Here is a 44,726-nt window from a genome sequence, read left to right on the forward strand (position 1 = left end):
CGCCGATCCCATGGGGATCACTTCGGCGCCCATCTGGGTCGCCATGCGCTGGACGAACGCCGGAGGCCGGGTCCGGCTGGCGGTGATGCGCAGCCGCTGCCCCTCGGGGCGCTCCTCCGGCAGCCACGGCGGGTCGACCGTGGACAGGCAGCTGCCCTGGGCGGGCAGCGCGACCGCCCCGGCGACCAGGTCGCCGTTCTCCCAGAGCGCCACGTGCACCGCCCAGTCGGTACGGCCGGGCTCGGAGAACTCCCGGGTTCCGTCCAGCGGGTCGATGATCCACACCCGCCGGGACCTCAGCCGTGACTGCTCGTCCACGCCCTCCTCGGACAGAACCGCGTCGCTCGGCCGCAGCCGCCCGAGCGCGGAGAAGAGGAACTCGTGCGAGGTGCGGTCCCCCAGTGTGCGCAGGACCTCGGGCTCGTCGAATCCGTGGCGGGCGCGCAGGCGCAGCAGCAGCTGTCCGGCCTCGCTCGCCAGGTCCCGGGCCACCTCATGATCGTTTCGGATGTTGTTCACCGGCTAGTATGCTCCCGCCCCACGGATCACCGCTGACCACGTCTTCCACAGGATCTGGATGTCCAATGTCAGCGACCAGTTTTCCACGTACCGCAGATCGAGTCGGACCGATTCCTCCCAGGAGAGGTCGGATCGGCCGCTGACCTGCCACAGACCCGTCATCCCCGGTTTGACCACCAACCGACGGCGGACGTCGTGCCCGTACTGGGCGACCTCCTCCGGCAGCGGGGGCCGCGGGCCGACGAGCGACATCTCTCCGCGCACCACGTTGACGAGCTGGGGTAGCTCGTCGAGCGAGTAGCGGCGCAGCCACGCCCCCACGGGCGTGACCCTGGGGTCCCGACGCATCTTGAACAGCACACCGTCGTGCTCGTTCCGGGGCTTGAGAATCGCCTTGAGCGCGTCCGCCCCGACCACCATCGTACGGAACTTGTACACGGTGAACTCGGCGCCACCCCGGCCCACGCGCGTCTGCCGGAAGAAGGCGGGACCGCCGCCCTCCGACCGGATGAGGACGGTCAGAACGAGGAAGAGGGGCGAGAGCAGGAGGAGCGCCAGCGCGGCGGCGCAGCGGTCGAAGGCCCCCTTGACCACGCGGCGCGCGCCCTCCAGCTCCGGGTGTTCCACGTGCAGCAGGGGCAGTCCCGCCACGGGACGGATGGTGGTCCGGGGACCCGCGACCTCCATGAGCGCCGAGGCCACGTTGAGGTCGGTTCCGGTCTTCTCCAGTTCCCAAGCGAGACGGCGCAGTTCCACGCCGTCCATCTCGGGGCAGGCCAGGACCGCGACGGTGTCCGCGCCGACCAGGGCGGCGGCGTCGGCCGCGTCCGTGAAGGAGCCCAGGACCGGGCAGCCCTCCACCTCGGTGACGTCCGACTCGTGCGCGGGCAGGCACACGCCCACCACGCGCATGCCGTGGTAGATCTCGTCGCGGAACCGCCTGATGAGGTCGCTCGCCGACACGCTGTAGCCGACGACCACGACCCCGCTCATACAGGCCCCGGAGCGGCGGCGCCGGTGCAGCGCCTTGCGGCGCGCGTAGCGCAGGCCGAGGGAGAGCAGGACGATCAGCGGCAGTGCGATCAGCACGTAGCCGCGGGCGAGGTCGAACTTGACGGCGTAGGCGCCGACAGCGACGGTCGCGGCCAGGATCGCGCCGGCGACCGCGACCCTGCGGTACTCCTCGGTGCCGACCCCCAGGAAACGGCGTTCGTAGCCGCCGCCGAGCCGGACGAAGACGATCCAGACCGGCGGCAGGACCAGGGAGAGCAGCAGATAGGGCGTGGTGGTCCCGGCCAGCAGGGCGTCATGGAACCGGACCAGGCTCCCGGCCAGGGTCGCCACTACGGCGGCGGTCAGGTCCAGGGCCACCAGGCCGAGGACGTAGGGGCGGAGCCAGGCGTCGGCCCGGGGTCCGGTGTTGACCGGAATCCGCCGGATACCCCGGACCGGCGTGCCGGGCCGCCGGGGATGCTCACGCCGTCGGACGGAGGGTTCTCCGTGGACGGTCCCACTGGTTGTCACCATGCATCCCCCAAGACCACGAACGACTTCGAATAATCACCATGGGTAACCACCCCCGCGCGCGTGGAACCCACGCGGAAGGCAGGGACGGGGAGTATCGCCGGGCACAGAACGCCTGTCGTCAACCCGAACAGTAACCAAAAGTAGTCGGAAAATCGCTGTCAGTGTCGGCCTGTTGGTAAAGAAGTCCCATTCCAACCGAGAATGTGTCTGTCCTGAGACCGTCGATGACCGTTTTGAGGGGACACAGCTGCACCAAAATATGTCCCGACCGATACTCGACGCGGCTCGCGGCCCCGGGGGTGCCGACTCAGGCGAGCGCGGGTCCGTCACGGCGGACAGCCTGAACACCCGCGCCGGGGATTCGGCCAGGGCGGGCGCCGAGTGGTTGACTTCGGACGCCGTGGAGGGCGCCGCGCACGTCGCACGCTGCGCGGGGGTGTTGCCCCCGGCAAGCCCCGCGCGCCCGCGCCCGAACCGCTGGAGGCGCTGTTCGGGCACGGGGCCGACCACGCGGTGCGCTACCGCCGGAGGTTCTCCGACCGGGGCCGCCCGCCTCACCACCAGCTCCGCGACCGGATCACCGAGCTCCTGGCGGCGTGCCTCGGGGCCCCGGCCGTCCGGGTTCAGGCGGCGGTGTGGAAGATGTTCTGCGCCCGGCCCAGACCGTCCTTGAGGATGGTGCGCACCGCGTCGGCGGCGCGCTCCACGTTGAGGTCCAGCTCGGGGGCCTCCGTGGAGGAGAAGTCCCGCAGCACGTACGCGGCCGGGTCCATGCGCCCGGGAGGACGGCCCACGCCGAAGCGGACCCGCAGGTAGTCCGGGCCGGACAGGGACGCGGTGGCCGACTTCAGGCCGTTGTGGCCACCGGACCCGCCGCCCTTCTTGAGCTTGAGCGCCCCGAAGTCGATGTCCATCTCGTCGTGCACGACGATGATCCGCTCCATCGGGACCTTGTAGAACTTCGCCAGCCCCGCGATCGGCCCGCCGGACACGTTCATGAAGGTGCGCGGCTTGGCCAGAACCACCGGGGCGCCCTCGATCCGGGTCTCCACGACCTCGGCGTGCGCCTTGTGGACCTTCCAGCGCTCACCCTTCTCGGAGGCCATGGCGTCCACCACCATGAACCCGGCGTTGTGCCGGTTGCCCGCGTACTTCGGGCCCGGGTTGCCCAACCCGACCACCAGCCAGCGCTCCGCCTCGGCCATGTCCTCGCCGTCCCCGCTCTTCCGGATACCCAACCTGCTCAACACTCTCCACATGCCGACCGACACTATCGGCACCCGAACCGCGCCCCGCCGCACGCAGAGCGCGCGGCCCCCGGATCGGGGACCGCGCGCTCTGTGATGTGTGGTGCGGGACCGCGCCTACTCGGCGGCGGCCTCCTCGTTGGCCTCCGCGGCCTCGGTGCTGGTCTCCGGCTCCTCCTCCACGCGCGGCGCGGAGACGGTGAGCAGGATCGACTCGGGGTCGGTCACCAGGGTGACGCCCGAGGGCAGCTTCAGGTCGGCGGCGGTCGGGTTGGCGCCGACCTCCAGCCCGTCGATGTCGAACTCGACACCATCGGGGATGCGGGTGGCCTCGGCCTCCACGGTCACGGTGACGAGCTCCTGGTTGAGCACGCCGGGAGCCTTGACCTCACCGGTGAGGGAGACGTTGATCTCGACCTCGACCTTCTCACCCTTGGAGACGACCAGCAGGTCGACGTGCTCCAGGAAGCCCTTGATGGCGTCGCGCTGCACGCTCTTGGGGAGGGCAAGGTTGTCCTTGTCCAGGCCACCAAGGCGAATCAGGACGTTCGGGGTCTTCAGGGCGAGCATGAGCTCGTGGCCCGGCAGGTTCAGGTGGCGGGGCTCGGTGCCGTGGCCGTAGAGGACGGCCGGCACCTTACCCGCGCGGCGGGCGCGACGGGAGGCGCCCTTGCCGAATTCCGTGCGGGGCTCGGCAGCGATACGTACCTCGGACACGACAAAACTCCTCGGGTTCAACCCCGCAGCACGGGGCACACGACTCCAGTAGTACGAACGATTCCCGCCCTCGGCGGAGAATTGTGACGGGGTCACCCAACTTGCAGGGGACTCGACCGCCCTGGTTCCAGGCGTGCCCGGCGAGCCGTCACCGGACCCGTCCGGCCCGGGAACGCTCGTCGCGCACCCCTGCCCGCGTTGATTCTAGGAGGAGACACGAAGGAATCCACCCGGACACGGGGACACTCGGCCAAGTCTACTGTCTCTGGTGACGACTCCGTACATGGCCCACCTCGGGACCGGTTCCGGCCTCGGCCGGACGGCACCCGCGCCGGGCGCGGGTGCCCTCGCCCCAGGACCTGTTTTCTGGATCCGCGCTCGCCGCCACCGGCGAAAGCATCCAAAAAAACAGGCCCTAGTCGAACAGGCTCGTGACCGAGCCGTCGGTGAAGACCTCGTTGATCGCGCGGGCGACCAGCGGGGCGATCGAAAGCTGCGTGAGCTTCTCGAAGGAGCGCTCCTCCGGGACGGGGAGCGTGTTGGTGATGACCACCTCGGAGATGCGCGAGTTCTGGAGGCGCTCAGCGGCCGGGCCGGACAGCACACCGTGCGTGGCGGCGACCAGGACCTTCTTGGCGCCCTGCTCGAAGAGGGCCTCGGAGGCCTTCACAATGGTGCCGCCGGTGTCGATCATGTCGTCGACCAGGACGCACACGCGGCCCTTGACCTCACCGACGACCTCGTGGACCTTCACCTCGTTGGCGACGTCCGGGTCGCGGCGCTTGTGGATGATGGCCAGGGGCGCGCCCAGGCGGTCCGCCCAGCGGTCCGCGGTGCGCACGCGCCCGGCGTCGGGGGAGACGACCGTGATCTCCGAGTGGTCGACCTGGGTGGCGATGTGGTCGGCCAGGATCGGAAGCGCGAAGAGGTGGTCCACCGGGCCGTCGAAGAAGCCCTGGATCTGGTCGGTGTGCAGGTCCACCGCCATCATCCGGTCCGCCCCGGCGGTCCGGAACAGGTCGGTGACCAGGCGCGAGGAGATGGGCTCGCGGCCCCGGTGCTTCTTGTCCTGGCGGGCGTAGCCCAGGATCGGCGTGACCACGGTGATCCGCTTGGCGGACGCGCGCTTGAGCGCGTCCACCATGATCAGCTGCTCCATGATCGACTCGTTGACCGGGTCGGCGTGGCTCTGGATGACGAACGCGTCACTGCCGCGCACCGACTCCAGGTACCGCATGAAGATCTCGCCGTTGGCGAAGGTGTCGAAGCGGGTGGGGACCACCTCTATCCCCAGCTCCTTCGCCACCTCCTCGGCCAGAGCCGGGTGCGTACGCCCCGAGAACAGCATCAGTTGTTTCTGGCCGGTGGCCTTCATGCCGGTCACGTGTTTCTCCCCCACAGTCACTGCTTGTTCGCGGCGTCGGCTCTGTGCCGTTCCGCCTGCTCCGCCGCCTCGGCGGGCGGAGTTCCCGGACGCTTGCGCCGCGTCCAGCCCTCGACGTTACGCTGCCGGTGTCCTTCGGAGATCGCCAGGGCACCGGGCGGGACATCGTCACGGACCACGGTCCCGGCCCCGGAGTAGGCTCCGTCGCCCACCGTCACGGGAGCGACAATGGTGTTGTCGCTGCCGATGCGGACGTGGTCGCCGATCGTGCTCCGGGACTTGTTGACCCCGTCGTAGTTGACGAACACGGAGGAGCAGCCGATGTTGCTGCCCACCCCGATGTCCGCGTCACCGACGTAGGTCAGGTGCGGGATCTTGGAACCGGTGCCGACGTTCGAGTTCTTGACCTCGACGAAGGCTCCGGCCTTGCTCCGCTCGGCCAGGCGGGTGCCCGGCCGCAGGTAGGTGTAGGGGCCGACGCTGGCCCCGGGGCCGATCTCCGCCCCGTCCGCGGTGGTCTCGCGGACCTTCGCGCCGTCGCTGACCACGGTGTCGCGCAGGTCGGCGCCGGGGCCGACCTCCGCGTCCTCGCCGATCCGCGTGGTGCCGTAGAGGCGGCTATTGGGGTGGACCACGGTGTCCGCGCCGATACTGACCTGGGCGTCCACCCAGGTCGTGGCGGGGTCGACGATGGTCACTCCCGAGAGCATGTGCTCCGTCAGAAGGCGGTCGTTGAGGACGCGGCGGGCCTCGGAGAGCTGGACCCGGTTGTTGACGCCCTGGACCTCGTTCCAGTCCTCGGCGCTCCAGGCGTCCACCGGGTGGCCGTCGCCGCGGAGCAGGCCCACGGCGTCGGTGATGTACTCCTCGCCCTTGGCGTTGTCCGTGGACAGGCGCTTGACGACCTGGCTCAGGAGGGCGCCGTCGAAGGCGTACATCCCGGAGTTGATCTCGTCCACGAGGTGCTGCTCGGGCGTGGCGTCGGCGTGTTCGACGATCTCCGTGAAGGCGCCGTCGGCGTCGCGCACGATGCGTCCGTAGCCGTGGGGGTCGGGGACGCGGGCGGACAGCACGGTGACCGCGTTGCCCTCCTTCTCGTGCGCCGTGACCAGCGAGGCGAGCGTCTCACCGCGCAGCAGGGGGGTGTCACCGCAGGTGAGGACGACGGTTCCGGAGAGCTCGACGCCCTTCGCGGCCAGGTCCTCGACAGCCATGCGCACGGCGTGGCCGGTGCCGTTCTGTTCCTCCTGCACCGCCGTGGTGGCCTCGGGGGCGACCTCGGCCAGGTGGGCTCTCACCTGGTCACGGGCGTGGCCCACGACCACGACCGTGTTGCCGGGTTCGAGTTCTCGGGACGCGTGGAGCACGTGGCCGAGCATGCTGCGGCCGTTGAGTTCGTGAAGCACCTTGGGAAGCTTCGACTTCATTCGGGTGCCCTCACCCGCCGCGAGGATGATCACGGCAGCCGGACGGTTCACGCTCACTGGAGGAGACCCCTCGTGATAGCTGGCATATGAACGTCGGCTCACCCTTCGGCGGCGCGACCCGCATGCCGCGCGGGCGGCCGTCGGATGACCAGCGGCCGACATGGGAAGGATACATGTGTGTCACCGGCACACATCAGGCACATGAGGGCGCGACGCGCGCGGCGCCCGGCGGACGCCCGCAGGAGCGGGCCGGCCGGACGCCGGTGTGAGTTGTACCGCCGTCCCTCCCGTGGGGCGCACGGGGTGCGTCCCGCCCCCTCGACGGGGACGGTCGCGTTGACGGCGGGGGTTGCTCCCGGACCAGGGCTCGAACCTGGACGATGGGGACCAAAACCCCAGATGCTGCCGATTACATCATCCGGGAACGCTCCGGACCGTGGTCCGGACGCTCGACACCAACATAGCGCCTCCCCCCGGGGGCTTGCCAAACCTACGGGGTCGTAGGTTACGGTTACGTAGGAATAGGTTGGGCCGTCCCGACGGGTGCACCGCACCCGTGACGCCGTCCCGACCGGTGACGACGTTCTCCGTGACGAGGTGTGCAAGACCCATGACCGCTGCCCCCGAGGTGCCGACCGAAGGCACCGAGAAGCCCGCCGGGACCGCCGCCGACGCGCCCAAGCGTGAGGCGATCCCCGAGTACGAGCCCGAACTACGGGGCAAGGCCGAGCGCTACACCGTCTTCGCCTTCGTGTTCGTGCCCCTGATCGCCCTCCTCGCCGCGGTGCCGTTCTTCTGGGGCTGGGGCCTGTCGCTGACCGACATCGCGATCGCCACGGTGTTCTACGTGATCAGCGGCCTGGGCATCACCGTTGGCTTCCACCGCCACTTCACCCACGGTTCCTTCAAGGCCAACCGCCCGCTGCGGATCGCGCTGGCGATCGCGGGCTCCATGGCCATCGAGGGCAGCGTCATCAAGTGGGTGGCCGACCACCGCCGCCACCACAAGTACGCGGACGCCGAGGGCGACCCGCACTCGCCGTGGCGCTTCGGCGACGACTGGAAGTCCGTGGCCAAGGGCATGTACTACGCCCACATGGCGTGGATGTACCTGGACGAGAAGAAGACCTCGCCGCGCCGCTTCACCCCGGACCTGCTCAAGGACAAGGACGTCGTCCTCGTCGACAAGCTGTTCCTGCCGATCGTGCTGTTCTCGCTCTTCGCCCCCGCCGCCATCGGCGGCCTGGTCACCATGTCCCTGTGGGGCGCGGTCACCGCGTTCTTCTGGGCGAGCCTCGTCCGCGTCGCTCTGCTGCACCACGTGACCTGGTCGATCAACTCCATCTGCCACACCATCGGCGAGGAGAACTTCGAGGTCCGCGACCGCTCCCGCAATGTGTGGTGGCTGGCCATCCCGTCCTTCGGTGAGTCCTGGCACAACCTGCACCACGCCGACCCGACCTGCGCCCGCCACGGCGTGCTCAAGGGCCAGATCGACATCTCCGCCAGGGTCATCTGGGCCTTCGAGAAGTTCGGCTGGGCCACCAAGGTCCGCTGGCCCAACAACGAACGGCTCGCTGCGAAGCGGGTCAAGGTCTAGGATCGACAACCATCATGGGAGCAGCCGACAGCGAGCAGGGAACCCGAGTGCGCCGCAAGCGCATGACGGGCAAGGAGCGTCGGCAACAGCTGTTGGGAATCGGCCGGGAGCTGTTCGCCGAACGAGGGTTCGACGCGACCTCCGTTGAGGAGATCGCCGCGCGGGCCGGAGTATCGAAGCCCGTCGTCTACGAGCACTTCGGTGGCAAGGAGGGCATCTACGCCGTCGTCGTGGACCGGGAGATGCGCACGCTCCTGGACATGATGGGCGAGGCTCTCACCGCCGACGACGCCCGAAGCAAGATCGAGAAGGCAGCCCTGGCCCTGCTGCGCTACGTCGAGGAGGACAGCGTGGGGTTCCGGGTGCTCACCCGTGATTCGCACGTGGCCTCCGGGACCGGCAGTTTCGCGAGCCTGCTCAACGACATCGCCAGCCAGGTCGAGCACATCATGGTGGACGAGTTCGCCGAACGCGGTTACGACCCGGCGCTCGCCCCGATGTACGCGCAGGCCCTGGTGGGCATGTGGGCACTGACCGGCCAGTGGTGGCTGGAGGTGCGCAGGCCCAAACGCGAGGTGGTGGCGGCGCACCTGGTCAACCTGGCCTGGAACGGGCTCTCCGCGTTGGAGGCCAAGCCGAGGCTGGACACACGCAGGAAGCGCTGACCCTTCTGTGGCGCTGGCCACAGGAGGGGACGTCGCCCCTGGTCACCAGTGGGGCGGGTGGGATTCGTATACCCGCCCCACTATCTTGATGTCAAGAGATATGCTGGTGCCATGCGCGATGAGGTGGATGGGCTGATCGAGGCGTGGCGCTCCGAGCGGCCGGACGTGGACGTGACGCCCCTGGAGGTGTTCAGCCGGGTGTCCCGGCTCGCGCGCCACCTCGACCGCGCCCGCCGCACCGTCTTCACCGAACACGCCCTGGAGCCCTGGGAGTTCGACGTCCTCGCCGAACTCCGCCGCTCGGGCCCGCCCTACGAGCTCAGCCCCGGGCGCCTGCTGCGCGCCACCCTGGTCACCTCCGGCACCATGACCAACCGCGTGGATCGCCTGGCCGCCGCCGAACTCGTGCGCCGCCGCCCCGACCCCGCAGACAAGCGCGGCGTGCTGGTCCGGCTGACCGCCAGGGGCGCCGAGCGGATCGACGCGGCCCTGGCCTCGCTCCTCAGCTACGAGGAGACCCTCCTGGCGCCGATGCCCGCCGCCGAGCGCGAACAGCTGGCATCGTTACTGAGAAGCCTTCTCGCGCCCCTCGACGGGATCCCGTCCGGCCCGCAAGGGTGACGGCCGTTCCGTCCGGGGGCACGCGTCACTCCCGTACGGCCCCTGGTTGGAGAGCACGTTGAGAATCCGCTGGACCGCCTTCCTCGCTGTGACCCTCGTCGTCGCGGGCTGCTCCGGTGGGGGCACCGATGAACCCACCACGAGCCACTACCTGTCCCTGGGCGATTCACTGACCGTGGGCGTACAGCCCGACGAGCAGGGGCGGGGACGGGAGACCTCCGAGGGGTACACGGACGTCCTGTACCGCTCCCTGAAGGACGCCGACTCCACTCTCCGACACGAGCGCATGGGGTGCGGCGGGGAGGACACCACGACCTTCGTCGGCGGCGGCATCCCCGGCTGCGACGACCGCTACGAGGCGGGGTCCCAGCTCGACCAGGCCGAGGAGTTCCTGCGGGAGAACGGTGGCGCGGTCGACCTGGTCACCCTCACCATCGGCGGCAACAACTTCACCGACTGTGTGGAGGGCGTCCACGAGGAGGCGCTCGGCATCGACGGGGTCGGTGTCGACGAGGCCTGCGTGGCGGACGGCCTGGAGCGCCTGGAGACCGAGGTGCCGGTGATCGCCGAGCGCCTGGTGGGGGCCGCGGACCCGGGCACACGGATCGTCGGGATGACCTACTACAACCCGTTCCTGGCCCTCGCCCTCCTGGAGGAACCCGGGAACACGAGCCAGTCCGAGCGCACCGTGGAGATCCTCGACCGGGTGAACGCGTCGCTGACCGCCTCCTACGAGGCCGCCGGGATCGACGTGGCCGACGTGGACACCGTGTTCGACGGCTCGGACACCGAGGTGCCCGCCGACAGCACCACGGGCATGCCGGTCAACCTCCAGCGGATCTGCGACCTCACCTGGATGTGCGACGCCGCCCGGGGCCCGGACATCCACACCAACCTCGCCGGCGCCCAGGCGATCGCCGAGGTCTTCCGCGACCGCCTCCGCTAGCCGCCGTCGGGCAGGGAGCGTTCGATGAGCTCCACGATCTCGGGGGCGTCGGGAACGGTGGCGGGGCGGAACCGGTGCACGGTGCCGTCCGGCAGGACCAGGAACTTCTCGAAGTTCCACTTGACCCGCCCGGCGTGCCCCTCGGGGTCGGGGACGTCGGTGAGTTCGGCGTAGAGGGGGTGCTGGCCCCGGCCGTTGACCTTCACCTTGCTGGTCATCGGGAAGGTCACCCCCCAGGTCATCGAGCAGTACTCGGCGATCTTCTCCTCACCGCCGAACTCCTGGAGGAACTGGTTGCTGGGGAAGCCCAGCACGGTGAAGCCCCGGTCCTCGTAGCGCTTCTGGAGCTCCTCCAGCGCGCCGTACTGCGGGGTGAGTCCGCAGCGGGACGCCACGTTCACCACCAGGCGGACCTTCCCGGACCATTCACCGAAGGTGGTCTCGCGGCCGTCGATCATGGTCACCGGGATGTCGTCCAGGTCAGCCATGGTGCCTCCTCCTGAGTTCGGAACCGTACGCGCCCTGCGAGCAGCCTACGGGGTGCCCGCCGACGGGAATGCCCGGCGGGTGACCGCGTTCTACAGGAGGTCCGGTGGAAGCGTTCCGCGGCCACTCCGGGAAGCCGTGCGCGGGGAGGCGACATGGTTCCGTCCGAGCGTTCGGCGGGCTCACGGCCCGGGGACGGGGAGCCCGTCCGAGGTCGGGTCGCCGAGATCCGTGGGCTGCTGACCGCCGACCGCGAGCGCACGTCCGCGTTGATCCTCTCCCTGACCCGGAGCTTCGACTCGATCGTCGAGGCGACCCAGGACACGGCGACGGACGACGAGCACGACCCCGAAGGGTCGACGATCGCGTTCGAGCGCTCGCACACGAGCGCCGCGCTCGCCGCGGCCGAGCGTCACCTGGCCGACGTGGACGCGGCCCTGGAGAGGATCGCCCAGGGACGCTACGGCCGCTGTGAGCGCTGCGGTGAGCCCGTCTCCCCCGAGCGGTTGCTGGCCCGGCCCGTGGCCCGCACCTGCATCGCCTGCGCGACGAGGGCCTAGGGGCCGCTGGTCGTCACGCAGCTGTCGGGCTGCTGCTTCAGTCGCCGACCAGCTCGGCCTGCTCCAGCCACACCATCTCCAGCTCCTCCTTCTCTGCGGCGAGGGTCCTGGCCTCGGCGTCGAGTTCGGCGAGCTTGGTGTAGTCCTCCGCTGCGGCCGCCATCTGCTCGTGGAGCTGTTCCTCGCGCCTGGCGATCTTGTCCATCCGCCGTTCGACGCGCTGCATCTCCTTCTGGGCGGCGCGGCGCTCCGCCTGGGACACGGCGGGGGTGACGGGCGTCTGCACGGCGGTCTCGGAGGCGCCCAGGGGCACGGTGACCTCGTCGGCGCTGGCCTCCCGGCGCTCCAGGTACTCGTCCACCCCTCCGGGCAGGAAGGCGAGGCTGCCGTCGCCCATCAGGGCGAGCACGCGGTCGGTGATCCGCTCCAGGAAGTAGCGGTCGTGACTGACCAGCACGAGGGACCCCGGCCAGCCGTCGAGGAGGTCCTCCAGCTCGGTCAGGGTCTCGATGTCGAGGTCGTTGGTGGGCTCGTCCAGCAGCAGCACGTTGGGCTCGTCCATGAGCAGGCGCAACAGCTGGAGGCGGCGCTTCTCACCGCCGGACAGGTCGCCGATCGGCGTCCACTGGCGCTCGCCCCGGAAGCCGAACTTCTCCAGCATCTGGCTGGCGGTGTAGTCCCGCTTGCCGATGGTGATGTGTTCGCGCACGTCCATGACGGCCTGGAGCGGGCGGGCGGTGGGGTCGAGCTCCACGACGTTCTGGGACAGGTGCGCCAGCTTGACGGTCCGGCCGGTGCGCACCGTCCCGGAGTCGGGCTCGCGCTCCTCGGCGAGGATCTTCAGCAGGGTCGACTTGCCCGCGCCGTTCACGCCGACCAGGCCCACCCGGTCGCCGGGGCCCAGCTGCCAGGTGAGTTCGTCCAGCAGGGTGCGGTCGGGGATGGCGACCGAGACCTTCTTGAGGTCGATGACGGTCTTGCCCAGGCGCGAGCTGGCGAATCGGACCAGCTCCACGGAGTCGCGGGGCGGCGGCTCGTTCGCGATGAGCTGGTTGGCCGCCTCGATGCGGAACTTGGGCTTGGAGGTGCGCGCGGGCGCTCCCCTGCGCAGCCACGCGAGCTCCTTGCGCATGAGGTTCTGGCGGCGGTCCTCCTCGGCGGCGGCCTGGCGGTCCCGCTCGGCCTTGGCCAGCACGTAGGCGGCGTACCCGCCCTCGTACCTCTCGACGGTGCCGCGCCCGACCTCCCAGGTGCGGGTGGTCACGGCGTCCAGGAACCACCGGTCGTGTGTGACGACCACCAGCGACTCCGGACGGCCGCGCAGGTGCTCGGCCAGCCAGGCGATGCCCTCGATGTCGAGGTGGTTGGTGGGCTCGTCCAGGATGATGAGGTCGTGGTCGTCCACCAGCAGGCGGGCCAGCCCGGAGCGGCGGCGCTCACCGCCGGACAGCCCGGACATGGGCACGTTGAGGTCCCAGCCGCCGAGCAGGCCCCGGAGGATGTCGCGGATGCGGGCGTCCCCCGCCCACTCGTGCTCGGCCCGGCCGCCCAGCACGAACTCGCCGACGGTGCTGTCGGGGAAGTCGTCGCGCTGGTGCAGGAAGCCGACCCGAAGCCCGCGGTTGTGCACGACCCGCCCGGAGTCGGGTTCGGTCCGCCCCGCGAGCACGGAGATCATCGTCGACTTGCCGCCGCCGTTGCGGCCCACCACCCCGATGCGTTCGCCCTCGTCCACGCCGAGGGAGACCTCGTCGAGGAGCACGAGCGGCCCGTAGGCCAGGGACACGTCCTGAAGGTTGACCAGATTCGTCATCACCTCCCATTGTGCTGCCCCCGCGAAGGTGCGCGGACCGACTGACCGCCAGGAACGACACTTTTCGCTTGTCGGCTCATTTGGCCACCGATCGCCGCACGGAAGGGCTACTCTTCTGCCCTGTCCTCGGTCCCCCGCTTGGGAGCCGCCCCCTGGAGGCTCGCACCGCAGGACGGACGCGTACCGAAAGGGGAGCCCATGCGCTCCATCCGTGCCGCCGTCGCGGCCGCCCTCCTCGCCGCCCTCCTCGCGCCCGTCCCGGCGCACGCGGCCTCCACCACGGGCGCCCTGATGATCACCCACGTGCGGCCCAACGCCGCCGGGGCCGACGTCAAGAACAACAAGCAGACCAACCTCAACGGCGAGTACTTCGTCGTGAAGAACGTGACGAAGAAGACCGTCAACCTGAGGGGCCACGTCCCGGACATCACCTCGAACACCTACGGCCGCGCCCTGCCCGCGTACAACCTCCCGGCGGGGGGCGTGGTCCACGTGCACACCGGCACTGGAAAGAACCACCGGGACGCCAAGGGCACGCACCACGTCTACCGGGGCTACGCGCGCCACGTCCTGCCCAACGACGGCACCGGGCGCAGCCCGGACCTGCGGCTGAAGAAGCCGGGCAGCAAGGACGACAACAAGGCCGCTGGCACGATCAGCAGCTGCAACTGGGGCAAGGCGGCGGACGGCAGAACGTACGGCTGCTAGGAGGGGGAACGCCCGGGGCCGCACCACGCGAGGCCCCGGGCGGGCTCTGGAAGGTCCCTACACCAGGAAGAAGTCCCGGGCGGACTTGGCGATTCCCTCGACGTCCAGACCGTGGACGCGGTCGTGGTCGGCGGCCGTGCCGTAGGCGCGCACCTCGCTGCGCCGTGACACGCCCAGGGAGAGCTGGCGGTGGCGGCGGTCGGCCAGGGCCTCGGCCACCTCGTGCGCCGAGGTGCCCTTCAGGTAGGGCTCCACGATCAGCACGTCGGCGTTGCCCGCAGCACCGGCGAGAGTGCTGAGCCCCTCGTGGTCGAAGGGACGGACGGTGGAGGTGTGGGCCACGGTGACATCGAGGTCCGCGGTGGCCTCCAGCACCCGGTCCAGCATCGGTCCGACCGCCACCACCACCCCGGCGGAGCGGGACGAACCGGTGCGCACCACGTTGAGGCGGGGTCCGACGGGCAGGGCCGCCCTGTTGCTGTGGGTGGACAGGCGCAGGTAGACGAGGTCGTCGCCGGGCACCGCCCGCTCCATCATGGTCCGCGCCTCGTCGGGGTGCCCGGGCACGTGCACGGTCCAGCCGGGGAGCGTGTCCAGGAGCGCCACGTCCCCGGGTGCCTGGTGGGTGCGGCCCTCGGCCGAGGTGTCGTGGGAGGCGCCGATGCTCACCAGGACGGCACCGACGCCCTGATGAGCGAGGGAGATCTTGAGCTGCTCGAAGGGGCGTTCGACCAGGAAGGGCGCGTAGCTGTGCACGATCGGGCGCATGCCGGTGAGCGCCAGGCCTCCGGCGACGCCGATCATCGCCTGTTCGCGGATGCCGAGGTCGATCACCCGGCCGGGGTGACGGGCGGCGGCGCGGCGGAACATGCCCGCGGAGATGGCGGCGAGGACCAGCGCGGTCCGGGGGTCGCGGTCGAGGGCCTCGTGGGTGGCGGCGGCGAAGGTGTCACGCATGTCCGGGCTCGCTTTCAGTTTCCGTTGCGGACGCGGGCGACGACGGCCAGCGGCCGTCCGGAGCCGGGGCGGGCGAAGGCGTCGTGGAGGGCGTCGTGGTCGCGGCCCGCGACCTCGCGGGTCTCCCATCCCTCGACCTCGAACCTGCGTCCGACACCGCCGGGCCAGCCGTGGGTGGCGGAGGCGTTGTCGATGACCACGACGGTCAGGTTGTCGGCCCCCAGGCGCGCGGCGGCGGCGATGGCCTCGTGGTTGCTGCCTTCGTCGAGTTCACCGTCGCCGACCAGCACCACCACGCGGGGTTCGGCGCCGTCCGCGCGGCGTACTCCCTGGGCGCGCAGACCGAGGGCGGTGCCCAGGCCGAGCGGGAGGCCGTGACCGAGGGAGCCGCTGCCGATCTCCGCGCCGGGGACCAGGACACGGTCCGGGTGGTGGCCCAGCGGGGAGCCGAAGGAGGTCCAGCCGCGCAGGGTGGGCACGTCGAGGAAGCCCTTGGCGGCGAGCACGGCGTAGAAGGCGGCCGGGCCGTGCCCCTTCGAGAGGAGGAAGCGGTCCCGGGCCGGGTCCTCGGCGGTCGCGGGTGAGACGTCGAGGACCCGGTCGTAGAGGACCCAGAGAACGTCGAGGGTGGAGTGAGCGGCGGCGTTGTGCTTCTCGTCACCCTCCATGAGCCCGATCAGCGCCGGGAGGTCGGCGTACCTGGAGAAGGTGGCTGGCGTCGTCATGCGCCCAGTGTTCTTCCTCAACCATGGTTGAGGTCAATGGTCGAAGTCCGCCGAATCACGACACTCAACTCAGTGATTTACGTCACACGATGGTGGTTCCGGGTACGTCGCCGTCCGCCGCGATGACCTGCTCGCACAGACCCGTGGACCGCAGGGCGGCCACCACCCCGGCCTCCCGCTCCGCGACGGCGGCCCGGTCCTCTCCCCCACCCCCGACCAGGAAGGCGCACGTGGGGCCCGAACCCGACACCAGGGCACCGAGCGCTCCGGCCGAGCGGCCCGCGTCCAGGGTCCGGCGCAGCTCCGGCAGCAGCGAGAGCGCGGCGGGCTGGAGGTCGTTGCTCAGGGAAGCGCCGAGGGCCACGGCGTCACCGCTGGCCAGGGCCTTCTCCAGAGCGGCGTCCGGGCGCGGCTCGGGGGCGTCGGGGCGCAGGCGGTCGTACTCACCGAACACCTCGGCGGTGGACAGGCCGCGCGGGGAGAGCGCGAACACCCAGCGGTACCGACCGGGGCTGGCCATGGGTTCGAGGACCTCACCGCGTCCGGTCCCCACCGCCGTGTCGCCGACCAACCCGAAGGCCACGTCGCTGCCGAGCCGGGCGGCGAGGTCGAGGAGCCGCTCCCGGGACAGGTCACAGCCCCACAGGCGGTCGCAGGCGACCAGGGCCGCGGCGGCGTCCGCACTGCCCCCCGCCATGCCGCCCGCCACGGGGATGCGCTTGTCGAGGTGGATGTCGACGGGGAAGCCCGCACCCGTCTCCTCGGCCAGCAGGATCGCGGCGCGGGCCGCGAGGTTGCTCTCGTCCAGCGGCACCCGGGCCAGGTGGGACTCGGACTGTCCGGTGGCGGTCAACGCGGTGAGGGCACGCGGCCGACGCGGAGACGCCGCCTTGACGGTAACCTCATCGAACAGCGAGACGGCGTGGAACACGTTCACGAGGGCGTGGAAACCGTCCTCGCGTCTGGGCCCCACCGCCAACTGGAGGTTCACCTTCGCGGGGACCCGCACGGTTACGGTGGTATCAACGGTCACGAGTCCCCAATCGTAAAGGAACCCCCACCTTGCGTGAACACAGACCCCTCCACGGGGTGCGCCGTGTTCACCGCCTCCCACCGGCGCGGACACCCGCGTCCAGGAGGGCGGGGCCACTCGATCCAGGGTTCGTCACCACTGTCATGTCAGTTACCGCCCAACCCCCGAACGACCCAATCCGGTCCGTGAGTGGGAATCAGGGCACAAACACCGCTACCTTGGGGCAAGGCGGGGTTTGGACACCGTCGGGGAGGGTCGCTTGCCGTCGGATGGGCTCCCGAAGAACCTGGAACCGCTGGCCGCCGGAGATCCGGCCACCATCGGTCCCTACGTGCTGTCCGGGAAGCTGGGTAGTGGCGGCATGGGAACCGTCTACCTGGGCAGTACGCCGGAGAAGAACAACCAGGTAGCCATCAAGGTCATCCGTCCGGAGCTCGCCTTCGACGAGCAGACCCGGGCGCGCTTCCGCGACGAGATGGAGAACGCCCGCAAGGTCGCCTCCTTCTGCACCGCGAAGGTGCTCGACCACGGGACGTTCGAGAACCGCCCCTACATGGTCACCGAGTACATCGCGGGCACGGCGCTGGCCGAGCACATCGCGGAGCACGGGCCGCTGGACTCCTCCACCCTGCACGGCTTCGCGCTGGGTGTGGCCGCGGCGCTCGCCGCCATCCACCGCACCGGGCTGGTCCACCGCGACCTCAAGCCCGCCAACGTCCTGCTGTCGCTCTCCGGTCCCCGGGTGATCGACTTCGGCATCGCGCGGGCCATGAACACCGCGACCAACCACACGCAGACCGGCATCGTCATGGGCAGCCCCGGCTGGATGGCTCCCGAACAGCTGTTGGAGGAGAAGGTCACCACCTCGGCGGACATCTTCGCCTGGGGCTGTCTGGTGGCGTTCGCGGGCAACGGCACGCACCCCTTCGGCAACGGCGACGCGATGACGCTGGGCAAGCGGGTGCTGTTCGCGGAGCCGCAGATCGGCAACCTGGACAGTCCGCTGGACCGCCTGGTGACCCGCGCCCTGGCCAAGGAGCCGGGCCGCCGCCCCACCGCCCAGGACCTTCTGCTGGAGCTCGCGGGCGGCGAGGACACCAGCAACCCCAACGACATGGTGTCGCACGCCCTGCACCAGTCCTGGCGGCCCAACCTGCCCCCGATGCCGCCGGGGATGCCGCATCCGGCGCACCACACCATGGCGGGCATGCGCCACCCGGTGCCCGGCCACTACCAGCAGGCCCCGCCGCAGATGCCGCCGCCCGCGCACCAGACCGGCAACTTCACCCGGTCCCAGCAGCACGGGCCGCCCCCGGGACACCCCGTGGCCGGTCACCCGGCCGGGCCTCCTCCCCCGGTCCCCCACAACCAGCAACGGCCCGCCCCGGCGGGTCCTCCCCCGGCGCAGCACCCCGCCGCCACCGGCCCCATCCCCATGGTGCCGCCGCCTGCCGAGCAGCAGCGGGGTCCCCAGCCGTACGTGCCTCCGGTTCCGCCGCCCCCGCACCAGCCCGCCGCGCCCGGCAGGAGGGGGGGCCTGTTCTGGGGACTGCTCGCCGCCGGTATCGGCCTGGCGCTGCTGCTCGTGATCGTGGCCGTGGTGATCCTCAACAGACCCGACGGCGCGGACGAACAGGGGACCCCGCCGCCCGCCAACCAGGGGCCGGACGACTCCGCCCCGGAACCCGACGTGCCCGACGACGGCCTCGGCAACATGGACCCGGACGTGCCCGAGCCCACCAACACCGACGGCAACGCGGTGTCCGAGGACGGCACGGTCCGGTACAGCGTCGAACTCCGCTGCCTCGACTCGATCCCGGGGCGTTCCAGCATCGAGGGCGGCGTGTACTGCGTGGCCGACCTCGCCATGGAGAACCTCGGGAGCGACGAGATCGTGTTCAGCTCGGCCGAGCAGCGACTGATCACCGACGGCAACCGGTGGATCACCGCCGAGACCCCCACCTCCGAGGAGAAGAAGGGTTCCCTCTGGGAGCCCGTCTCCCCGGGTGCGGAGGCCGGCGGCGAGCTGGTGTTCAGCGTGAGGTCGGGCGAGGAACCCTCCGTCCTGCTCCTCACGCACGCCCAGGGCGCCGAGGACACCGCCATCAACGTGTTCGTCAGCCAGGACTGACCCCGCCGCGTCCCCGCGGACGACGATCGGGCCCGGCACACCGTGTGTGCCGGGCCCGATCACGTCAGGTGGAGCGCCGCGCGGCTACTCCCACTCGATGGTGCCCGGGGGCTTGCTGGTCACGTCCAGCGTCACCCGGTTGATCTCGCGCACCTCGTTGGTGATGCGGTTGGAGATGCGGGCGAGCACGTCGTAGGGCACGCGCGACCAGTCGGCCGTCATCGCGTCCTCGCTGCTGACCGGGCGGAGCACGACGGGGTGGCCGTAGGTGCGGCCGTCGCCCTGGACACCCACCGAGCGGACGTCGGCGAGCAGTACGACGGGGCACTGCCAGATGTCGCGGTCCAGTCCGGCGCGGGAGAGCTCCTCGCGGGCGATCGCGTCGGCCTCGCGCAGGATCTCCAGGCGCTCCCGGTTCACCTCGCCGATGATCCGGATGGCGAGGCCCGGGCCCGGGAAGGGCTGGCGCCACACCATCTCGGGCGGCAGGCCCAGCTCCTCGCCGACCTTGCGCACCTCGTCCTTGAACAGCTCGCGCAGCGGCTCCACCAGGGTGAACTGGAGGTCGTCGGGCAGTCCGCCCACGTTGTGGTGCGACTTGATGTTCGCGGTGCCGGTGCCGCCGCCGGATTCCACGACGTCCGGGTACAGGGTGCCCTGCACGAGGAACTCGACCTCGGCGTCGTCCTCGCCGCTCTCGGCGACGACCTCGCGGGCCGCCTGCTCGAAGACGCGGATGAACTCGCGGCCGATGATCTTGCGCTTCTCCTCGGGGTCGGTGACCCCGGCCAGCTCCGACAGGAACTGCTCCTCGGCGTCGACCACCTTGAGCTTGGCGCCGGTGATCGCGACGAAGTCCTTCTCGACCTGGTCGGCCTCGCCCTTGCGGAGCAGTCCGTGGTCCACGAACACGCAGGTGAGCTGGTCTCCCACGGCGCGCTGCACCAGGGCACCGGCCACGGCGGAGTCGACGCCGCCGCTGAGCGCGCAGATCACGCGCTTGTCGCCGATCTGCTCACGGATGCGCTCCAGCTGCTCCTCGACGATGTTGACCATCGTCCAGGTGGGGCGGCAGCCCGCGCCCTCGTAGAGGAAGCGGCGCAGCAGGTCCTGGCCGTGCTCGGTGTGCATGACCTCGGGGTGGAACTGGACGCCGAACAGTCGGCGCTCGGTGTCCTCGAAGGCGGCCACGGGGGCGCCCGCGGTGCTGGCGGTGCTCTTGAACCCGGACGGGGCCTGGACCACGGAGTCGCCGTGCGACATCCACACGCTCAGGTCCTCGGGCAGGCCCTCGAACAGCACGGAGTCGGAGTTGGCGGTCAGTGCGGTGCGGCCGAACTCGCTCAGGTCGGTCCGGTCCACGACCCCGCCCAGAGCGCGCGTCATGGCCTGGAAGCCGTAGCAGATACCGAAGGTCGCGACCCCGGTCTCGAACAGCTCGGCGCCCACGCTCGGGGCGCCCTCGGCGTACACCGAGGAGGGGCCGCCGGAGAGGATGATGGCCTTGGGTTTCTTGGCGAGCATCTCCTCGACGGGCATGGTCGAGGGCACGATCTCGCTGTGCACGTGGCATTCCCGGACCCGTCGGGCGATCAGCTGCGCGTACTGCGCACCGAAGTCGACGACGAGGACGGTGTCGAACGTGCTGTCAGCACCAACGGACACGACGGAGGACCTTCCGCAGAAAAATGTGGATGTCCGTCCAGTCTAGGGCGTTGGCCGTGGTCGGGACGCATCGGTGGGTGTGCCGCCCGGCACGCGGACCGGGTGTCCGGACCAGGTGTCCGGAGCGTTCAACCCGCGAACCCTCCGGGGTTCCCGGACTGCCAGCGCCAGGCGTCGCGGCAGGCGTCGTCCACCGTCAGCTCCGCCTTCCAGCCCAGCTCGCGGGAGGCGGCCGAGGGGTCGGCGTAGCAGACGGCGATGTCGCCGGGGCGACGGGCGGTGACCGTGTAGGGCAGGGCCGATCCGGTGGCGCGCTCGAAGGCGCGCAGGCCCTCCATGACCGAGGTGCCCTGTCCGGTGCCGAGGTTGTAGACGCGGTGGCCGGGGGCGTCGGCGAGGTGGTCCACCGCGGCCAGGTGCCCGTTGGCCAGGTCCACCACGTGCAGGTAGTCGCGTACCCCGGTGCCGTCCGGGGTGTCGTAGTCGTCGCCGTACACGCTCAGCCGCTCGCGGCGTCCTGCGGCGACCTGGGCGATGTAGGGGAAGAGGTTGTTGGGGACGCCCTGGGGGTCCTCGCCGATCAGGCCGCTGGGGTGGGCGCCGATCGGGTTGAAGTAGCGCAGGGAGATGATCCGCCAGCTCGGGTCTGCGGTCGCGAGGTCGTCCAGGATGCGTTCGGCGAACAGCTTGGTGTTGCCGTACGGGTTGGTGGTCGACAGCTCGGCGTCCTCGACGATGGGGACGCGCCTCGGGTCGCCGTAGACGGTGGCGGAGGAGCTGAGGACGAGGTCGCGCACCCCGGCCCCGTCCATGGTCTCGCAGAGGGTCAGCAGCGCGTCGAGGTTGTTTCGGTAGTAGCGCAGGGGCTGCTCGACGGACTCGCCCACGGCCTTGAACCCGGCCAGGTGGATGACGGCGTCGATGTCGTGCCGCTCGAAGACGCCGCGCATCGCCTCGGCGTCGGTGCAGTCGACCCGGTGGAAGGCGACCTCGCGACCGGTGATCCGCTCGACCCGCCGGAGGGCCTCCTCATGGCTGTTGACGAGGGAGTCGACGACGACGACACCGTGCCCCGCCTGGAGGAGTTCGACCGCGGTGTGGGTGCCGATGTACCCGGCGCCACCGGTGAGCAGTACGTTCATCATCGCTTCCCTGGGATGGGCGGTGCTGGCCATCCCAGGATATGGGCCGCCCGGGCCCCGATCGGGTTATCCGCGCCACGATCCGTCACCCGGGTTCGTACCCCGGTATGAGGACGCGGGGTGGGCGCCAAGATCGTGTCCCTCGCCCTGGTGACGGGGGTGATGCAGGTGGTGATGCTGCTCCTGGTGGCCGTGACCGGGTCACTCGTGCTGGGCCTGGAAGGCGCCCTGCCCCGGGAGTACGCCCTCGTGGCGCTGCTGGGAGTGGTGCCCGCCCTGCCGGTCGTGGCCGCGCAGTCCCTGCTGTCGATGCTGTTCGGCTCGTTCACCCCGCCCGTCGCCCTGGGCCTGCTGGGATGCGCGATCGGAACGGGGGTCCTGCTCGGCGGCCAGGGCGGCGTCCTGTCCCACACGGTCCCGCACTCCGTGCTCACCTCGGCGCTGTTCGTGGGAAACAGCGCCGTCTCCGGCACGACGGGCCCCGACCCTGCCGCGGTGGTCGCCATCGTCTCCTCCGCGCTGGCCCTGACCGCGGCGCTGTGGGCGTTGTCCGCGTTCGTGCTGCCCCGCAGGGACGTGCCCTGAGGAGGGTTCCGCTGACGGGGAGGGGCGGGCGCCGCGTGCGGCGCCCGCCCCTCCCGTCTCGTCACGTCACGTCACCCACATCGGGGGATCGCTAGTTCCGGCCCGGCGAGGTGCTGCGCCGGGTGTCGATTCGCAGGACCTGCGGGTCGTGGTCGCTGACCTGGTCGTGGAACTCGGAGTTGATCCGGGCGACCTCGTAGTCCACCCGTCCGGCCAGGGCGCCGTTGACCAGGATGTGGTCGAGCGCCTGCGAGTTGCCGTCGAAGACGTAGTTGTAGCCCTCACCCTCGTCCAGCAGGTCCACCATGGGGTTGGTGAGCGCGCCGTCGCCGGTGAGGATGTCCAGGGTCGTCGAGAACTGGAAGTCGTTCAGGTCGCCCATCACCACCAGGTTGGCGTCCGGGTCGGCGGCGAGGAGGTCGTCGGCGAACTCGCGGACCAGGGTGGCCTGCTTGTGGCGCTGGGTCTCGGTCACCCGGCTCGGCGGCTGGTTGACGCCGTGCAGGGCCTGGTCGCCGCCCTTGGCGTTGAAGTGGTTGGTGACCACGTAGACGTCCCGGTTGAGCGCGCGGAAGTGGCCGACCAGCGGCTTGCGGCTGGAGTTCCAGGCCTCGTCCCGGGGCGCGATCCGGCCCGGGGAGACGGACAGCTCGACGCCGCGTTCCCCCTCCACGACCTCGACGGGGGTGGTGGCGTCGCCGCCCTCGGCGTCAACGAACTGGACCCGCTCGGGGTTGAAGAGGAAGGCGTTGCGGATGTTCCCGCCGGGGACCCCGCCGTCCTTCTTGTCCTCAGGGCTGATCTCACGCCACTCGTAGGCGGGTCCGCCCGCCGCCGCGATGGCGTCCACGAGGCGGTCCAGCGTGACGTCGGCGGCCACGACGCCGTCGTCGGTCTCGCTGCTGTTGTCCTGGATCTCCTCCAGTCCGACGATGTCCGGTGCGCCCAGGTAGGCCGCGAAGCCCTCGGCGAGGGCGTCGAAGTCGGCCTGGTCGTCCGCGCCGCCGAGGTTCTCGACGTTGTAGGTGGCCACGCTGATCTCGTGCCGCGCGGTGTCGCCGACCGGGACGCGCTCTAGGTCACCGGGGACGTGCTCGCCCAGGGTGGTGGCGCGGACCAGGTAGCCGCCGAACCGGCTGTAGTAGACGGGGCCCTCGGTGACGCCTGCCAGGGTGTCGCCGACGTTCGCCTCCGGGAAGGGGCGCACCTCGCGGTCGAGCAGAGACTCGATCTTCACACGACCGGTGTTGGGGTCGTCGTAGGAGCCGTAGTGCACGCCGCCGTTGCGGGTGCGGTTCTCGTCCGGCCGGGTGGTCACCCACAGGGCGTCGTAGCCGTCCGTGGCCGCGATGACGGGGGCGTCCTCCACGCGGACGGTCATGTGTTCGTGGGCGGCCCAGAAGTCCAGGGCGTACTTGTCGGGCTGGAGTTCGAGCTCGGTGACGTCGCCGCCGTGGTCCGGGGCGTGGTCCTCGGGGATGGCGTCGGCGTCGAGCAGGACCGCCTCGGGGAGGTCGTTGCCCCGGGAGAGGGTGGTCCAGCGGGCCTTCTCCAGCTGGGTGATGGTCTGCGCGCCCGCCTGGGGGCGGTACTCACTGACCTGCCCGGCCGCCAGGACCTCGTCGCCGACCGCCACGTCGGGTGTGGTGGAGCCGGTGAAGACGAACAGCGCCTCGCTGGTGCGCGGGTCGTCGTCGCCCTCGGTGTCCTGGAACCAGAACCCGCGGCCGCTTCCGAAGGCGTTGACCGCGGTGACCACGCCGGGCAGTCCGGTCACCTGGTCGCCCGCGTACGGGGAGGTCCGGGTGGTGCCCTGGATGTCGTGGATGCGCAGCTCACCGGGTTCGACGGGCTCCTCGGGTTCACCGCCGCCGGGGCCCTCGACGGTCTCACCCGCGCCGTTGGTGGGGGTCGGCTCGCCCACGGTGAAGTCGGCGGAGTTGTTCCCGGAGTGGGTGAAGGCTCCGTCCCGGGACACCGAGGTGGTGTTGCCGGTGCCGCGCGCGGGCGACCCCGCGTGGATCACGGCGTCGCCGTAGCCGACGACGTCGATGATCGCCCCGTCATCGGCGCAGGCCGCTGCGGTGCGGCACTCGACGGGGGCGGTGCCCTCCACCAGGAGCACGGCACCGGCGGAGGCCGACATGTTGGTGTTGCCGGTGTCGTCGGGGGCGGGGAGGTCGGTGGTGCCGCCGGTTCCGGCCGCCTGGCGGACCAGGTGGTGCTCGCCGGAGGCGATGCTGCCGCTGAGCGGCGTCACCTGGACCTGGGTGTTCGGGCCGGGGCGCGCGGGCAGGTACTGCACGCTCCACCCGGTCAGGTCGACGTCGGCGGCGGTGGGGTTGCCCAGCTCGACGAAGTCGTGGCGCAGCTGCGCCCCGCTGTTGCCGCCACCGCCGTAGACCTCGCTGATCACGGGGGTGTCGGCCGAGGCGAGGGCGGGCAGCGGGGCGACGAGGCTCGCGCCCAGTGCCGCCGCGGCGAGTGCGGCGGCGGAGGCGAGGGTTCTCCGGCGGGCCGGGAACGTGGTTCTGGAGGGGGTTGGGGACACGCCTGCTCCGGTCTCTGGGGGGAATCGGGGGATCCGTGGGGCCACATCATCGCGGTCACGGATGTCCGCTTGAAGGAGTGCACATGAAATGAAGGCGTCCCGGTGTCCGATTGTTGTGATCACACGACAAGCGGCGGCCCGGACCCCGGTGTGATCCTCCAAGGCCAGGGCCGCCGACGCCCACTGGTCCGGTCCGGCTACAGCCGTGGGTCGACCGGCTCGGTCTCCAGTGCGAGCACCGCGAAGACCGGTTCGTGCACCCGCCACAGCGGCTCACCCGCGGCCTGGCGGGTCAGGGCCTCCAGCCCGAGCTTGTGCTCGCGCATGGCCAGTCCGTTCTTGCGGCCGAGCTTGCGGTCCTTGAGCACCGCGATCCGCTCCGGGTCGGTGTAGTCGGCCCCGTAGATGATCCGCAGGTACTCGGGGCCGCGCACCTTCAGCCCCGGCAGGGCCAGCCCCTTGCGCCCCCTGGCCCGGGCTCCGAGCAGCGGCTTGACCACCATGCCCTCTCCGCCCTGGTCGACCATCTCGCGCCACCAGGCGGCCGCCGCCGAGCAGGAGGCCGGATCGGTGGTGTCCGCCACCCGGTAGCGGGTGGCCTGGACCATCCCGCCAGTTCCGGCGAGCTGCTCGGCCACGCCCATGTGCCAGAGGTGGTCGGCCTCGGTGTACTCCCTGCCCTCGGTGGCCAGGAGCGCGAACGGGGCGAAGCGGAGCCCGTCCGCGCCCTCGGTGTCCCAGGTGTAGCGGCGGTAGACCTCGCTGAACGCCTCGGTCTGTTCGGTGCGCCGGGCGATGGTCGCGGCGAGCCCGCCGACGTCCACGCCCCGGTCCGCGGCCGCCGCCAGCGCGGTGGAGGCTGCGGGCAGTGAGGCCCGGGCGGCCGCCCCCACTGAGGCGTACTGCTCCCGGATGAGGGCGTGCGCCTTGGCGGACCAGGGCAGCATCTCGCCGTCCAGGGCCAGCCAGTCGGTGCCGAGCCGGTCCCAGAGCCCGGCGTCGGTCACCGACCGCCGCAGTCGGTCGACCACCTCCGCCTGCACCTCGGGGTCGCGGAAGAAGGGGCGACCGGTGCGCGTGTACACGGTGCCCGGTTCGCCCGGGACGAAGCGGCGCGCGGCGGCGGCCTCGTCACGGCACAGGACGGCCACCGCCCGCGATCCCATGTGCTTCTCCTGGCAGACCACCTCGCCCACCCCGGAACCCCGGTAGGCGGCGAAGGCCTCGTCGGGGTGTTCCAGCAGGCCGGGGTCGGCGGCGGTCGGCGCCGGGGCCATCGTCGGCGGGAGGTACAGCAGCCACCGGGGGTCCACGGAGAACCGGCTCATCACCTCCAGGGCGGACACGGCGCTCTCGGAATCGGCGCGCACGGTCCCGTAGCCGGTCTCGACCATGAGTCCGGCGTGGTGGTCGGCCGCCCCGACGTCGTTGATGTCGATGACCTGACCGGTGCCGCGCTCCTCGGGCCGGGGCGGGGCCTCCACCAGGGGGCGGACCGGTTCGTACCAGGTGCGCTCGGCGTCCACGTCCACGATCTCCCGTTCGGGGTAGCGCAGCGCGGTGAGCCTGCCGCCGAACACGCAGCCGGTGTCCAGGCAGATCGTGCGGTTGATCCACTCGGCCCGGTGCGTGGGGACGTGCCCGTAGACCACCGTGGCCCGCCCCCGGTAGTCGCGGGCCCAGGGCAGGCGGACGGGGAGGCCGAACTCGTCGGTCTCACCGGTGGTCTCGCCGTACAGCGCGAAGGAGCGCACCCGCCCCGAGGCGCGGTTGTGGTACTCCTCCTTGAGACCGGCGTGCGCCACCACGAGGTCGCCGCCGTCCAGCACCAGGTGGCTGACCAGGCCGTCGCAGAACTCCAGGACCTCCTTGCGGAACTCCTCGCTCTCGCGGCCCAGCTGCTCGACGGTCTCGGCCAGGCCGTGGGTGAGCCCGCCCTTGCCGGTGCTCAGGTACCGGACCAGCTTGTTCTCGTGGTTCCCGGGCACGCAGAGGGCGTCGCCGTCGGCGACCATGCCCATGACCAGGCGCAGGACCCCGGGGCTGTCGGGGCCCCGGTCCACGAGGTCGCCGACGAACACCGCCGTGCGGCCCTCGGGGTGCCGGGCGCCGACCGGTCGGCGGAGGTCGTCGCGGCGGAGTTCGTAGCCGAGTTCCTCCAGCAGGCTCTCCAGTTCGGAACGGCAGCCGTGGACGTCCCCGACGATGTCGAAGGGGCCGGTGAGTTCGGTCCGCTCCGGCCAGGGGCGCTCCAGCTCGACGCGGACGGAGTCGATCTCCTCCTGCCCCTTGAGGACGTACGTCCTCCGGATGCCCTCGCGGGACATCCGCTTGAGTCCCTCCTTGAGGTCGCGGCGCTGACGGCGGATCACGTGGTCGCCGAAGTCGCGGTCGGGGCGGAGGCGGTTGCGTTCGCGGGCCACCGCCTCGGGCACGTCGAGGACGATCGCCGTGGTGAGGACGTCGTTGTCCTTCGCGATACGGACGAGCTGGTCGCGCGCCTTGCGCTGGACGTTGGTGGCGTCCACCACGGTCAGCAGCCCGCGCCGCAGCCGGATGTCCACGACGGTGCCGAGGAGGGCGAAGGCGTCGGCGGTGGCGCTCTGGTCGTTCTCGTCGTCGCTGACCATGCCCCGGCAGAAGTCGGAGCCGATCACCTGGGTCGGCTGGAAGTGCCGGGCGGCGAAGGTGGACTTGCCCGATCCGGAGACCCCGACCAGAAGGACGAGCCCCATCCGGGGCACGCCGAGCACTCGGGGCTCGCGGGCGGCCTCGTCGTTCGACTCGTTCACTTGGTGAAGACTCCCATCTGGGTCGGTGCGCCGGTCTCGGGGTGTTCGGGGCCGACCGGCAGGTGGCGGACGGTGTAGCCGTGTTCGTCGGCGACCCGGTCGGCCCAGGCGGCGAACTCCGCGCGGGTCCACTCGAAGCGGTGGTCGGCGTGCCGGAACTCCCCCTCGGCCAGCCCCTCGTAGTGGCGGTTGTACTCGACGTTCGGTGTGGTCACCACGACGACCCTGGGGGCGGCGTCGCCGAAGACGACCTGCTCCATGGCGGGGAGCCGGGAGGGGTCGAGGTGCTCGACGACCTCCATGAGCACCGCCGCGTCGTGGCCCTGGAAGCGGCGGTCCCGGTAGACCACGGAGCCCAGCAGGAGTTCCGGGCGGGGACGGCGCGACGAACCCTCGCTGCGGGTGGCGGGCTCGGCGAAGAGGGGCCGGTGGCGCCCGCCGCCGTCCGGGTGGCAGCCCTCGCAGAGCCTGCGGTGAGCGGTCTCCAGACTGCCCAGGTGTACGTCCACCCCGGTGACACGCTCCAGGGAGCGGTCGCGGACCAGCCGCTCCAGCAGCCTGCCGCCGCCGCAGCCGAGGTCGATGACGCTGGTGGCCCGTTCGGCTCCCAGCACCGCCGTGATCGCGCCCGCGCGCTGGTCGGCCAGCGAGGGCTCGCGTTCCTCGACGGCGGGGTCGCTCGGCACCACGGCGGCGGTTCCGGCGGCCTCACCACCGTTCCCGTCGCCGTTCCCGTCGTCGGGCCGCGAGGCGCCGTCCTCGGCCTCGGTCAGGCGTGCCAGGGCGGTGCGTACGTACTTCTCGCGGCGGACGAGGTAGCGGCGGGTGATCCAGGCGCGTTCGGGGTGCCCGGCCAGCCAGCCCGCGCCGTCCTCGTCGACCACACCGTCGACGGGTGCGCCGCCCGCGCGCAGGAGCTTGTCGATCTCGGTGGAGTCCACCCAGTAGTGCTTGTGGCCGCCCTCCATCGCGGGCAGCAGCACGTACAGGTGGCTGAGCGCCTCGGACAGCCGCAGCGTGCCGGTCAGGGTGAGCGACAGGTAGTGCGAGTCGCCCCAGCCGGGCAGGTCGGGGTCGAGCGGGACCGGGGCGGCCTCCACCGTCCAGCCGAGGGGTTCGAAGAGAGTGCGCGCCCTCTCGGGGCCGGGGTGGCAGGGCACCGCTGGCAGGTGCAGGACCAGGGGGATGGGGGTGCGGGCCAGTTGCGGGCGGCGATCACTCGCCCCCCGGATCGCGGAACGCAGCACCTTGCCGAGCGCCACCGTGAACAGCGAGGAGGAGGCGTAGGGGCGGTCGTTGACGTACTGGGCGAGGGCGAAGTCCGGGGAGCTCACCGACGTTCGCGAGCGCAGCAGCGCCTGCGGATCCGCTTCCAGCAGCAGCGCCGCCGTGCAGCGTTCGTCGGTGGCCTCGGGGTAGAAGACGTGCGCCGTCCCGAAGGACTGCTCGAAGCTCTGCGCCTTGTCGGGGTGCTTGTGCAGCAGGTGTCCGAGGTCCGTCGCCGGCTGGGCGGTGGTGGTGATCGTCAGTAGCACCCGAGCATTGTTTCCGACCGGGTCACCGCCGACCAGTGTTTTTTCGGTGCGTTCCCGAGCGGGCCGGGCGCCGGTCAGGCGCGGGCGGGGCCGCGCCGTCCGTGGGAGCGGGTCAGGCGTGGGCGGGGCCGAGCCGTCCGTGGGAGCGGGTCAGGCGTGGGCGGGGTCGCGCCGTCCGTGGGAGCGGGTGACCAGCAGCGCCGAGAGGGCGATCGCGACGCTGAGGGCGATCGCGGTCATGAGGTACCAGGGCACCCACGGGCTGGTGGCGGTGGCGAAGTCCGGGAACCGCTCCCACAGCCAGAGGTCCAGGAAGGTGCCCGCGCTGGAGGAGGCCATGCTCAGAACGATGTAGAGGGGCAGGGAGTACAGGACGACGGCGAGTGGGCGGGGCACGCGCGTCAGCCGCAGCAGGAGCAGGGCCAGGGCCGGAGCGGCGAGCGCGGCCACGATCGCGGCGGCCATCCCTGCGCCGATGTTGGCGCCGACCACCTCGTCGGACTGGACAGAGACGAGGAGGACGTTGAGCAGCCAGCCGAGGGTCTCAGCCAGGAGTGCGGCGCCGACGCCCACGGCGAGGCCGATGAGGGCGGCGCGCGCCGGGGCGATCTTTTCGGGGGTCGTGTTCGTCATAGGGCGAGTCTGCGCCGCGCCCGCCGGAACCACATGAGTACTCCTACTCAGGCCCGCCGGTCCCGCTCGGCCCCCGCACGCCCGGCGCGTGGCGCGGGTCCACTCCCAGCTCGGACATGGCCAGGGCCGCCTCGGCACGCGCGGCCCCGAAGAAGGCCCACGGCACGTCGCAGACGTACCGCCCGACCATGCCCAGGTGCCAGCGGGCCAGGTCCGGCTCCCCCGCCCGGTGGAAGGCCCAGCCGAACAGGTGGTGGGCCTGTACGTCGCGCACGTGCGGGACGGCCGTCGACGCCCACCCCTGGGCCAGCTCGAACAGCTCGCGGACGGCGTCGCCGTGCAGGCGTCCCATCGCCATGGAGGTGATGTAGGCGCTGTTGCCCTCCCGCACGAGCCGCCGCTGTTCGCCGCGCAGGAACTCGGCGTGGGCCAGGGCGAGCACGGACGGCAGCGGGCTGCCCTCGGGCGCGGTGTCGGCCACCGCCCCTGCGGCGGCGAACATCTCCTCCGCCGAACCCCCTCGGGCGGGTGCCAGGGAACGTACCCGCGTCACGTGCGCCGGATACAGGTGCGGCGCCCTGGACACCACCTCGGACCAGGCCGCCTCCCGTTCCTCGCGCTCTCCCAGCCCCATCGCCACGGTCTGGAGCGCGGACCAGGGGGCGGCGTCGTCGGGGTTGAGCCGCGCCGACTCCGCGAGGGGGACCCGTGCCTCGTGCAGGGCCGCCTCGAAGGCCTTGCGGTCGGCCTGGGCGGTGTCGGTTCCCCCGGAGGGCAGGGCCACGGCGCGGGCGATCAGGGCGTGGCCGAGCCAGAGCATCGCGTCAGCGGGATCGGCGCCCTCCTGGACCAGCTCCGCGATCTCGTCGGGGCGGTCCACGGCGGCCCGTCCCAGCGCCTCGGCCTGGTAGGCACGGACCTCAGGGTCCTCCCTGGTCTCCACGAGCAGGGTCGCACCCACCTCCGCGTCGCCCTCCCGCACCGCCTCACAGGCGGAGCGCAGCAGGGGGTCCGTTCCGTAGGAGGCCGACACCAGCACCGCCTCCAGGTCGGTGCCCTGGAGGCCCCGCCCCGGTTTCCATCCGAATCGCCACATGTCAGCGAGGTTAGGACATGCGGCGTCAACGTCGGCACAGCGCGGGTTCCCGGGTCCGCCAAGCGCACCGGGTGGAACGCGACGGGGCGCGGTGGCAGTCGCCACCGCGCCCCGTCCCGGAACCCGCGCGGGGTCCCGTGTGTGACCGCTAGGCCTTTGTGGACTCGGAGGCCTCCGTGGCCTCCCGGGCCTCAGCGTCGTTCGACGCCTCCTGGGGCTCCTCGGCCCCCACCGTCCGCCCGGCCTTCGGCTGCTCCTCACCGAGCGGGGCGACCAGGCCCTTCGCCTTGTCACGGCGGTGGTTGATCACCTGGAGGGCGATGAGCACGACGCCCGCGACCGTACCGGCGATGATGAACCAGTCCTCGGACACCTGCACGGACAGCAGCGACTCGGTCCAGCCGCTCCACTCGGGGGCGATCAGGACCAGCGCGGCGGAGAGCCCCAGCGCGATGCGCTCGCCGAGCAGGGTGCGGCGCAGGAAGAAGCCCTCGATCGCCATGGCACCGGCGGCCAGGGCCACCGATCCTGTGGCGATCGCGAGCACCAGGTCGATGACGGGACCGTCCACCTCCATCAACGCCGAGTAGGCCATCAGGAGGGGGATCAGGTACAGACCCTTGGCGAACTTCCAGGAGGAAACGCCCGAGCGCATCGGACTGGAGTTGGCGATACCCGCCGCCGCAAAGGCCGCGAAGGCCACCGGCGGGGTGACGTTGGAGTCCTGGCTGAGCCAGTACACGATCATGTGCGCGACGATGAGCGCCAGACCCAGCTGCTCCAGCGCCGGACCGGCCAGGATCACCAGTACCACGTAGGAGGCGGTCACCGGCAGGCCGATGCCCAGGATCAGGGAGGCCAGGGCCACCATCACCAGGGTCATGAACAGGTTGCCCGCGAAGGCGTTGACCAGGACGTCCGAGAAGACCAGGCCCAGGCCGGTGAGCCCGACCATGCCGACGATGATGCCCGCCACGGCGCACGCCACGGAGACCGGCAGGGTGCTGCGGGCCGCCATCACGAACACCTCGAGGAAGTCCTTGAGGCTGAGGCGGCTGCTGGCGCGGAGCATGGCCACCACGAGCAGGGCGCCGCAGGCGGCCAGACCGGCCTGCGTCGGCGGCACGTAGTTGAGCAGCAGGACGATCAACAGGATCAGCGGCGCCATGAAGTGCCAGCCCGCGCGCATCACGATCGCGAAGGTGGGGATCTCGTCCCCCTTCATCGGCCGGATGTTGTTCTTGCGGGCGAGGATGTCCACGAACAGGAACATGAGAGCGAAGTACATGATCGCGGGGATGATCGCGACCTTGACGATGTCGGCGTAGGGGATGCCCAGCCGCTCCGCCATGAGGAACGCGCCCGCGCCCATGATGGGCGGCAGGACCTGGCCGCCGGTGGAGGCCGCGGCCTCGACCCCGGCCGCGTCGTGCTTCTTGTAGCCGACCTTCTTCATCAGCGGGATGGTGAAGGGGCCCGTGGTGACCACGTTGGCGATGGCGCTGCCGGAGACCGAACCCATCAGGGCGCTGCCGAGCACCGCGCCCTTGGCCGGACCGCCGACCATGCGGCCGGTGAGGACGTAGGCCAGGCCGACGAAGAAGTTGCCGCCGCCGGTCTTGGACAGCAGCGCGCCGAACAGGATGAAGACGAACACGAAGGTGACGACCACCCCGAGTGTGAGCCCGTAGATGCCGTCGTTGCCCAGGTAGGCGTGGGTGGAGATGCGCTGGATCGTCACGCCCGAGTGGCCGAAGTCGCCGGGGATCAGCGGACCGATCCAGGCGTAGTAGATGAACGCGGCCACCAGCAGCACCATGATGAGGCCGACCGAACGCCGGGTGGCCTCCAGCAGGACCACGATGGCGACCACGCCCATGATCCAGTCCAGGTCCGTGTAGGCGCCCGCGCGTCGGGCCAGCTCCGCCTGGTAGACGATCGGGTAGAAGCTGACCACCACGGTCGCGACGACCATGACGAGGTCGAGCACCGCCCCCGCCACGAGGGCGAACGGGTTCCCCTCCACCGTGGACTTCTTGAACGGCGGCATGATGACGAACACCATCAGCATGACCAGCATGAGGTGCATGAGCCGCTGCTGACGCGCGTCCAGGCCGGAGCGCAGGGCGATCCAGAGCTGGAAGGCGGTCAGCGCGATGCCCAGGAGGAGGATGATCCCGCCCATGGCCAGCCCGAACCGGCCCTCGCCCCAGCGCTCGGCGGCGATCCTGCGCCAGAACGGCGGGGCGTCGTCGTTGAGCCCGTCGACGTCCGGCAGGGCGTCGGCGGAGGTGCCGGTGGTGCGGCCTCCCTTGCCGAAGTCCGCCTCGGCGGACTCGTCGGCGGTGGCGGTGGCGGTGTCGTCGCGGCCGTCCCGCTCCGTTTCCTCCGGAGTCGGGGGCGCTTCACCCCGCGCCTGCGGTTTCTCAGCCATGTTCTTCCTCGGGTTCAACAGATGGACCGCGCGGTGCGTGAGAACACGGTGACCACGCGGCGGAGGGTGCTTCAGGCGGGGGGAGGACCTGACTTCGGGGGACTGCTACTCGTCGCAGACCGGCTGCGGTGAGCGGCCGACCAGCAGGACGAGGGTGGAGATCCGGGCGGGTTCGACGGCCACCCTGCGGGAGGTGAGGCACGGGGAGAGCCGTACCTCGGCGTCGGGCGTGCGCAGCCGGTGGTCCACGGAGGCCGTGCCCACGCGGATCGCGAGCTCCGGGCCGACGTGGCGGTTCATGTCCTCGATGACCCACCACTCACCGTCGGCCCGGCCGGTGCCCTGTCCCGGGATCTGGCCCATGCCCGCGCCGAACTGGCGCAGGCGGGTGGAGTCGGCGACCAGTTCGCCGTCACGGACCTCGATGTTCTCCTCGATCGGCAGGTGGTCGATCGAGTGCACGTAGGAGACGGTGAACTGTTCACCCTCGGCCAGCGGCAGGTGTCCGAGGCGGTCGCCGTCCACGCTCAGCCGCAGCGCGGGCCACACGGGCACCAGCGCGCCGACGACCAGGGCCGCGCCCAGTCCGGCGCCGACCCACAGGGCGGCTCGGCGGAGCGCGGAGATCCGCGGACGCCGGGCTTCGGCGTCCGCGGACGGTCCCACCGCGGTCGGTTCCATCGGTGCGTGCGACCTACTCTTCGTCGGTGTCCTCGGCGGCGCTGTCGCCCGCCTCGGAACCCTCGGGCCGCAGTTCGGCCGGGATGTCGACGCCCTGCTCCTCGTAGAAGCGGATGGCGCCCGGGTGGACCGGCACGGGGCTGTTCTCGATGGTCTCCGGGACCAGGTACTCCTCGCCCGGGGCGTAGACGCCGATCACCTGGTCGATGTGCTCGAACATCGCCTTGGTGATCTCGTACGCCTGGTCCTCGTTGAAGGTGCCGGGCACGACCAGGGCGTTCCAGACGGCGATGGTCGACACGTCGTCCTCGATGCCCGGGTAGGTGCCGCCGGGGACGACGTGCTCGGTGTAGCCGCCGTAGCCGCTGACGATCATGTCCCGCTCGTCGTCGCACATCTCGATGAGCGCGATGTCCTCGGTGGTGCCGAGCTCGGTGATGCCCGAGTGGCCCTCGCCGACGACCCAGGATCCGGCGTCGAGCTGGTTGTTGGTCAGGGCGTTGGCGGTCTCCGCGTAGCCCAGCTGCTGGATCTCGACCTCGCTCGGGCCGATCTCCAGCGAGTCGAAGACCTGGTTGGTGGTGGCCTCGTTGCCGCTGCCGATGTCACCCACCGAGTAGCGGGTGCCGATGATGTCGGAGAAGCACTCGAAGCCCTCGCGCTCGGCGATGCTCTGGAGCGTCACGGCGTGGAAGACGTTCGGGTACAGGACCGCGAGCGAGTAGGTCTCGACGGGGTCGCCCTCGAAGTCGCCGGTGCCGGTGAAGCCCTGGTCGGCGGCGTCGCCCTGGACGATGGCCAGGTGGCTCTCGCCGGAGCCGAGGAGGCGGATGTTCTCCACGGAGGCACCGGTGGCCTCGACGGAGGCGGACTGGCCTTCGAGGTTGTCGCCGATGATGCCGCGCAGGGCGCCGCCGATCGGGTAGTACACACCCGTCGTGCCGCCGGTGACGATGCTGAGGTTGTTCTGGACTTCGCCGCCACCGAGCTCGATGTCCTCGGCGGCCTGCTCGGCGGGCTGCGAGCAGGCGGCCAGCATGAGCACGCTGGCGGGGATGGCGACCAAAGACAGTGTGGAGCGTCGCATGGTTGTGGGGGTCCTCTCGGGATGCTTGGTGAGTCAGGGGGCGCGGGAGTGCCGGGGGATACCCGCTGGCCGGGCCCGAACCGTGCGTCCGGTTCCGGCACGCGGGCCTCGGGACGCAGTCGTGGCCCCCGCCCCGCCACCGGGAGAAACGTAACCGTCATCACGTCGAAATCCGAAAACCCCGGGAAGGGATTTGAGCCTCTTCTGAGGTTTCGCACTCGTTGGTATCGTTCGACCATGACGTCGTCCGTCCCCCAGCGTCTGTGGAGCGTCACCCGGTTCCTGGCCGTCTGTACCGTCGTGGTCACCACGCTCACCTGGGCCTCTCCCCTGCACTCGGCTCCCCTTCGGCTGTCCGTCGGTACCGGCGGCGCGGGCGGGGTCTACCACGTGTACGGCAGCGGGCTGGCGCAGGTCACCGAGGCCCGGCAGGACACCTGGATCACCGCGCTGACCACGGCGGCGAGCGTGGAGAACAACCTGCGGGTGGCCGACGGAACGTTGGATGTGGCCTTCACCCTCTCCGACGTGGCCGCTCTGGCCGTGGAAGGGAAGAAGCCGTTCGAGCGGCCCCTGCCGATCTCCGCCATCGCCCGCCTGTACGACAACCACACGCACGTGGTGGTTCGCGCGGATTCTCCCGTGGAGGAGATCGCGGATCTGGCCGGGGGGTCGGTCTCGGTCGGTTCGGCCGGTTCGGGGACCGAGATGATGGCCGACCGGCTGCTGGAGCTGTCCGGGCTGAGGGTGTCGCCCATCGGGGAGGTGCCCAGTCCCGACGGCGAGGTGGAACGTCTCCAGCTGTCCATCGGTGATTCGGCCCGGGCACTGGAGGAGGGACGCGTCGACGCGTTCGTCTGGTCCGGGGGGATACCGACCGAGGCGGTCGGCGAACTGGCCGAGCGCCTGCCCATCCGTCTTCTGGATCTGGCCAGCCACGTGCCCGCGCTGACCGAGCAGTACGGGGAGTACTTCACGGAGCTGCCGGTCCCGGCCGGGACCTACGCGAACGTTCCGGCGGTGAGGACGATCGGGGTGCCGAGCCTGCTGGTGGTGAACTCCGCGATGCCCGAGTACCAGGCCGAGGAGTTCACCCGGTTGCTCTTCGAGTTCCAGGCGGACCTGGTCGAGATCCACCCGGTCGCGCTGCACCTGCACCCGCGTTCGGCGATCTCGACCCTGCCGGTCCCCCTGCATCCGGGGGCCGTCGACTACTACCGGTCGGTGAAGTACGCCAACGACCGGCCGCCACCCGAGGCCGTGAAGGCCTCCCCGGGGGTGGAGCCGTCCGACGCGCTGGCCCCGGTCCTGGGCCCCTGACGACCGACCGGTGCTCGCGGCGGTCGGCCACCGCGAGCTGCCCGGGTCGGTGCGGACCCCTGGGCCTGACGCGCCCTCACGGCCCGGTCGGCAACGCGGTCCGGCCGGGTCACTTACTGATGATGTTCCACGTGCCGTCGCCACCTGCGGCGGCGTCGATGAGCGCGTTCCACGCGGCGTCGTCGAGCTTGAGGGCGTCGTGGAGGTAGGCGCAGACCGCGTCGGCGACGAGGGCGACGCGGGCGGGGTCCTCGTCGGTGGTCTCGGCGACCGTCTCACCGGCGAGGCCGCCCAGAGTGTGCTCGCCCTCGGCGATGTCGAGCAGGCTCTTCGGGGCGGGGCTGAGGTGGTAGGCGTCGGTGAACCACTCGGGCCCCCGGGTGGACAGCTGGGAATCGTCCCTGCCGCCCGCGATGACCAGGGCCGGAGCGGTCATGGTGGAGTAGTCCGGCCTCATGAACGGAAGATGTTCGAGGGCGAACGGGGTGAGGGAGTCGCCCGTTCCGGTCGCGGCGATGAGCGCACCGGCCGAGACCCCGGCGTGGGAGAAGTCCTCCCCGGGAGTCCCGTCTGCGTCGAGCACGCGCGCGCCGAGGATCGCGCCGGCGCTCTGGGCGCCCCAGGAGTGGCCGACGACGGCGACGCGGTCCCGGTCGGCACGTTTCTCCAGATCGCCCGCTTGGAGAAGGATGTCGCCGAGGCCGTCGAGAACGGCGTGGAGGTCGGCGATCCGAACGCGCCAGACGGTGGCGAAACGCGGGTCGTCCCACGTGAGTCCGTTCCGGCGGGAGTCCGGGTGGGTGGGCTGCACGACGATGAATCCGGCGGCCGCCCACCGGTCGGCGAGGGGCTGGTATCCGTCCATGGACCATGCGTTGCCGTGGGAGAACACGATGACAGGAAGGTTCCGGCCTGACAGTGGGGCAGTGACCTTCACCTGGAGGTCGGTGCCGCGGCCGGGCACGGGAACGACGATGGGCTTGACCGCGACGATCCGCTGGTCGAGGTGGTGAGAAGGCATGGGGAACCTGTGCTTTCTTCATGGGGGCGCCCTGCCATACTTTGACGGAGCACCGTTCCGCCAATTTAGCGGAACACTGTTCCGCGAGCAAGGGAGGGCCCACGTGCCGGAACCTGTCGGACTACGCCAAGCACAGGCACTGCGCACGCGCGGCGCCGTGCTGGACGCGGCGGCGGCGGCCTTCGTGGACCAGGGCGTCCAGGCCCCCATCCGCGACATCGCCGAACGCGCCGGCGTCGGCGTCGGCACGATCTACCGGAACTTCCCGACTCGGGCGGACCTGGTCACCGCCGTCTACCGGCACCAGATCGACACCTGCGCCGCACTCGCACCCCAGCTCCTGGAGGAATCGGCCTCTCCGTTCACCGCCCTGACCCGCTGGGTGGTCGCGTTCGTGGACTTCCTGGTGACCAAGCACGGCCTCGGCGCCGCTCTGGGATCCGGTGACCCCGGGATGGAGAACCTCCACGCCCTCATGCTCGACACCCTGCTCCCGGCCTGCGCGACGCTGCTCGACGCCTGCGTCGCCGACGACGAGCTCAGCCCCGGCATCGCCGCCTACACGCTCATGCGCGCCATCGGAAACCTCTGCATCACCGGCCCCGACTACGACCAGGCCGACGCCAAGCGCATGGTCACGATCCTCCTCGCCGGGTGCCGTCGCGCGGTGTGACGAGCGGGCCCGGCCGCCCGCCGGGCGCGACATCGATCTGAGAAGTACGGCCGGAGAGCGGTTGGTCCCCCACGCGGCCGCGCGGCGCTCGCGGTGATCGGCCGGGGCGAGGCGCGGCGGCGTCCGCCGTGGGAGCGGGGCCTCACGCGGACCGCGGCTGTTCGTCGCTCAGGCTCCCCTTGCGACACACTGCTCAGGGAGCATCCGGGACCCGTCCGGTCGCGGTCTCGGGCTCATCCCCACCGTGCTCGGCCAGGCGGAGCCTCAGCCGGGCGTCGATCCCGTTCGGCTCGCGGGAGGTCAGGGTGAGGCTCGCCCCCTGGAGCTCCAGGAGCGTGACCACGATGGACAGCCCCAGTCCGGATCCGCCTCCACCGCCGTCCCGCCAGAACGCCCTGGTCGCCTGGGCGAGCTGGTCGTCCGGGAGCCCCGGGCCGTCGTCCACCACGTGCACGTCCAGGTGACCGTCCTCCCCCTCCCCCACCGGTTCGCCCACGTGCACGGTGATCCGCACCCCGGCCCCGCCGAACTTCAGCGCGTTGTCGATGAGCGCGTCCAGGGCCTGGTCCAGGGTCCCCTCCACACACCGCACCATGGCCGACTCCGCGCCGGAGCACTCCAGCACCGCTCCCGCGCGCTCGGCGATGGGCCCCCACGCGGCCATCCTCAGCTCCGCGACCTCCCTGGCGTCCTCCCACACCATGGAGTGCTCGGCGTCCTCGGCCTGCGCCAGGGTGAGGAGGCTGTCGCAGATCCGGGTGAGCCGGTCGACCTCGTCCAGGGCCAGCCCGTGCTCCCGCAGGCCCTCGTCCCCCAGGTGCCGGGCCAGACCGCCCACGCGCAGACGCAGCGCGGCCAGCGGATTGCGTACCTGGTGCCCCGCGTAGGCCACGAAGGTGCGCTGGCTCTCCAGCATGGAGGTGATGGTGTCCGCCATCTGGTTGAAGGACTCCCCCAGCCTGCGCAGTTCCTCGGGCCCCGCCGCCGTGCGGACCCGAGTGTCCAGGCTGCCGCCGCTCACCGCGCGGGTGGCCTCGTCGAGGTCGTCGATGGGCCGCAGGATCCACCGGGTGAGCGGACCGGCGACGGCGATACCCGCCACCATCAGGGCGGTCACCACCAGCCAGGCCACGAACCACTGTCCGAGGGTGGCGCGGCGCAGCGCGGACGTCGGCGACGCGGTGACGGCCGCCCCGACCACCTCGCCCGAACTGCCGATGGGCTCGGCGACGATGAGCGGCCCCTCCTGCCACGGCCAGACCACGCTGTCGGTGGCCCTGCGGTTGCCCGCCAGCGCTCCACGGACCGGCCCCGGCAGCGGCTCCTCACTGTCGGGCCAGCCCTCGGGGTCCAGGTCCGCGAGGCTGAGCCCGGGGCGCGAGGAGGCCACGACCTCCCCGTCGCGGTCCACCACCACGGCCGTGATCCCGTACACCTGCTCGTAGACCGTGAGTTCGCTGACCAGGCCGGACAGGGCCCCCTCGGACCCGGACAGCACCCCGGGTTCGGCCAGACCGGCGAAGCGGGCGGTGTCGTTGATCCGGTCGAGAACCATATCGGAGGTGCCCCGCGCGGCGATGTTCCCGCACAGGGGGAAGGCCAGCGCCAGACAGGCGACCACGAGCAGGGAGACGTAGACCGTCACCACGCGGCGGTGCATCAACGTCCCTCTTTCGCGCGTGGGACCTCCGTGACGCGAGGCTCCGACCCGCGCCAGAGCGGACCCCTCACCGGGAGGCCGGAGCCGGCGCGGCCCCGGCGGTCGTGTACTCCGAGGTCTCCAGCTGGTAGCCGACCCCGCGCACGGTCCGGATGAGCCCGGGAGAGCCCAGCTTCGAACGCAGCGTCCCGATGTGCACCTCCAGGGTGCGCAGGGTGCCCGGCCAGGCGGTCTGCCAGACCCGGAGCAGGAGGTGTTCGCGGGAGACGACGCCGCCCGCCTCCCTGAGCAGGACGACGAGCAGGTCGAACTCCTTGCGGGTCAGCTCCACGGGGCGGCCCGAGCACACCACGGAGCGGGTGGACAGGTCCACCCGCAGCGGCCCGGTCTCCAGGACGGTGCCGACCCGCCCGCCGGTGCGGCGCAGGACCGCCTCCATCCGGGCGCACAGCTCCTCGATGGCCAGCGGCTTGACCACGTAGTCGTCCGCGCCGGAGCGCAGTCCGAGGATCCGCTCGCGCTGCTGGCGCCGGGCGGTGACCATGATGATCGCGGTGTCCCCGAAGTCCTGGCGCTCGCGGATGCGCTGGCACAGCTCCACGCCGTCCATGTCGGGCAGCCCGAGGTCGAGCAGGACGATGTCGGCGGGGGGCGCTGTGAGCGCGCCCCCCGCGGTCCTCACCTGGTCGACCTCGTAGCCGTACGTCTCAAGCGCGCCGGCGAGGGCGTCGGCGAGGCGCACGTCGTCCTCTACAAGCAGCACCTTGATCATGGGCGGGGGTCCTTCGGCGAGTGAACGCTACGGGGGTAACTCCACGCACCCTAACCCCACGATGTGTCACAAACCACAACGGCCGGATCAGTGATCAGCAACAATACGAACCCGGACGAGGGTTCCCGCGCCCCGGAACCGCCCTCAGGAACGGCCTCCCGGCCCGCCCACGCGCAGGTCCGGAACGATCTCCGGGGCGCCGTGCTGGACCGCGTCGGCCTCCTGGTCGGTGTCCTGCTCCTGGGCGGCCCGCTCGGCCTCGATGCCCTTGCGGTAGTACTCCACCTCGCGTTCGACCTGTTCCTTGGTCCACCCGAGGGGCTCGGCCATGAGTTCTGCGGCCGCCTCGGCGGCCGCGATCCCCCGGTCCCAGGTCTCGAAGGTGATGCGGGTGCGCCGGGACAGGACATCCTCAAGGTGGCGGGCGCCCTCGGCCTCCACGGCGTAGACGACCTCCGCCCGCAGGTAGTCCTCCCCGCCCTTGAGCGGTTCGCGCAGGTCGGGCCGCTCGCGGATCAGGTCGAGGACGTCGTGCACGCCGGAGCCGTGCCGCCGCAGCAGGTGCGAGATCCGGGAGACGTGCAGCCCCGAGTCACGGGCCAGCCGGTGCCGCTGGTTGTACAGCGCCGCGTACCCGTCCGCCCCGACCAGCGGCAGCTTGTCCGTGACCGAGGCCGGGACGGCGCCGCCCAGCCCGTGCGCGACCGCGTCCACCGCGTCCTTGGCCATGACCCGGTAGGTGGTGTACTTGCCGCCCGCGATGAGGACGAGCCCCGGCACCGGGTGCGCCACCGTGTGCTCACGGGACAGCTTCGAGGTCTCCTCGGACTCCCCCGTCAGCAGCGGACGCAGCCCGGCGTAGACACCCTCGACGTCGTCCCTGCCCAGGGGCGTGCGCAGCACCTGGTTGACGTGGTCCAGGACGTAGTCGATGTCGGCCCTTGACGCGGCCGGGTTCTCCTTGTCCAGGTCCCAGGGGGTGTCGGTGGTGCCGATGATCCAGTGGCGACCCCACGGGATCACGAAGAGCACGCTCTTCTCCGTCTGGAGGATCATCCCCGACGAGGCCTGGATGCGGTCCCGGGGCACCACCAGGTGCACGCCCTTGGACGCGCTCACGTGGATCTGCCCGCGACCGCCCACCATCTCCTGGATGTCGTCGGTCCACACCCCGGCGGCGTTCACCACCTGGCGGGCGCGGATCTGCTTCCGCTCGCCGGTCTCCAGATCGGCGGCGGTGGCGCCGACCACGTGCTCGCCCTCGCGCAGGAACTCGACCGCCTGGACCCGGGACGCGATCTTCGCCCCGAGCCCGGCGGCGGTGCGCAGGACGGTGGTGACGAGGCGGGCGTCGTCCACCTGGCAGTCCCAGTACTGGACCGCCCCGGCCAGGGCGCTGCGCTTGAGCGCCGGGAAGACCCGCAGCGCACCGGACCTGGTCAGGTGCCGGTGCGAGGGCAGCCCGCGGTTGTTGCGGGAGGTCAGCGCCAGGGTGTCGTAGAGAGTGACGCCCGCGCCGATGTAGAAGCGTTCCCAGTGGTGCTCGAACGGGAAGAGGAACGGCACCGGGCGGACCAGGTGCGGCGCGATGGTGGTCAGCAGCAGACCGCGCTCGTGCAGGGCCTCGCGCACCAGCTCGAAGTCGAACTGCTCCAGGTAGCGGAGCCCGCCGTGGATCAGCTTGCTGGATCTGCTGGAGGTCCCGGAGGCGAAGTCCCGCGCCTCGATCAGACCCGTGGAGAGCCCGCGCGAGACAGCGTCCAACGCGATGCCCGCGCCCACGATCCCGCCGCCCACCACGAGGACGTCGAGCTCCTCGTCGGCCATCGACGCGAGCGCCTCAGTGCGCCCCTTCGGCCCCAACCAGGTGGTCGCCATGGATGGTCCTCCCTTTCGATCGGTGTTCCACCAAGGCGCATACCCGCAGTGGTGGGGCCTCTAGCCACCCGGAGGCCGTCAGGGCTGTGCGTTGCCACACCCCATACCGCCGGTTTACCTCCGTGCCGCGGCCAGGACAAGCAACCCGGCGGCGATCGCGGCGAAGAGCGCGGGTAGGGGGTCCCCGCGCTCACACCGAGCAGCACCACGGCGGGCAGCACTGCCGGGAGGAGTCGGCGGAGACCCGCCAGCCCCCTGGCCGGCGAGGCCGCCCCGCCCGGGGCCTCAGGCCGCGTCGGCGTAGGCGTGCGCGTAGGCCAGGACGTCGCTGACGTAGGCCGAGGAGCGGTTGTACTCCAGGATCGCCGACTCCCAGTCGTTCGCGGAGGTGAGGTCGCGGCCGTTGCCGCACAGGTAGCGGGCTGCGGTCAGGGCCGCGTCGTCGATGTTGTGCGGGTCGGGGGTGCCGCCCTCCAGTGACTCGCCCCACCGGGCCCAGGTGCTGGGGATGAACTGCATCGGACCGATCGCCCGGTCCCACTCGGTGTCGCCGTCCAGTTCGCCGTTGTCGGTGTCCGGGATGGCCTGCGTGTTGTTGGTGCCGTCCAGCGGGATGCCGATGACGTCCACCGTGGTGTTGCCGTCCGGGCCGAGCTCGCCGCCCGCGTAGGTGCCGTGGCGGGACTCGACGTACCCGATGCCCGCGAGTGTGGGCCAGGAGAGCTGACACGAGGACTGGTCGGCGTCGAGGACCAGCTGGGCGCTGGCGTAGCCCTCCAGGGCGCGCCGGGGCACGCCGGTGTTCTCCGAGACCTCGTCGAGCCACTCGTCGCTGGGGCGCTGCGGTCCCGCCGGACTGGACCGCTCGTCCGCCCCGGCGTCCGCCCCGGCCGGGGCGTCACCCTCCCGGGCGGTCACCCCGCTCTGCGCGGGCGGCCCGGTGAGCTGGTCGTGCGGAGGGGTCTCGATGGTGCCGACCTCCGGGGTGGCCTCGGCGATCGGAGCCTCCCAGTCGTTGAGGGCGCTGGAGACCCGCCCGACCAGGACCACGACGCCCGCCGTCACCAGCAGGCACACGACCAGCGCGAGGCTGACCGCGATCGCCGGTCCCCGCCGGCGGCGCCGACGGTGCCCGGGGCGGACCGCCTCAGCCGCGCGGGACCCCTCGTTGGCGCGGGGCTCCTCGGAGGAACCGGGCGCCCCGGGGGCACCGGACACGCTGTCACCCATGCAGTCCTCCAAGAGAAAGTCACCATCAGATCACGAGACCGGAAAACAGGCACCATAGTGACACACCGCGGCCATCCTGACGCATCCCCGTTGGGACGGCGTGAGGGGCGCCCCGGTTCTCCGGGACGCCCCTCACCACACTCACGTCGGGTTCAAGCACGTGGGAGACTCCCCGACGGCCGCTCCCTAACGGTGCGGGTTCACCACGACCTCGACCCGCTGGAACTCCTTGAGGTCGGTGTAGCCCGAGGTGGCCATGGTCCGGCGCAGCGCGCCCATGAGGTTCATGGAGCCGTCGCTGGTGGAGGCCGGGCCGTGCAGGATCGACTTGAGGTCGCCGATGGTGCCCACCCCGACCCGCTCGCCGCGCGGCAGCTCGCTGTGGTGCGCCTCACTGCCCCAGTGGTACCCGCCGCCGGGCGCCTCGGTGGCGCGGGCCAGCGGGGAACCCACCATGACGGCGTCGGCGCCGCAGGCCAGGGCCTTGGCGATGTCACCGCTGCCGGTCATGCCGCCGTCGGCGATGACGTGCACGTAGCGGCCGCCGGACTCGTCGAGGTAGTCGCGCCGCGCCGCGGCGACGTCGCCGATCGCGCTGGCCATGGGGACCGACACGCCCAGCACGGAGCGGGTGGTGTGACCGGAACCGCCGCCGAAGCCCACCAGTACGCCCGCGGCGCCGGTGCGCATCAGGTGCAGGGCGGCGGTGTAGGTAGCGCAGCCGCCCACGACCACGGGCACGTCCAGCTCGTAGATGAACTGCTTGAGGTTGAGCGGTTCGGCCCGGCCCGACACGTGCTCGGCGGAGACCGTGGTGCCGCGGATGACGAACAGGTCGACCCCGGCGTCGATGACGGCCTTGTGGTACTGGGCGGTGTGCTGGGGCGAGAGGCGGGGGGGGGGGG

37 protein-coding genes are annotated in these 44,726 nt (G+C 71.3%); 10 read left to right on the forward strand and 27 right to left on the reverse strand.

Going from position 1 to position 44,726, the window contains the following annotated elements:
* The 6 genes from D452_RS0100625 to glmU form a co-directional block, all read right to left on the reverse strand.
* Positions 1-519: inositol monophosphatase family protein (locus D452_RS0100625; protein ID WP_040692683.1), on the reverse strand; the 519-nt coding region annotated here is incomplete at its 3' end.
* Positions 520-522: 3 nt separating this feature from the next.
* On the reverse strand, positions 523-2,046 hold the full coding sequence (locus D452_RS0100630) for a sugar transferase (RefSeq protein WP_017542249.1): 1,524 nt from the start codon (positions 2,044-2,046) through the stop codon (positions 523-525).
* Between the two features lie 623 nt (positions 2,047-2,669).
* Positions 2,670-3,305, reverse strand: coding sequence for an aminoacyl-tRNA hydrolase (gene pth, locus D452_RS0100635; protein ID WP_026128850.1), 636 nt, complete (start codon positions 3,303-3,305; stop codon positions 2,670-2,672).
* Between the two features lie 105 nt (positions 3,306-3,410).
* Positions 3,411-4,010: a 50S ribosomal protein L25/general stress protein Ctc gene (locus D452_RS0100640; RefSeq protein WP_017542251.1), complete on the reverse strand. Its 600-nt coding sequence runs from the start codon at positions 4,008-4,010 to the stop codon at positions 3,411-3,413.
* Between the two features lie 415 nt (positions 4,011-4,425).
* On the reverse strand, positions 4,426-5,394 hold the full coding sequence (locus tag D452_RS0100645; RefSeq protein WP_017542252.1) for a ribose-phosphate diphosphokinase: 969 nt from the start codon (positions 5,392-5,394) through the stop codon (positions 4,426-4,428).
* A gap of 17 nt (positions 5,395-5,411) precedes the next feature.
* On the reverse strand, positions 5,412-6,878 hold the full coding sequence (gene glmU, locus D452_RS0100650) for a bifunctional UDP-N-acetylglucosamine diphosphorylase/glucosamine-1-phosphate N-acetyltransferase GlmU (protein WP_017542253.1): 1,467 nt from the start codon (positions 6,876-6,878) through the stop codon (positions 5,412-5,414).
* A gap of 553 nt (positions 6,879-7,431) precedes the next feature.
* Here glmU and D452_RS0100655 point away from each other — a divergent pair.
* From D452_RS0100655 to D452_RS0100670, 4 genes are all read left to right on the forward strand, one after another.
* Positions 7,432-8,421, forward strand: a complete 990-nt coding sequence (locus D452_RS0100655) for an acyl-CoA desaturase (RefSeq protein WP_017542254.1) — start codon at positions 7,432-7,434, stop codon at positions 8,419-8,421.
* A gap of 14 nt (positions 8,422-8,435) precedes the next feature.
* Positions 8,436-9,086 (forward strand): TetR/AcrR family transcriptional regulator, encoded by a 651-nt coding sequence (locus D452_RS0100660; RefSeq protein WP_026128851.1) that lies wholly within the window; start codon positions 8,436-8,438, stop codon positions 9,084-9,086.
* Between the two features lie 111 nt (positions 9,087-9,197).
* Positions 9,198-9,707 carry a MarR family winged helix-turn-helix transcriptional regulator gene (locus D452_RS0100665; RefSeq protein WP_017542256.1) on the forward strand — a complete coding sequence of 170 codons (510 nt, stop codon included), beginning with the start codon at positions 9,198-9,200 and terminating at the stop codon, positions 9,705-9,707.
* Positions 9,708-9,765: 58 nt separating this feature from the next.
* Positions 9,766-10,653 carry a GDSL-type esterase/lipase family protein gene (locus D452_RS0100670; protein WP_040692678.1) on the forward strand — a complete coding sequence of 296 codons (888 nt, stop codon included), beginning with the start codon at positions 9,766-9,768 and terminating at the stop codon, positions 10,651-10,653.
* Here the strand turns inward: D452_RS0100670 and D452_RS0100675 are convergent.
* Positions 10,650-11,141 carry a glutathione peroxidase gene (locus D452_RS0100675; RefSeq protein ID WP_017542258.1) on the reverse strand — a complete coding sequence of 164 codons (492 nt, stop codon included), beginning with the start codon at positions 11,139-11,141 and terminating at the stop codon, positions 10,650-10,652. The two genes, D452_RS0100670 and D452_RS0100675, sit on opposite strands and share 4 nt — an antisense overlap.
* Positions 11,142-11,294: 153 nt before the next feature.
* Between D452_RS0100675 and D452_RS0100680 the strand changes: the two genes are divergently transcribed.
* A complete protein-coding gene (locus D452_RS0100680; RefSeq protein WP_017542259.1) occupies positions 11,295-11,699 on the forward strand; it encodes a TraR/DksA family transcriptional regulator in 405 nt (134 codons plus the stop codon).
* A 37-nt stretch (positions 11,700-11,736) separates the two neighbouring features.
* On the opposite strand, the gene D452_RS0100685 is transcribed toward D452_RS0100680, so the two are convergent.
* Positions 11,737-13,512 (reverse strand): ABC-F family ATP-binding cassette domain-containing protein, encoded by a 1,776-nt coding sequence (locus D452_RS0100685; protein WP_017542260.1) that lies wholly within the window; start codon positions 13,510-13,512, stop codon positions 11,737-11,739.
* Positions 13,513-13,710: 198 nt separating this feature from the next.
* Between D452_RS0100685 and D452_RS0100690 the strand changes: the two genes are divergently transcribed.
* Positions 13,711-14,220: a hypothetical protein gene (locus tag D452_RS0100690; protein WP_017542261.1), complete on the forward strand. Its 510-nt coding sequence runs from the start codon at positions 13,711-13,713 to the stop codon at positions 14,218-14,220.
* Positions 14,221-14,277: 57 nt separating this feature from the next.
* Here D452_RS0100690 and D452_RS0100695 read toward each other — a convergent pair whose 3' ends face one another.
* The 3 genes from D452_RS0100695 to D452_RS0100705 form a co-directional block, all read right to left on the reverse strand.
* Positions 14,278-15,177, reverse strand: coding sequence for a transketolase family protein (locus D452_RS0100695; protein ID WP_017542262.1), 900 nt, complete (start codon positions 15,175-15,177; stop codon positions 14,278-14,280).
* Positions 15,178-15,191: 14 nt separating this feature from the next.
* Positions 15,192-15,902 (reverse strand): thiamine pyrophosphate-dependent enzyme, encoded by a 711-nt coding sequence (locus D452_RS0100700; RefSeq protein ID WP_017542263.1) that lies wholly within the window; start codon positions 15,900-15,902, stop codon positions 15,192-15,194.
* Positions 15,903-15,984: 82 nt separating this feature from the next.
* Positions 15,985-16,935 carry a 4-(cytidine 5'-diphospho)-2-C-methyl-D-erythritol kinase gene (locus D452_RS0100705; protein ID WP_083927416.1) on the reverse strand — a complete coding sequence of 317 codons (951 nt, stop codon included), beginning with the start codon at positions 16,933-16,935 and terminating at the stop codon, positions 15,985-15,987.
* 259 nt (positions 16,936-17,194) lie between these two features.
* On the opposite strand from D452_RS0100705, the gene D452_RS0100710 reads away from it, so the two are divergent.
* Positions 17,195-19,066, forward strand: a complete 1,872-nt coding sequence (locus D452_RS0100710; RefSeq protein ID WP_017542265.1) for a serine/threonine-protein kinase — start codon at positions 17,195-17,197, stop codon at positions 19,064-19,066.
* Positions 19,067-19,150: 84 nt separating this feature from the next.
* Here D452_RS0100710 and guaA read toward each other — a convergent pair whose 3' ends face one another.
* Both guaA and galE read right to left on the reverse strand, forming a co-directional pair.
* Positions 19,151-20,731, reverse strand: a complete 1,581-nt coding sequence (guaA, locus tag D452_RS0100715; RefSeq protein WP_017542266.1) for a glutamine-hydrolyzing GMP synthase — start codon at positions 20,729-20,731, stop codon at positions 19,151-19,153.
* Positions 20,732-20,859: 128 nt separating this feature from the next.
* The gene (gene galE / locus D452_RS0100720; RefSeq protein ID WP_017542267.1) at positions 20,860-21,873 is read right to left on the reverse strand and encodes a UDP-glucose 4-epimerase GalE; all 1,014 of its coding nucleotides are present in this window, start codon (positions 21,871-21,873) and stop codon (positions 20,860-20,862) included.
* A gap of 120 nt (positions 21,874-21,993) precedes the next feature.
* On the opposite strand from galE, the gene D452_RS27335 reads away from it, so the two are divergent.
* Entirely contained in the window at positions 21,994-22,458 is a 465-nt protein-coding gene (locus tag D452_RS27335) for an ABC-2 family transporter permease (protein ID WP_017542268.1), read from the forward strand.
* 91 nt (positions 22,459-22,549) lie between these two features.
* On the opposite strand, the gene D452_RS0100730 is transcribed toward D452_RS27335, so the two are convergent.
* The 8 genes from D452_RS0100730 to D452_RS0100765 all read right to left on the reverse strand — a co-directional run bounded on the left by D452_RS0100730 (position 22,550) and on the right by D452_RS0100765 (position 35,267).
* On the reverse strand, positions 22,550-25,009 hold the full coding sequence (locus D452_RS0100730) for an endonuclease/exonuclease/phosphatase family protein (RefSeq protein ID WP_017542269.1): 2,460 nt from the start codon (positions 25,007-25,009) through the stop codon (positions 22,550-22,552).
* A 197-nt stretch (positions 25,010-25,206) separates the two neighbouring features.
* Positions 25,207-27,744 carry a polynucleotide kinase-phosphatase gene (locus tag D452_RS0100735; protein WP_394297079.1) on the reverse strand — a complete coding sequence of 846 codons (2,538 nt, stop codon included), beginning with the start codon at positions 27,742-27,744 and terminating at the stop codon, positions 25,207-25,209.
* Positions 27,745-27,797: 53 nt separating this feature from the next.
* Entirely contained in the window at positions 27,798-29,336 is a 1,539-nt protein-coding gene (locus tag D452_RS0100740) for a 3' terminal RNA ribose 2'-O-methyltransferase Hen1 (RefSeq protein WP_017542271.1), read from the reverse strand.
* 150 nt (positions 29,337-29,486) lie between these two features.
* Positions 29,487-29,969 (reverse strand): hypothetical protein, encoded by a 483-nt coding sequence (locus D452_RS0100745; protein WP_017542272.1) that lies wholly within the window; start codon positions 29,967-29,969, stop codon positions 29,487-29,489.
* Between the two features lie 43 nt (positions 29,970-30,012).
* Positions 30,013-31,065, reverse strand: a complete 1,053-nt coding sequence (locus D452_RS0100750) for a hypothetical protein (RefSeq protein ID WP_017542273.1) — start codon at positions 31,063-31,065, stop codon at positions 30,013-30,015.
* A gap of 148 nt (positions 31,066-31,213) precedes the next feature.
* Positions 31,214-33,499: a TRAP transporter permease gene (locus D452_RS0100755; protein ID WP_017542274.1), complete on the reverse strand. Its 2,286-nt coding sequence runs from the start codon at positions 33,497-33,499 to the stop codon at positions 31,214-31,216.
* Positions 33,500-33,604: 105 nt separating this feature from the next.
* Positions 33,605-34,180, reverse strand: a complete 576-nt coding sequence (locus D452_RS0100760) for a DUF1850 domain-containing protein (protein ID WP_017542275.1) — start codon at positions 34,178-34,180, stop codon at positions 33,605-33,607.
* Positions 34,181-34,193: 13 nt separating this feature from the next.
* Entirely contained in the window at positions 34,194-35,267 is a 1,074-nt protein-coding gene (locus tag D452_RS0100765; protein WP_026128854.1) for a TAXI family TRAP transporter solute-binding subunit, read from the reverse strand.
* 237 nt (positions 35,268-35,504) lie between these two features.
* Between D452_RS0100765 and D452_RS0100770 the strand changes: the two genes are divergently transcribed.
* Positions 35,505-36,587, forward strand: coding sequence for a TAXI family TRAP transporter solute-binding subunit (locus D452_RS0100770; RefSeq protein WP_017542277.1), 1,083 nt, complete (start codon positions 35,505-35,507; stop codon positions 36,585-36,587).
* Between the two features lie 109 nt (positions 36,588-36,696).
* Here the strand turns inward: D452_RS0100770 and D452_RS0100775 are convergent, their stop codons facing one another.
* Positions 36,697-37,608 (reverse strand): alpha/beta hydrolase family protein, encoded by a 912-nt coding sequence (locus tag D452_RS0100775; protein WP_017542278.1) that lies wholly within the window; start codon positions 37,606-37,608, stop codon positions 36,697-36,699.
* 103 nt (positions 37,609-37,711) lie between these two features.
* Between D452_RS0100775 and D452_RS0100780 the strand changes: the two genes are divergently transcribed.
* Positions 37,712-38,281 (forward strand): TetR/AcrR family transcriptional regulator, encoded by a 570-nt coding sequence (locus D452_RS0100780; protein ID WP_017542279.1) that lies wholly within the window; start codon positions 37,712-37,714, stop codon positions 38,279-38,281.
* A 193-nt stretch (positions 38,282-38,474) separates the two neighbouring features.
* Here D452_RS0100780 and D452_RS0100785 read toward each other — a convergent pair whose 3' ends face one another.
* The 5 genes from D452_RS0100785 to D452_RS0100805 form a co-directional block, all read right to left on the reverse strand.
* Positions 38,475-39,941 (reverse strand): sensor histidine kinase, encoded by a 1,467-nt coding sequence (locus tag D452_RS0100785; protein WP_017542280.1) that lies wholly within the window; start codon positions 39,939-39,941, stop codon positions 38,475-38,477.
* Positions 39,942-40,008: 67 nt separating this feature from the next.
* Positions 40,009-40,713, reverse strand: coding sequence for a response regulator transcription factor (locus D452_RS0100790; RefSeq protein ID WP_017542281.1), 705 nt, complete (start codon positions 40,711-40,713; stop codon positions 40,009-40,011).
* Between the two features lie 144 nt (positions 40,714-40,857).
* On the reverse strand, positions 40,858-42,591 hold the full coding sequence (locus tag D452_RS0100795; protein WP_017542282.1) for a glycerol-3-phosphate dehydrogenase/oxidase: 1,734 nt from the start codon (positions 42,589-42,591) through the stop codon (positions 40,858-40,860).
* Positions 42,592-42,876: 285 nt separating this feature from the next.
* The gene (locus D452_RS0100800) at positions 42,877-43,821 is read right to left on the reverse strand and encodes a lytic transglycosylase domain-containing protein (protein ID WP_017542283.1); all 945 of its coding nucleotides are present in this window, start codon (positions 43,819-43,821) and stop codon (positions 42,877-42,879) included.
* A 186-nt stretch (positions 43,822-44,007) separates the two neighbouring features.
* Positions 44,008-44,726: GuaB3 family IMP dehydrogenase-related protein (locus tag D452_RS0100805; protein ID WP_017542284.1), on the reverse strand; the 719-nt coding region annotated here is incomplete at its 5' end.

The sequence above is a fragment of the Nocardiopsis prasina DSM 43845 genome (genome assembly GCF_000341265.1).
Lineage (GTDB): Bacteria > Actinomycetota > Actinomycetes > Streptosporangiales > Streptosporangiaceae > Nocardiopsis > Nocardiopsis prasina.

What these genes read in the sequence shown, in the direction of transcription:
- D452_RS0100655 (WP_017542254.1), top strand. Translation starts at nt 7,432, where the DNA reads ATGACCGCTGCCCCCGAGGTGCCGACCGAAGGCACCGAGAAGCCCGCC.
- galE (WP_017542267.1), bottom strand. Translation starts at nt 21,873, where the DNA reads ATGAACGTACTGCTCACCGGTGGCGCCGGGTACATCGGCACCCACACC.
- D452_RS0100680 (WP_017542259.1), top strand. Translation starts at nt 11,295, where the DNA reads ATGGTTCCGTCCGAGCGTTCGGCGGGCTCACGGCCCGGGGACGGGGAG.
- D452_RS0100790 (WP_017542281.1), bottom strand. Translation starts at nt 40,713, where the DNA reads ATGATCAAGGTGCTGCTTGTAGAGGACGACGTGCGCCTCGCCGACGCC.
- D452_RS0100690 (WP_017542261.1), top strand. Translation starts at nt 13,711, where the DNA reads ATGCGCTCCATCCGTGCCGCCGTCGCGGCCGCCCTCCTCGCCGCCCTC.
- D452_RS0100800 (WP_017542283.1), bottom strand. Translation starts at nt 43,821, where the DNA reads ATGGGTGACAGCGTGTCCGGTGCCCCCGGGGCGCCCGGTTCCTCCGAG.
- pth (WP_026128850.1), bottom strand. Translation starts at nt 3,305, where the DNA reads ATGTGGAGAGTGTTGAGCAGGTTGGGTATCCGGAAGAGCGGGGACGGC.
- D452_RS0100735 (WP_394297079.1), bottom strand. Translation starts at nt 27,744, where the DNA reads ATGGGGCTCGTCCTTCTGGTCGGGGTCTCCGGATCGGGCAAGTCCACC.
- D452_RS0100665 (WP_017542256.1), top strand. Translation starts at nt 9,198, where the DNA reads ATGCGCGATGAGGTGGATGGGCTGATCGAGGCGTGGCGCTCCGAGCGG.
- D452_RS0100700 (WP_017542263.1), bottom strand. Translation starts at nt 15,902, where the DNA reads ATGACGACGCCAGCCACCTTCTCCAGGTACGCCGACCTCCCGGCGCTG.
- D452_RS0100685 (WP_017542260.1), bottom strand. Translation starts at nt 13,512, where the DNA reads ATGACGAATCTGGTCAACCTTCAGGACGTGTCCCTGGCCTACGGGCCG.
- D452_RS0100630 (WP_017542249.1), bottom strand. Translation starts at nt 2,046, where the DNA reads ATGGTGACAACCAGTGGGACCGTCCACGGAGAACCCTCCGTCCGACGG.
- D452_RS0100695 (WP_017542262.1), bottom strand. Translation starts at nt 15,177, where the DNA reads ATGCGTGACACCTTCGCCGCCGCCACCCACGAGGCCCTCGACCGCGAC.
- D452_RS0100765 (WP_026128854.1), bottom strand. Translation starts at nt 35,267, where the DNA reads ATGCGACGCTCCACACTGTCTTTGGTCGCCATCCCCGCCAGCGTGCTC.
- D452_RS0100770 (WP_017542277.1), top strand. Translation starts at nt 35,505, where the DNA reads ATGACGTCGTCCGTCCCCCAGCGTCTGTGGAGCGTCACCCGGTTCCTG.
- D452_RS0100660 (WP_026128851.1), top strand. Translation starts at nt 8,436, where the DNA reads ATGGGAGCAGCCGACAGCGAGCAGGGAACCCGAGTGCGCCGCAAGCGC.
- D452_RS0100760 (WP_017542275.1), bottom strand. Translation starts at nt 34,180, where the DNA reads ATGGAACCGACCGCGGTGGGACCGTCCGCGGACGCCGAAGCCCGGCGT.
- D452_RS0100675 (WP_017542258.1), bottom strand. Translation starts at nt 11,141, where the DNA reads ATGGCTGACCTGGACGACATCCCGGTGACCATGATCGACGGCCGCGAG.
- D452_RS0100755 (WP_017542274.1), bottom strand. Translation starts at nt 33,499, where the DNA reads ATGGCTGAGAAACCGCAGGCGCGGGGTGAAGCGCCCCCGACTCCGGAG.
- D452_RS0100795 (WP_017542282.1), bottom strand. Translation starts at nt 42,591, where the DNA reads ATGGCGACCACCTGGTTGGGGCCGAAGGGGCGCACTGAGGCGCTCGCG.
- D452_RS0100745 (WP_017542272.1), bottom strand. Translation starts at nt 29,969, where the DNA reads ATGACGAACACGACCCCCGAAAAGATCGCCCCGGCGCGCGCCGCCCTC.
- D452_RS0100775 (WP_017542278.1), bottom strand. Translation starts at nt 37,608, where the DNA reads ATGCCTTCTCACCACCTCGACCAGCGGATCGTCGCGGTCAAGCCCATC.
- D452_RS0100785 (WP_017542280.1), bottom strand. Translation starts at nt 39,941, where the DNA reads ATGCACCGCCGCGTGGTGACGGTCTACGTCTCCCTGCTCGTGGTCGCC.
- D452_RS0100750 (WP_017542273.1), bottom strand. Translation starts at nt 31,065, where the DNA reads ATGTGGCGATTCGGATGGAAACCGGGGCGGGGCCTCCAGGGCACCGAC.